Source organism: Aquimarina sp. ERC-38 (assembly GCF_026222555.1).
Classification (GTDB): domain Bacteria; phylum Bacteroidota; class Bacteroidia; order Flavobacteriales; family Flavobacteriaceae; genus Aquimarina.
On record NZ_CP098511.1, the window covers coordinates 2,647,372 to 2,705,042 of the forward strand.

43 protein-coding genes (2 of these 43 only partly in view) are annotated in these 57,671 nt (G+C 35.4%); 17 read left to right on the top strand and 26 right to left on the bottom strand.

Annotated elements, in window-relative coordinates; translation table 11 throughout:
• The 10 genes from NBT05_RS10955 to NBT05_RS11000 all read right to left on the bottom strand — a co-directional run.
• A protein-coding gene (locus NBT05_RS10955; protein WP_265769900.1) for a BLUF domain-containing protein crosses the window boundary here: on the bottom strand, positions 1–1,383 show its 5' portion. It extends 66 nt beyond the left edge of the window; the window shows 1,383 of its 1,449 coding nt (coding positions 1–1,383); the start codon lies at positions 1,381–1,383; the stop codon falls past the left edge of the window.
• Between the two features lie 255 nt (positions 1,384–1,638).
• Complete coding sequence (locus NBT05_RS10960; protein WP_265769901.1) at positions 1,639–1,782, bottom strand: hypothetical protein; 144 nt, start codon at positions 1,780–1,782, stop codon at positions 1,639–1,641.
• Between the two features lie 24 nt (positions 1,783–1,806).
• Positions 1,807–2,316, bottom strand: coding sequence for a peroxiredoxin-like family protein (locus NBT05_RS10965; RefSeq protein ID WP_265769902.1), 510 nt, complete (start codon positions 2,314–2,316; stop codon positions 1,807–1,809).
• Positions 2,317–2,513: 197 nt separating this feature from the next.
• Entirely contained in the window at positions 2,514–2,942 is a 429-nt protein-coding gene (locus NBT05_RS10970; protein WP_265769903.1) for a hypothetical protein, read from the bottom strand.
• 460 nt (positions 2,943–3,402) lie between these two features.
• On the bottom strand, positions 3,403–4,350 hold the full coding sequence (locus NBT05_RS10975; protein WP_265769904.1) for a pyridoxal-phosphate dependent enzyme: 948 nt from the start codon (positions 4,348–4,350) through the stop codon (positions 3,403–3,405).
• Between the two features lie 23 nt (positions 4,351–4,373).
• Positions 4,374–5,015 carry a spermidine synthase gene (locus tag NBT05_RS10980; RefSeq protein WP_265769905.1) on the bottom strand — a complete coding sequence of 214 codons (642 nt, stop codon included), beginning with the start codon at positions 5,013–5,015 and terminating at the stop codon, positions 4,374–4,376.
• 58 nt (positions 5,016–5,073) lie between these two features.
• A complete protein-coding gene (dnaN, locus tag NBT05_RS10985) occupies positions 5,074–6,192 on the bottom strand; it encodes a DNA polymerase III subunit beta (protein WP_265769906.1) in 1,119 nt (372 codons plus the stop codon).
• A 157-nt stretch (positions 6,193–6,349) separates the two neighbouring features.
• Positions 6,350–8,761 (bottom strand): gliding motility-associated ABC transporter substrate-binding protein GldG, encoded by a 2,412-nt coding sequence (gene gldG / locus NBT05_RS10990; protein ID WP_265769907.1) that lies wholly within the window; start codon positions 8,759–8,761, stop codon positions 6,350–6,352.
• 22 nt (positions 8,762–8,783) lie between these two features.
• On the bottom strand, positions 8,784–9,071 hold the full coding sequence (locus tag NBT05_RS10995; protein WP_265769908.1) for a putative quinol monooxygenase: 288 nt from the start codon (positions 9,069–9,071) through the stop codon (positions 8,784–8,786).
• 86 nt (positions 9,072–9,157) lie between these two features.
• Positions 9,158–9,988, bottom strand: coding sequence for an SAM hydrolase/SAM-dependent halogenase family protein (locus NBT05_RS11000; RefSeq protein ID WP_265769909.1), 831 nt, complete (start codon positions 9,986–9,988; stop codon positions 9,158–9,160).
• 423 nt (positions 9,989–10,411) lie between these two features.
• Between NBT05_RS11000 and NBT05_RS11005 the strand changes: the two genes are divergently transcribed.
• Together NBT05_RS11005 and NBT05_RS11010 are read left to right on the top strand one after the other, a co-directional pair.
• A complete protein-coding gene (locus NBT05_RS11005; protein WP_265769910.1) occupies positions 10,412–11,368 on the top strand; it encodes a PhoH family protein in 957 nt (318 codons plus the stop codon).
• Between the two features lie 78 nt (positions 11,369–11,446).
• Positions 11,447–12,400 (top strand): phosphoribosylaminoimidazolesuccinocarboxamide synthase, encoded by a 954-nt coding sequence (locus NBT05_RS11010; RefSeq protein WP_265769911.1) that lies wholly within the window; start codon positions 11,447–11,449, stop codon positions 12,398–12,400.
• A gap of 154 nt (positions 12,401–12,554) precedes the next feature.
• On the opposite strand, the gene NBT05_RS11015 is transcribed toward NBT05_RS11010, so the two are convergent.
• The 7 genes from NBT05_RS11015 to thrA all read right to left on the bottom strand — a co-directional run bounded on the left by NBT05_RS11015 (position 12,555) and on the right by thrA (position 20,477).
• Positions 12,555–12,977, bottom strand: coding sequence for a hypothetical protein (locus NBT05_RS11015; protein WP_265769912.1), 423 nt, complete (start codon positions 12,975–12,977; stop codon positions 12,555–12,557).
• 93 nt (positions 12,978–13,070) lie between these two features.
• Complete coding sequence (locus NBT05_RS11020; protein ID WP_265769913.1) at positions 13,071–14,486, bottom strand: beta-lactamase family protein; 1,416 nt, start codon at positions 14,484–14,486, stop codon at positions 13,071–13,073.
• A gap of 181 nt (positions 14,487–14,667) precedes the next feature.
• A complete protein-coding gene (locus NBT05_RS11025) occupies positions 14,668–15,096 on the bottom strand; it encodes a DUF4174 domain-containing protein (RefSeq protein ID WP_265769914.1) in 429 nt (142 codons plus the stop codon).
• Positions 15,097–15,398: 302 nt separating this feature from the next.
• Positions 15,399–16,691 (bottom strand): threonine synthase, encoded by a 1,293-nt coding sequence (gene thrC / locus NBT05_RS11030; RefSeq protein WP_265769915.1) that lies wholly within the window; start codon positions 16,689–16,691, stop codon positions 15,399–15,401.
• 4 nt (positions 16,692–16,695) lie between these two features.
• Positions 16,696–17,079 (bottom strand): RidA family protein, encoded by a 384-nt coding sequence (locus tag NBT05_RS11035; protein WP_265769916.1) that lies wholly within the window; start codon positions 17,077–17,079, stop codon positions 16,696–16,698.
• Complete coding sequence (locus tag NBT05_RS11040) at positions 17,079–18,005, bottom strand: homoserine kinase (RefSeq protein ID WP_265769917.1); 927 nt, start codon at positions 18,003–18,005, stop codon at positions 17,079–17,081. The genes NBT05_RS11035 and NBT05_RS11040 overlap by 1 nt, the downstream gene beginning before the upstream one ends.
• A 27-nt stretch (positions 18,006–18,032) precedes the next feature.
• Positions 18,033–20,477, bottom strand: a complete 2,445-nt coding sequence (thrA, locus tag NBT05_RS11045; protein ID WP_265769918.1) for a bifunctional aspartate kinase/homoserine dehydrogenase I — start codon at positions 20,475–20,477, stop codon at positions 18,033–18,035.
• A gap of 323 nt (positions 20,478–20,800) precedes the next feature.
• On the opposite strand from thrA, the gene NBT05_RS11050 reads away from it, so the two are divergent.
• Complete coding sequence (locus tag NBT05_RS11050) at positions 20,801–22,315, top strand: NAD(P)H-hydrate dehydratase (RefSeq protein ID WP_265769919.1); 1,515 nt, start codon at positions 20,801–20,803, stop codon at positions 22,313–22,315.
• Positions 22,316–22,426: 111 nt separating this feature from the next.
• Positions 22,427–23,308: a hypothetical protein gene (locus NBT05_RS11055; protein WP_265769920.1), complete on the top strand. Its 882-nt coding sequence runs from the start codon at positions 22,427–22,429 to the stop codon at positions 23,306–23,308.
• 106 nt (positions 23,309–23,414) lie between these two features.
• Here NBT05_RS11055 and NBT05_RS11060 read toward each other — a convergent pair whose 3' ends face one another.
• The 4 genes from NBT05_RS11060 to NBT05_RS11075 all read right to left on the bottom strand — a co-directional run bounded on the left by NBT05_RS11060 (position 23,415) and on the right by NBT05_RS11075 (position 27,267).
• Positions 23,415–23,795: a DUF4258 domain-containing protein gene (locus NBT05_RS11060; RefSeq protein WP_265769921.1), complete on the bottom strand. Its 381-nt coding sequence runs from the start codon at positions 23,793–23,795 to the stop codon at positions 23,415–23,417.
• 19 nt (positions 23,796–23,814) lie between these two features.
• Positions 23,815–25,014, bottom strand: a complete 1,200-nt coding sequence (locus NBT05_RS11065; protein ID WP_265769922.1) for an alanine dehydrogenase — start codon at positions 25,012–25,014, stop codon at positions 23,815–23,817.
• Between the two features lie 270 nt (positions 25,015–25,284).
• Positions 25,285–25,719, bottom strand: coding sequence for a tRNA (adenosine(37)-N6)-threonylcarbamoyltransferase complex ATPase subunit type 1 TsaE (gene tsaE / locus NBT05_RS11070; RefSeq protein ID WP_265769923.1), 435 nt, complete (start codon positions 25,717–25,719; stop codon positions 25,285–25,287).
• A complete protein-coding gene (locus tag NBT05_RS11075; protein ID WP_265769924.1) occupies positions 25,720–27,267 on the bottom strand; it encodes a PglZ domain-containing protein in 1,548 nt (515 codons plus the stop codon).
• A gap of 138 nt (positions 27,268–27,405) precedes the next feature.
• Between NBT05_RS11075 and NBT05_RS11080 the strand changes: the two genes are divergently transcribed.
• The 7 genes from NBT05_RS11080 to sucD all read left to right on the top strand — a co-directional run bounded on the left by NBT05_RS11080 (position 27,406) and on the right by sucD (position 35,671).
• Positions 27,406–28,635 (top strand): HD domain-containing protein, encoded by a 1,230-nt coding sequence (locus NBT05_RS11080; protein ID WP_265769925.1) that lies wholly within the window; start codon positions 27,406–27,408, stop codon positions 28,633–28,635.
• 25 nt (positions 28,636–28,660) lie between these two features.
• Entirely contained in the window at positions 28,661–29,689 is a 1,029-nt protein-coding gene (lpxD, locus tag NBT05_RS11085; protein ID WP_265769926.1) for a UDP-3-O-(3-hydroxymyristoyl)glucosamine N-acyltransferase, read from the top strand.
• Positions 29,682–31,085 carry a bifunctional UDP-3-O-[3-hydroxymyristoyl] N-acetylglucosamine deacetylase/3-hydroxyacyl-ACP dehydratase gene (locus NBT05_RS11090; RefSeq protein ID WP_265769927.1) on the top strand — a complete coding sequence of 468 codons (1,404 nt, stop codon included), beginning with the start codon at positions 29,682–29,684 and terminating at the stop codon, positions 31,083–31,085. The genes lpxD and NBT05_RS11090 overlap by 8 nt, the downstream gene beginning before the upstream one ends.
• Positions 31,086–31,243: 158 nt before the next feature.
• Complete coding sequence (gene lpxA / locus NBT05_RS11095) at positions 31,244–32,026, top strand: acyl-ACP--UDP-N-acetylglucosamine O-acyltransferase (protein ID WP_265769928.1); 783 nt, start codon at positions 31,244–31,246, stop codon at positions 32,024–32,026.
• A 415-nt stretch (positions 32,027–32,441) separates the two neighbouring features.
• Entirely contained in the window at positions 32,442–33,008 is a 567-nt protein-coding gene (efp, locus tag NBT05_RS11100) for an elongation factor P (RefSeq protein ID WP_265769929.1), read from the top strand.
• 379 nt (positions 33,009–33,387) lie between these two features.
• Positions 33,388–34,326, top strand: coding sequence for a UDP-3-O-(3-hydroxymyristoyl)glucosamine N-acyltransferase (locus tag NBT05_RS11105; RefSeq protein WP_265769930.1), 939 nt, complete (start codon positions 33,388–33,390; stop codon positions 34,324–34,326).
• Positions 34,327–34,798: 472 nt separating this feature from the next.
• The gene (gene sucD, locus NBT05_RS11110; RefSeq protein WP_265769931.1) at positions 34,799–35,671 is read left to right on the top strand and encodes a succinate--CoA ligase subunit alpha; all 873 of its coding nucleotides are present in this window, start codon (positions 34,799–34,801) and stop codon (positions 35,669–35,671) included.
• A 259-nt stretch (positions 35,672–35,930) separates the two neighbouring features.
• On the opposite strand, the gene NBT05_RS11115 is transcribed toward sucD, so the two are convergent.
• Positions 35,931–36,608 (bottom strand): ZIP family metal transporter, encoded by a 678-nt coding sequence (locus tag NBT05_RS11115; RefSeq protein WP_322874176.1) that lies wholly within the window; start codon positions 36,606–36,608, stop codon positions 35,931–35,933.
• Positions 36,608–37,339 (bottom strand): SAM-dependent methyltransferase, encoded by a 732-nt coding sequence (locus tag NBT05_RS11120; RefSeq protein ID WP_265769932.1) that lies wholly within the window; start codon positions 37,337–37,339, stop codon positions 36,608–36,610. The genes NBT05_RS11115 and NBT05_RS11120 overlap by 1 nt, the downstream gene beginning before the upstream one ends.
• Before the next feature lie 70 nt (positions 37,340–37,409).
• On the opposite strand from NBT05_RS11120, the gene NBT05_RS11125 reads away from it, so the two are divergent.
• Positions 37,410–38,579 carry a THUMP domain-containing class I SAM-dependent RNA methyltransferase gene (locus NBT05_RS11125; protein WP_265769933.1) on the top strand — a complete coding sequence of 390 codons (1,170 nt, stop codon included), beginning with the start codon at positions 37,410–37,412 and terminating at the stop codon, positions 38,577–38,579.
• A gap of 465 nt (positions 38,580–39,044) precedes the next feature.
• Positions 39,045–40,328: a S8 family peptidase gene (locus NBT05_RS11130; RefSeq protein WP_265769934.1), complete on the top strand. Its 1,284-nt coding sequence runs from the start codon at positions 39,045–39,047 to the stop codon at positions 40,326–40,328.
• Between the two features lie 497 nt (positions 40,329–40,825).
• On the opposite strand, the gene NBT05_RS11135 is transcribed toward NBT05_RS11130, so the two are convergent.
• Genes NBT05_RS11135 through rlmD form a run of 3 tightly spaced genes read right to left on the bottom strand, consistent with a single transcriptional unit; the run spans position 40,826 to position 43,458 of the window.
• Positions 40,826–41,560, bottom strand: coding sequence for a DUF6048 family protein (locus NBT05_RS11135; RefSeq protein ID WP_265769935.1), 735 nt, complete (start codon positions 41,558–41,560; stop codon positions 40,826–40,828).
• Positions 41,526–42,047: a DUF6452 family protein gene (locus NBT05_RS11140; protein WP_265769936.1), complete on the bottom strand. Its 522-nt coding sequence runs from the start codon at positions 42,045–42,047 to the stop codon at positions 41,526–41,528. Before NBT05_RS11140 ends, NBT05_RS11135 begins: the two co-directional genes overlap by 35 nt.
• Positions 42,040–43,458 carry a 23S rRNA (uracil(1939)-C(5))-methyltransferase RlmD gene (rlmD, locus tag NBT05_RS11145; RefSeq protein WP_265769937.1) on the bottom strand — a complete coding sequence of 473 codons (1,419 nt, stop codon included), beginning with the start codon at positions 43,456–43,458 and terminating at the stop codon, positions 42,040–42,042. The genes NBT05_RS11140 and rlmD overlap by 8 nt, the downstream gene beginning before the upstream one ends.
• Positions 43,459–43,546: 88 nt before the next feature.
• Between rlmD and NBT05_RS11150 the strand changes: the two genes are divergently transcribed.
• From NBT05_RS11150 to NBT05_RS11165, 4 genes are all read left to right on the top strand, one after another.
• A complete protein-coding gene (locus tag NBT05_RS11150; protein WP_265769938.1) occupies positions 43,547–44,077 on the top strand; it encodes a DinB family protein in 531 nt (176 codons plus the stop codon).
• A 459-nt stretch (positions 44,078–44,536) separates the two neighbouring features.
• On the top strand, positions 44,537–50,419 hold the full coding sequence (locus NBT05_RS11155) for an Ig-like domain-containing protein (RefSeq protein ID WP_265769939.1): 5,883 nt from the start codon (positions 44,537–44,539) through the stop codon (positions 50,417–50,419).
• A gap of 608 nt (positions 50,420–51,027) precedes the next feature.
• Positions 51,028–57,507 carry an Ig-like domain-containing protein gene (locus NBT05_RS11160; protein WP_265769940.1) on the top strand — a complete coding sequence of 2,160 codons (6,480 nt, stop codon included), beginning with the start codon at positions 51,028–51,030 and terminating at the stop codon, positions 57,505–57,507.
• Positions 57,508–57,664: 157 nt separating this feature from the next.
• Positions 57,665–57,671 carry the 5' portion of an IS5 family transposase gene (locus tag NBT05_RS11165; protein WP_265769941.1) on the top strand. Its footprint extends 1,472 nt past the window's final position, so 7 of the gene's 1,479 nt are visible here — the first part of the coding sequence; it begins with the start codon at positions 57,665–57,667; its stop codon lies off the right edge, out of view.

Below are 57,671 nucleotides of genomic sequence, written 5' to 3' on the forward strand. Positions count from 1 at the left end.
ATCTTTATTGGCTAATAGTAAATCAATATTTAGACTCGTTGGTTTTCCTTGTATGGAAAGGTTAACATTACCCTGATCAGATACTACGGCCAGTTCCCAATCTCCAAAAATTCGTTCTGTACTTATTTGTTGTCCGATTAATTGAACATCCTTATGTCGGCTATCCTTTTTAATATTTTCATACAGTTGTAACACCCGGTCTTTAGGTCCTTCCATGATTTGAAAAAAAACATTGTCATGAAAAACCAGGCATCCGGTAATATTATTTTCTTTATTATAAGTAGTTGCAGTTTCTACAATAGCAATCAAATCCTCTGGTTTAAAATGAACTACCGGGGTAGAAGTGTAGCTTAGTTCGTATAAATAGTTTTTGGATTGTAATGATTTCTTAAATTTGATAGGTAAGATTGAAAATTTTTCATAAAATCGTTTAGAGAAATAACTTCGGTTGTTAATGCCTATATAATAACAAATTTCCGAAATACTCAGGTTGGTGGTCTGTATAAGCTCTTTAGCCCGTTCTAATCTTATATTTGCAATAAATACATTTAAAGTTTCCCCGTAGAGGTATTTTGAACAAGCTTGTAACTTTTTATCACTCAAGCCTGTGATTTCAGATAAAATAGGGACTGTAATTACCTTATCCATATTTTTAATTACATAATCACCTACTTCTAAAAATGCACTAAGTTCCTTTTTAGACAAGTGACTGGGGAATTTAACCTGATTTTTACTCCGGTCAAATCCGGTAAGTTGCGAAGCTAAGGTATTCATAATAGCTCCTTCGGTAAGTAATTTGCCTACTGCGTCCGTACGTTGATTATCGACAAGGATTTCGGCATACTCAGCAGTCCTGGGGTCAATATCTCCGAAATACCGATAAGGTTTATGATCATTGATAAATTTCAATGCTTTTTGTAAAGCAGCTTCCAGATTGGTTCGCTTGCGTTTTAGGTTATTTTCTACTAATAGTTCGCTTTGTAAAAAAATCACGCTAAACCTTAATTTTACATTAGCCGGAAGTACAATTTCGTTAGTTGTTTCCGGTGCACTGGTTAGGATAATATTTTGCATTTTATTTATCTTCATAAAAGAAGATTCGCCTTCAAACTTATGGTAATAATAGCCTTCGACGCAGTATAAAAAATATACGGGGTTTGAACTTTCTTCCAGTTTTGAAAACTTGGTTTCTTTAGCAAACCGGACGTTGTAGGTTCGAACTGTTAGCCCGGAATAAATACTATAGGTGTTGATATAACCCAACCCGTTTTTGTTATCCAGAGATAAAGTGGCCACCCCTGATCCTTCGTTAAAATCAGCGTCTAAAAATACTGCAAGCTTGCGTAACTGTTCAATGGGACTATCCTCATTTAAATATAACATAATTAATCCTACCTTATCCGTTACGATAAAGGTACATTTTTCATAAAGTTCTTCATAAAAAAACTATGTTATTAACTAGTATTTATGTGTTTTTCAGACTGATTTTATCGAATAAGAAGAGCTTAATCGAATTTTTAACAGTTATAAAGAAAGATTAAAAAAACTCATTATAGAAAACAACTAAGGTCATTTTCTATAATGAGTACAAATAAAAATAGTGAAAATTTAACTTAGGACTTAAAATTAAGTTTTGGGTTAACTTTTGTTCTCATCTTCTACCTCTTTAAGGTCTTGGATATCTTCTTTATTAATTTGTCTGGCGTTATACTTATCCTCTTTCCCGTGATAATTAGCACGGGTTTTTTGGGTCATTTCGTCTCTATTTGGAATACTTGACATAATTATATAGTTTATTAGTTATTATTACACCTCTCCTCTGGCGGGGTAGTCTTTCTTTTGAACAAAATCGATGGCATTTAAAATATCCTGAAAGTCAGGTCTTGCAAACGGCATAGTTTGTATAGCAGAAAAATAAAGGGTCTTATCCGGTTTTATTAAAAATACCGCCGGTTCTGAAAATAATTCCGGCTCCTTCTCACTTATCCCTTTTGACAGGTATAAACCGTATTCTTTTGCTTTATCCTGACTTAGATTAAAACCAATAGGCAATGAAGTCACTTCCCACTCTTCTCCGGCTTTTTTTGCTTTTTCTTCGCTATCCATACTTATTGCAATTAAGTTTACCCCACGTTCAACAAAATCTTCCATTTTATCTGTTAATTCCTCCAGGTAACTTTTGCAAACCGGACAATGCAAGCCTCTGTAAAAAACTATTAAGGTATACTTTTCAGGATCTTGTTCGGCTATTTTCCAATGGGTATCGTTAATTAGATCTAAATGTAAATCGGGTACTTTGGTTCTGGGTTTTATCATTCCTTTTCATTTTAAAAATTACTTTTTGCCTTACTTAGTTCAACTTTTACTGTTTGTTAAATATGCTAAGCAAAATGTAATTTTGAATTTAGTTAGGTGTTAAAATTATAAACTAAATAGGGAATACATGACCCGGTTCCATTAAAGAACTACTTCAAAAAATAGAGAAGGTACCATCACAAGAAAGGAGAATTTTACTAAAATGAAGAGAGGATTTGAGTAGATTCATCTTCGGTAGATAAAAAAGTATCCTTATTTAAACGAAGCAGGTCATTTTTAAAATTTAAACTGCGAAATTTTTGTAAACAAAAGGAGTCTTTTTTAGATAACTGATAATAGGCAAATGAGGGCTCTCTTTCTTTTAAAGAAGAAACCGAATATACTTTAATTGGAAGGGGTTTTATTAACTTCTTCTTTAAGGGATTTTTTAAAGCACTTTCTGTATTTGTCTTGTTTTTATTAGAAACGGTTGCTGTTTTTAAGGGGATGTCCTTACTATTTTGAGTAATTAAATTTTTGGTTGCTTTGAATTGTAAAGTTTCCATATCAATTATAAGCCAAACAGCATAACTAAATACACTTAGCGAAGTAAAACATAGTAAAGAAAAAAGATAATATTTTTTCAAAATTCTGGGGGCTTTGAAGTTATTATTAGTATAAAGATCTCAATTTCAAGGATATGATAGCATAACTTTAACTGATTTTAACCCTAAACGTGTATGATTGTGCTTTTTTACTGTTAAAATCAGTCTTTAATCTAAATTTTTTTAACAATTACTGTTAAAACGTCTCTTGATTATGGGATTATTTCTTTTTATAATTGAAATAATTTAGATTTATTTAAGGTTCTAGTTTAAAATTACATAGATAATTCTAATTCATATAAATTAATCCCATCTCCAATCCTTCCTGAAGGAAGGTAGTTAAATGTCCTTTCCATTGGAAAGTTTTTAAAATAGGATAGATAGCTGTGAATAAAATAGTTGGATCAATTTGGATATACCAACTCTATTATAAACTAGAGCCTTACTTAATTATAACTTTGTTTGATTCAACTTAAACATAATATATCAAAAGTGATATAGGTTAGTTAAAAGGGAGATTAGTTAAATCCACATTTCCACCACTTAAAATCACTCCTACTTTCTTATTCTTAAACACTTCTTTATGCTTTACTATTGCTGCAAAAGGTACGGCGCAGGAAGGTTCAATAATAATTTTCATACGTTGCCAAATCAATTGCATCGCTTTGATAATTTCTTCTTCCTCCACCCTGAAAATATCAGTGACATATTTTTGAATCAAAGGAAAGTTAATAGTACCCAGGGTAGTTTTCAACCCGTCTGCAATGGTCTCCATACTGCTGTTTATTTCGATTTTTCCACTTAGTAGCGAACGGTAAGCATCATCTACCGCAAAAGGTTCGCCCCCGTAGGTCATACAATTATTTCCAAAATAAAAGGCTGCTAAAGCGGTCCCTGCTATAAGGCCTCCACCACCAACCGGGGTAATCACCACGTCCAGGTCAGAGTATTCTTCTAACAACTCTAAGGTAGCCGTAGCATTTCCTAGAATTACATTCAGGTCATTAGAAGGATGTATAAATGTAGCTTGTTTCTCTTTAGCAATTTGTGAAGCCGTATGTTCACGGGCAGTTTGAGTAGGCAAACATTCAGTAATGTTTCCGCCATACGATCGTACGGCTTCTTTTTTTACCTGCGGAGCATTTTCAGGCATTACAATGTACGCAGGTATTTTAAAAGTTTTAGCAGCTAATGATAAAGCCTGAGCAAAATTTCCTGAAGAATGGGTTACCACTCCATACTTCTTTTCTTCTTCGGTTAAATGAAAGACTGCATTGATAGCCCCTCGCATTTTAAAGGCTCCCATACGCTGAAAATTTTCGCATTTAAAATAAAGCGATGTTCCTGCGATTTTGTTTAAAGCTGATGAAGTAAGCACCGGGGTGTGATGTATGAATTTAGAAATATTGGCGCGAGTATTTGTCAGTAATTGTTTGTAGTCTTTTACCATTTTCGTAGGTTTTCTATACTTTTCTATTTCTTTCGGGCGATTAATAGTAAATTGGTGCCCTGTACTTCATCGTATCTTTCAAAGGTAAATAAATCAGTGGTTTCTCTAATTAATTTTAAAACCGGGGTGTCGTCTTCAACTAAGATACCGGCATTAAATAAAATACTGCCTTTCAGGCTTAAACGATTATGTAATTTTTCCCAAAAAGCCGGACTATAACAAGTATCAGGTACTTTTCTGTCTATAAAAAGGTCTATAATGATTAGTTGGTACTTTTCTTGAGTATCATCTATATAAAAAAAAGCATCCTGTTGAATAATAGAGATATTAGGCAAGGTTTTGACTTCAAATTCTTCTTTCGCGATTTGGATAACTACCGGATCCAGTTCAATAGCGGTGATCTTACCTTTATGTTTAAACCGCTTCCGAAGGGAATGCAGGACACTTCCACCACCCATACCTAACACCAGTACTTCGGCTTGAAGGTCAAAGTAAATATGAGATAACCCATATTCTAATAAACGTTGCAGCGAACCATAGGAATAGTTGGCGTTTTTACTATCTAATACTTTTTTACCGTTGATCCAGGTAATATCAAGCGTTCCGTTAATTTTGGATAAAACGCGCTTTGTTGTAGGCCAGATATAACTTGTTACTTTTTTCATTATCGGACTACTAGATTATAATAATTGGAACAAGCAATTAGCTTAGTGAGATAGTAGGCTAATTATTTAGCATCACCGGCATCACCAGCATGGTCACCGTTTCCCCTTCATCTAATCCGTCTACCGGGGTTAAAATACCCGCACGATTGGGTAAAGACATTTCTAATTGTACGTCATCTGCGTTCAAATTCGTAAGCATTTCGCTTAAAAACCGGGAGTTAAAACCAATTTGCATGTCATCCCCCTGGTAATCACAGGTTAAGCGCTCCTCAGCTTTATTAGAGTAATCAATATCTTCTGCTGAAATATTTAGTTCTGCCCCAGCAATCTTTAGGCGTATCTGATGCGTAGTTTTATTTGAAAAAATGGAAACCCTTCTTGCTGAATTTAGGAACTGGTTTCTGGCAATAGTTAATTTATTTGGGTTTTCTTTTGGGATGACCGCTTCATAATTCGGATATTTTCCGTCGATAAGACGACAAACTAATTCGGTTCCGTCAAAAGAAAATTTGGCATTGGAATCATTGTATTCTATCGTTACCTCGGTATCACTTCCGGCTAATATTCCCTTTAATAAATTTAAAGGTTTTTTAGGCATAATAAATTCTGCTTCCTGAGATGCCTTTACATCTTCACGTACATATTTTACCAACTTATGCGCATCCGTAGCTACAAAGGTTAAACTCTCCGTAGAAAATTGGAAAAACACCCCACTCATCACCGGACGAAGATCATCATTACCGGTAGCAAAAATAGTTTTGCTAATTGCCGTAGCTAGGATATCCCCTAATATAGTAGTAGTACTTGGATCTTCCAGTTCAACCGTTTTAGGAAATTCTTCTCCGTCTGCGTAGGCCAATGCATATTTACCATGGTTCGAACTGATCTCTACCGTATTATTATTACCAATCACAAAAGTTAAAGGTTGCTCGGGAAAGGTTTTTAAGGTTTCCAATAGCAATTTGGCCGGTACTGCAATCGTACCCGTATCTTCGGATTCTACCGTAAGGATAGCCGACATAGTCGTTTCCAAATCCGAAGCAGAAACCTGTAATTGATCTTTATCAAGTTCAAACAAAAAGTTATCCAGAATGGGTAGCGTATTATTGTTATTAATAACCCCGCCTAAAACCTGTAATTGCTTCTGTAAATAAGAACTGGATACTATAAATTTCATGAGTGAGTAATTCTATACGTTGAAGCACAAATATAAAAGTTCTGGTTACGGATTCTACAAAAATAAAAACCTTAGTTATTAACAATCCTAGCCAAGTTATTTACTTTTAAATTACCTAAAATTTGGTAATTTTTAAATAACATAAATGCTCATATTACTAATTGGGTTTTCCGAATCTTTTCTTTCGTATACTTTTAACCAACCAACTAAAAAGTGTTAATAATAAAAGCGGAATTACAATATTAATAAGTTGCCATTTTTCTTTTTCTGAAGCTACTTTTTGCAAGTCTAAGAAAGCAATTTCGACCTCTTTTCCTCGTATTTGAATAAGTCCGGTATCTTCTAATAAGTAATTGACCGTATTTAAGAGGAATTCTTTATTTCCGTATTGTAAATTTATATAAGGATCATACCCCAGGCTTACCGGTTGTCCTTTTCTGATACTATTTTTAATAACATCTCCATCCGCAATAACCACCATCTTGGTAGATTTACTTTCAGGCAGAGCTTGAGGTACTGAAAATGGCTTAATTTTATTATAATATGCCGAAGGGAAGGTGCCTTCTAGTAAAACCGCTAGAGCTTGTGGTCCCATGGTGTATGATTCAGGTTGAGGCGGTACACTTAATAGCTTTTCTAGTTCTAAAGCAAGAGGAACCCCTTGTAATTTTGTGTTCTTTGAACTGGTAAGTAAGACCGTTTTTTTAATTGCATTGGGAAGCGTATCAATCTGATTAGAGAAGTCGAATTTTACGGCTTCTATATTTTTTGTAATCGGATGCGTACCAGGTTGATTAGTTAATGAAGCATAAAACCAGCGGTACGGATTGAATTTGGTATTATTTCCTTCTCCCGAAGCCAGCATCAACGGAGCCGAACTTAAATCATTTACTAAAACCGGATTGATCCGAACGCCGTACGCAAACAACAAATCGGTCAGATTTAAATTTTGATTAAAAGCTACTGTTTGTCTCGCAGCTTTTTGTGAAAAAAGGCTGTCCAATTCAACACCTACTTTATCTATTAACCACAAGGATTTACCGCCTTGCATGATGTATTGATCCAGTACATACTTTTCTTCTTCACTAAAAGCCTGGGTAGGTTTAGCATTAATAATTAAATCAAATTTAGTAAGGTCATCCAAGGTTTTTTGAGGATTACTTGCTACCGAATCTAAGGTGAATTTCCCTATAAAATAGTATTTCTGTAGGTTCTTTACAAAATCAGCGATATATCGATCGGCTAATTGTCCGTTCCCCTTTAAAACCGCTATTTTGTATTTCTTCGGTTCGATCAGTTTCTGAAGGGCTTCCGCAAAAACATATTCTAACTGTTGGATAGAATTTGTGACACGTTGTTCTGTAGATTCGCCCAACTTGTTTTTGAGTAACGGAACTTTTACGGTTTTGTTTTTAAAGTTCAGGATCGCCCAGGGCACTACGGTTTCGATTTCGGTTTTACCGCTTTCCTGTACACTTACTTCGGCGGGGGTTAAGCCTAATTTTTGTAATTCCTGTAAAGTTTCTTTTCTATACTCTTCTTCTTCCAGAGGATTGGTAAAAATAAAATCCAGTTTGGGTTGAAGATCCCTGAATTCCGTTAATAACTGTCGGGTTTCTGATTGTAACTTCCTAAATTCCGAAGGCAAATCTCCGTCCAGTAACACATCAATGGTAATAGGTACTTCGGCTTTTGCTAATAATTGTTGGGTAGCAGGGGATAAGGTAAAACGTTTATCCGTAGTAAGGTCAAAACGACTGTACCAAAAGCTGGACCCAATAAGAAGTACTAGAAATGCAGTTAGTAAACCTACTATCTTTTTTTTCCGGATTGTATGTTTTAAAGAATCTTTCGACAGAAAAAAAGAAGCAATCCCCAAAAAGAATAAGATAAATAAAATGAAATAGATCACATCCCTGCTATCCAGAACCCCCGATCCAATACGTTCGTAATGATAGCGTATACCTAATTGATTAAGGTACAGGTTGCTGGTTCTCAGCCAGGAAGTATCCGCTAATTGGTCAAGGCCATAGTAAAAGATAAAACAGCCTAACACCCCGGTCAAAAACCCGGTAATCTGATTGGTACTTAGAGTAGAGGTACAAATACCAATTACGGTGTAAGCACCAGCTAGCAAAAACAGTCCTATATACGACCCTAAGGTGCTGCCAATATCCAAATTGCCGGGAATGGCTCCCAACTGATAAACCGTCACTGCATAAATAATACTAGGTAATAAAGCCAGAAATACCAATAGTAAACATCCTAAAAATTTTCCCAGGATAATGGAAAAAACCGAAATAGGTTTGGTTCGCAACAATTCAAGGGTACCTTGCTTTTTTTCTTCGGCGATACTGCTCATGGTGATAGCAGGTACTAAGAACAGCAATACCCAGGGTGCCAGGTTAAAATAGGGGGATAGTTCTGCAAACCCACTATCCAAAATATTATAGGATCCCTTAAAAACAAAAAGAAATAACCCACAGATTGTCAAATAAACACCAATAGTGATATACCCAATCGTAGAATTGAAAAAGGAATTAAATTCTTTCTTAACCAGTGCAAACATAGATTAGGCTTCGTGTAATTATTTAATTAGAAATGGTAAGGCTCCAGGCTTCAGCAGGTGCTATAAACTTCATCTTGGTTTGTGACCAAACGGATTTAAAAAATTCAGAATTACGATAGGCCTCCAGGTGTTCTGGTGTTTGCCAATGGCTGTAGGTGAAAAATCGATTTTCTTCTTGAGTATCCTGTAACAATTCTACGTGTAGACAACCTTCTGATTTTTCAATTCCGGATTTCTTTTTATGGAAAAAGTCTTTAAAAGAATCAATTTGATCGGGATCAAAAGACATTTTTACAATTCGTACGATCATAATTTAGCTAAACTTCAATTTTAATTCTACTACTTGTGAACGGTTATTTTTAAATGACAATTTCTTATAACATACACCTTCATTTCTTATTCAAATTGAATACTCATCCGATCCCTGAACGCCAATCCAAAAAGACTGGAAGCTCCTCCCACGGTTTTTGGGTTGCTTTTATAAATGGCCAGTTCAATATACCCCGAAGAGTTAAATATGGCTAATTTTTTTCCGTCTTCTTCGCGTTTTCCTTTTTCCAGTTCAAAGTTAATAGCATCACTGTACCGCTCGTATATCTGAGTAAAACGAGCATTACGTGCGGTTATTACAAAATTTCTCCCTTTGCCTACTTCATTAAACAATTTTTTGGTAATATTTGTCACCAGGTTACCGTAGTTGTCTACATAAATAATACTACCCACAATTTGTTTATCGCCTACGTTGACAATAGGGGTAATGCCCTTAAAGGTTTTTACCTGTTCTTTAATTTTGCCAATCACTTCCAGGGTACCACCTCTCGCCAGATGACAAGCTACGTTTACAAATACATCCAGTACCGGAAAATTGGTAGAAGTTTTATCATGGATATTGATTTCCACTATTTTTTGCGGGTTGATTTCATTGATAATTAAGGAGATCAAGCCATTATCGGCACAAACAAAATAATGGTCATCCAGTTGTACGGCAATATGTTGATTTTCAGGGTTTTTTTCACTATCAATACCAATAATATGAATGCTTCCCTTGGGAAAGCTTTTGTAAGCGTTTCGGATGATATAAGAAGCTTCTATAATATGAAAAGGTGAAATTTCGTGTGAAATATCCACAATAGTCACCTCCGGAAGCTCCGAATAAATGGATCCTTTTACAACAGCCACAGCATGGTCTTTTGTTCCAAAATCTGTAGTCAAAGTGATAAAAGGCATATATTGTTTTAAATGAATAAGTGTTTGATTTTAAAAAAAGAATCCTGTAATTTGATCCGTAATTTTTAGAAATCAACCACCAAATTTATGTAAATTTGTTCAATAAAATAAAGTAAATCATCAGTGAATAATTTATTGATGTTTATTAAAAAACGGAAATTTCTGTGAAGTTGTTTAAACATTTCTGATTGAAGTGAAAAATAGGTATTTTTTGCTTAATTGAAGTCATTTTTAAGTTGTATAGCCATAGCTATAGAACTTAAAAATGATAAAAAGTAAGTGAAAAAGAACATTTTGCAACCAATTGAGAAAAGTATAAATAACTTCTATACTAAAATATAATAATTATTTGTGATCTTACCGTAGTAATGGAGAAAAACCTTACAAAACTTAAAACATTTTGAACTAAACCGCATATAGCTTTTGAACGAACTTATTATTGAACTCACCGAAATCAACCCAAGAGAATTTTTTGGGCTTCAAAACAGCAACATCCAGTTATTAAAAAAATACTTTCCGAAACTTAAAATCGTAGCCCGGGGAAGTCGTATTACGGTTTATGGCGAAGAAGAAATGCTTGAGGAGTTTGATATGCGTTTTAATATGTTGTTAGAGCATTTCGGAAAATACAACAAGCTGGATGAAAATGTTATTGAGCGGGTACTCACTAGTGATAGTAAAGCAGATTATGAAACTTCTGCCTCTAGCGGAGAAACCTTATTGCATGGAGTAGGGGGTAAGTTGATCAAAGCACAAACGGCTAATCAACGTAAACTGGTGGAAGCCAGTTTTAAAAACGATATGGTTTTTGCAATTGGTCCCGCTGGTACCGGTAAAACTTATACCGGGGTAGCACTGGCGGTCAAGGCATTAAAAGAAAAACAGGTTCGACGTATTATCTTAACTCGTCCGGCAGTAGAGGCTGGCGAAAACCTGGGATTTTTACCGGGGGATTTAAAGGAAAAATTGGATCCGTATATGCAACCTTTATACGATGCTTTACGAGATATGATTCCGAATGAGAAACTGGATAGTTTTATTGAAAAGGGGGTTATCCAAATTGCGCCTATGGCATTTATGCGGGGAAGAACCTTAGATAATGCCTTTGTCATTCTGGATGAAGCGCAGAACACCACTCATGCGCAGATGAAGATGTTCCTGACTCGGATGGGTAAAAATGCAAAGTTTATTATCACTGGCGACCCGGGACAAATTGACCTGCCCAGGCGAGTAATTTCCGGTTTAAAGGAAGCTTTATTAGTTTTAAAAAACGTATCCGGAATTGGTATTATTCACCTGGATGATAAAGATGTGATACGTCATAAACTAGTTAAAAAAGTGATTGCCGCTTACAAAGAAATCGAAAATCAAAATCCATAATTCTTATATTTTAGTACTATCCGAAAAAACCTGGAGCAACGTTAAAAAGCCAGAGTACTATAACCATTTATTAAACTAATGAAAACAATTACCAAAACCGCTTATCAATTTACCGGACAAACAAAAGTATATCAGGGAAAAGTCAGGGATGTGTATACGATTGGTAAGAAAGATCTTTTGGTAATGGTGGCAACAGATAGGTTATCTGCATTTGATGTGGTGATGCCAAAAGGAATACCTTATAAAGGCCAGATATTAAACCAGATTGCGGAGCAAATGATGCGGGATACTGAGGATATTGTTCCTAACTGGTTATTAGCAACCCCAGACCCTAATGTGGCTATCGGGCATGCCTGCGAACCTTTTAAAGTAGAAATGGTAATTCGAGGGTACTTATCCGGACATGCGGCCCGAGTTTACAAATCCGGGAAAAGGGAGTTGTGCGGAGTAGCCATGCCGGAAGGAATGATGGAAAATGATAAATTTAATGAACCTATCATCACACCTTCCACCAAAGCTGAAAACGGCGAACATGATGAAGATATCAGCCGGGAGGAGATATTAAAACAGAAAATAGTTTCTGAAGCGGACTATACGATGCTGGAAACCTATACGCAGCAGTTGTTTAAAAGAGGCTCACAGATTGCTGCCGAACGAGACTTAATCCTGGTAGATACCAAGTACGAATTTGGAAAAACCAAAGACGGAAAGATTGTATTAATTGACGAAATTCATACTCCGGATTCTTCCCGTTATTTTTATGCGGATGGCTATCGCCAAAGGCAGGAAAAAGGTTTGGCACAAAAACAATTATCCAAAGAATTTGTCCGCCAATGGTTGATTCAAAATAATTTCCAGGGGAAAGCCGGTCAAAAAGTTCCTGAAATGAATGAGGAATATATTGTCTCCGTTTCCGAACGGTATATTGAATTATACGAAAATATAACAGGACATGCTTTTGAAAAAGCACCTATTACGGATATTGAAAATCGTATACAAGAAAATGTAGAGACCTGGTTGCAGGAGCATTGAGGTTTTGGTTGATTGGAAGCTAAAGAGAATAAAGTTTTTAATTGATAACTTATCTATGGTGGATCGATCTGAATGAAAATCGCATGAAGTTCACATAGATGAACTAAATCAGCTAAGTCTTTCTTTTCAACAAAACGTATTTTAGGTTCGCTTATCATATTTCTAAGCTAATCGTATCTTTCAAGTACTCGTCGTACTGTGGTTCAGGCATTTTCTTAATTACATGATTTGTCCATGAAATTCTTTCATGGTTAATTACTTCTAATTCCCAAATACAAGGGGCAAGTCCGTCACCGGATATTTTATTAAATTTATCCGGCTTGGAAGGATGGGTAATAAAAATATTAGTATTCAGCATATACTTATCCACCCACCAATTAATGAGTGAAAATATTCCTTCTGTTCCGGAATGTAAAATTAGAAAAGCGATTTTATCATTGGATGCCTTAAAACTATTTTCTAGTTGTAACCATTGCGGAAGTTGGGTAATTACATTATTATAAAACTCCGGATGGTCAAATTCTCCTTTTTTTGCAATGGTATATACTTTTATTTGCCAATCGTCGACCTTAATCAATTCCCTAAATTTTATGTTTCTTGTTTTATATATTTCCATTTGAATTTCGAAGTTTGATTAATGAATTTGTACTTATTTTAAATATCCCTTTAATTAGTTTTCTAAAGTTTTCATTAGTTCAGAATTTAATTTATCAATATTCTCTGCATTTGGATGAGATGGAGATACATTAGAAAGAAGGATTATTCCGGTTTTTAAGCTTGTATTAATTACCATAGAAGAAAAATACCCTCCGGTTCCCCCGTTATGCCAATACCAAAGATGATCAGATTTAGATTTTAAAATATGCCATCCTAAGCCTATACCCGTAGTATTACTTATTTCAAATGTTTTTGTTCTGGTAAGAGCAAGTTCTTCATTTGTCGGATCAAATTGAGAAACAACAAAACGTGATAAATCTTCAACCGATGAAAAGATCGCACCAGCTCCTGCTAACACCGAAAACTCCCAATTCGGAATTACTTTTCCTTTTTTATATAGACTTTTTACCAAATCACCTTTTACTTTACTAATATCAGCGGTTGAATTTTGCATGTTATATTTTGAAAATATCTTCTTTTGCAGTAGGTTTTCATAAGAATCATTTCCAATTTTACTCAAAGTATAACCAAGCAAACCAGCCCCTAAGTTAGAATATTGATGTTTCCCTTTATTTGATAACGTCAGGTATGTTGTCAAATAGGTGGTTAATTCTTTTTCACGGTAATCTCTATACGGGTTTTCAGGATTAACTTTTGTCAAATCAAGATTGTCGGGTAACCTAGGAAGACCTGAGGTATGATTAGCTAAATCAACAAATGAAATGACTGTATTATTATTAAAAGTTGTTTCTAAGTAAGAATTTATAGGCTCATTTAGTTTTAATTTTTTAGCTATCACAAAATTGGCTAATAGGGTGGATGTAAATACTTTGGATATAGAACCTATTTCAAAAATACTTTGATGATTATCAATGTTAGAAATAGTATCCTTTTTCTTATGCATCCCGTAATAATCTACTTTTCCATCACGAATTATTGCCACTGAAACTTGCGTATGATTTGGAAACATCTTTGTTTTTTCAAATATGAGGTCAGCTTGTTCTTTGGTCAATACAGAATTTTCATAGGTTAGATTGTTAATTACATTCTCCGTATTAATTGGTTCACCAAAAGGTTCAACCAATAACCCATTTATTTTTGACGTATGATCTATAGAAATATTAAGAACCATTACAGCATTCTCAAAGGTAGTTTTATAGGATGCAAGCGTTCCATTTTTATATTTTAAAAATTCTTGGTTTGTAATTTTTCCAGCTTGCGCTTTAAGACCCTTTAAAAATTCTGTTGTTTCATTAATTGGAGATGCATTTTTCATCACATCAGCAAACATGGAGAATATGTTTTCGTAATTATTAGCGTTATAATATTTAATAAATTCTTCAGTAACCTTCTTATTTTTTGACTTTTCTGTTTGCGAGAATGAAAAATTAACTACTAGAGCCAATACAAAAACAAGTATATATTTCATTATTATTTTAGTTTAAAGGGTAAATCATTTAAATACCCGTAATAAAGTATTTCAGCGAAACAAGATATAAAATTACTTAAAGGGGTAAATTGTATAATAGAGATAAATTTAAACTTATTCTCTCTCAAAATGAGAAAGAAAAACAGAGGTTGACCGTTATAATAATCTATAAGTTGATCTGCTAATTCTCCATTTCCCGTCTACGCATAGGCATGCTATCGATGAGTTCGTAAACTACTTCAGGAGGTTGCGGTTGATCGAAGTTCTTTTTGACCCCTCCGTCTAATCCGATAAGAACCATACTGAAATCTTCAGAAGATCGGTGGTATTCCTGGTAAATAGTAGCTTGTCCCAGTTCTAAATGATTTTTACCACCTTCTTTTCTGTAGTAGTTGGGAGTTACGTGGTAAATGATAATTTTTCGTTCGGATAATTCTTTCTTTTGATCTTTAAAATAAGCAATTTGTGTTACTAAGTTTTTATTTTCAAAGGAGTCTGCCATCATTAAAATAACTCTTTTATTCCATTGATGCTTTTTTAGATTTTGAGCGGTAAGCACCATGATAAAGGAAGATATAAACCAAAATAATAGGAAGACGGACTTTTGCATAGATCAAATAAAACAGTAATATACGTTAAATTTCAAAAGATACGCAATTACATTGTTTTACTTATAGATTAACAGTAGTTTTTTACTAATTATTTGGGAAAAATCTTTTTAAAATAGAGTAAACTTCGTAAAACCTCATTTGTCCATTTTTTACACTATCTCAGGTTATTTTTATGTACTTAAAAGACAATTACTTTCAGAAGGTTAGGAGCCTTTAAATGTTTAGATAACATCCACATTTTAAATACTAAAAAATATAGAAATCTAAAATTTGTATAAGATGCTTACAATCGTTTACCGTATTAACCAGCCAATAAATCAGCTTTTAAATCTTCATAATTAGTAATAGAAACAAACTTTTTATCCTTATCTAAAACGCCTTTAATTTGGTCAGGAATAGGTAAAGTTACTTGCAAGGCTTCTTCAACCGTAGGCCTAAACTTAATTGGATGCGCGGTTTCTAAAAAGATGCCAAGCTGATTACTTTTCAACCCAAATTCTTTGAGCCCTAGATAGCCTACAGCACCATGCGGATCAGCGATATAAACATAATTTTTATATATTTCTATTATTGCTTTTCGCGTAGCTACATCGTCATAACTAAAAGCACTAAACTTCTCTTTTAATGATTTAAAATTGTTCTCAAAAAGCTGCTGAATTCTAATAAAATTACTTGGGTCACCTACGTCCATAGCGTTACTAATAGTAGCCACAGAAGGTTTAGGTTCGTACTTTTTGGAATTCATATAGCGGACAACGGTATCATTACTATTAACTGATGCTATAAAATGGTCAATAGGTAAGCCTAATTTATAGGCAACAATCCCCGCACAAATATTCCCGAAATTTCCACTGGGAACGGAGAATACTAATTCTTTTTCTTGTGCCTTAACCTGCTGATAAGCAAAAACAAAATAAAGTAATTGAGGTAACCACCTGGCAACATTAATTGAATTTGCAGAGGTTAGCTTTTTAGTAGCAGTAATATCCGTATCCAAAAAGGCTTTTTTGACCATAGCCTGACAATCGTCAAAAGTTCCCTGAACTTTTAAAGCTTTGATATTTTGCCCTAAGGTTGTTAATTGACGTTCCTGGATTTCACTCACTTTTCCATCCGGATATAGAATGACCACGTTTACCCCTGGAACTCCTAAAAAACCTTTAGCCACGGCACCACCCGTATCTCCGGAAGTGGCAACCAGTACGGTCACTTCTTTATTATTATGTTGGTTAAAATAACCTAAACAACGTGCCATAAAACGGGCACCAACGTCTTTAAATGCCATGGTAGGCCCATGAAACAGTTCTAAAGTACTTATGGTATCACTTATAGGAACTACTGGAAAGTCAAAACTTAAAACATCTTCAAGAATCTCTTTTAATTGTGCTGGCGGAATTTTGTTACCAACAAACTGCCGGATACATTCATAAGCAATTTCTAATTTACTTTTACCTTCAATAGTTGCAAAAAAGTTTTTATCTAAAGGAGTAATTTTCTCCGGAAAATATAAACCCCGGTCAGGAGCCAGGCCTTTTACCACTGCTTCACTAAAAGAAACGGTAGGGGCTTTATGTTTTAGACTGTAATAGTTCATTAATTTAGTTAGTTTCGTGAGGTAAAATAGCAGTAAATTCTATTTCTACTAGTAATTCTTTATCGATCAAAGCTGCTACTTCAACCATGGTAGTTACTGGTTTTATATCTTTAAAAAATTCTCCGTGAGCTTTACCAATCGCTTCCCATTCGGAAATATCTGTGCAGTACATCCGGGTTCGTACCACATGGTCAAGACTGGCGCCCAAAGGTTGTAAAGCATCCTTTGCTTTTAAAATAATTGCTTTGGTTTGCTCATAAGCATTGATTCCTGTTGCCGTAGTTCCGGCTACTTCAATAATATTGCCTGCTTTTACTGCTCTGGAGTAGCCTACCTGGTCTTCCCAGGGTGCTCCTGAGCCTTTTCTGGTGTAAAAAGAAGAACTCATTAGGCTAAAATTTTAATTCCGTGATCATTGATTTTGGAGATATGAATATCAAAGTCCAGTCCGGTACGGTTATACACAATTTGAATCGCCTGTGCTACCCGATTGGCAGTCTCCATCCCTTTACTCATCATAAAAATGGAAGGTCCGGAACCGGAGATTCCGCATCCTAGAGCCCCTTCAGCCATAGCGGCTTCTTTGACATTCTGAAATTCAGGGATCAAAATAGAACGTAAAGGTTCGATAATGACATCTTCAAGGCTACGGCTAATCAATCCGTAATCTTCGGTATATAATCCGGATACCAATCCGCCTACGTTCCCCCATTGACGGATGGCTTGTTGTAATGTGACATTTTGCTTAAGAACAGACCGCGAGTCCGAAGTCTTTACTTCTATTTGCGGGTGAATCACGGTCATAACTAAGTCATCGGGTGTATTTAACTTAATAACATCTAGTGGAGTATAACTTCTTACCAGCGTGAACCCTCCGAGTAGGGCAGGAGCAACATTATCTGCATGAGCGTTTCCACTTGCCAGACGCTCGCCTTCCATAGCAAAAGCCACTAATTCCTGCGGAGTAAATGGGCTATTTAATAAATAATTGACACCCCAAACGGCTCCGGCACTACTGGCAGCACTACTACCAATACCGCTTCCAGCCTTTATTTTTTTATAAATTTCAATGTCTACGCCAATTTTTTTATTTGAGTAGGTGTTTAATAATGCTTGTACCGCAACCCCGGCTACATTTTGATCTGTGGTCATAGGGAGATCAGCCCCTTCTAACTTTGTAATCCGAACACCAGGTTCTTCCGAAATTTTTAACACCATTTCATCACCTACCGTATCTAAACAACATCCCAAGACGTCAAATCCACAAGATAGGTTGGCTACGGTTGCCGGTGCAAAAATTTTAATCTGGTTCATAATCCAATTACATAGTTAGTCTTGCTATTATTTTTTTCCAACCCGGATAATATCTGCAAAAATACCCGAAGCAGTTACCGCAGCACCTGCACCTGCACCTTTTACCAGTAAAGGTTGTTTTGGATAACGGTCTGTAAAGAATAAGACAATATTGTCACTACCTTCCAGGTTATAAAACGGATGGTCTGTCGGTATCTGTTGGATTCCTACCTTTGCTTTTCCGTTTTCAAACTGTGCTACGTACTTTAACCTACAATTATTTTTATTAGCAGCATCTAGTAAACCTTTAAAATGCGGTTCACTCTCTTTAACCATTTCTAGAAATGAAGCTACGTCCGGAGTATCTAAGCTGCCTTCGGGTAGGAAAGAATCATTACTAATATCTTCCAGTTCCATATGATACCCACTCTCACGAGCCAAAATTAAGATTTTTCTGGCTACGTCAATCCCACTCAGGTCAATTCTGGGATCTGGTTCGGTAAAGCCTTCTTCCTGAGCTTGTTTTACAATATCGTAAAAAGAAATCCCTTCCTTAAAATTATTAAAGATAAAGTTTAAACTACCCGAGAGTACCGCCTGTATTTTATGGACGTTATCCCCGGATACCATCAGGTTATTAAGGGTGTCAATAATAGGTAAACCTGCTCCGACATTAGTTTCGTACAGAAAGGAAGCATTGTATTTCCTAGAGAGGTTTTGCAGGTTTTCATAATTCTCATAAGCATCTGCACAGGCGATTTTGTTACAGGTGACCACTGCCATACTCTCTGCCAGGTAATTTTTATAAACCATGGCAATGTCAGGATTTGCAGTATTATCTACAAAAATAGAATTACGAATATTCATCTCTTTGGCTCGGTTAAAAAACAGGTCTGCATTTGCTTTTTCTCCAGTAGCTAAAGTTTTCTGCCAGGTATCCAGGGCAATACCTTTATCGTCAAAAATCATAGTCCTGGAATTTGACATACCCACCACCCGTATTTTTAAGCGTAGTTTTTCCTTTAAATAAGACTTTTGCTGCTGTATTTGTTCAATTAGTTTGCTACCTACGTTTCCAACCCCGGTGATAAAAAGATTAAGTTGTTTTGACTTTACTTCAAAAAATTCTTCATGAAGTACATTCAGTGCTTTTTTAATATCCTTTTTTCCGATAACCACACTAATATTTCGTTCCGAAGCTCCTTGCGCGATAGCACGAATATTAACGTTGTTTTTACCCAGGGTGCTAAACATTTTTCCGCTGATTCCCTGGTGGTGGTACATATGATCTCCGACCAGGGCTACAATAGCAACATCATCTTCAATAATTACCGGTTCCAGGATACTTTTATTAATCTCAAATTCAAATACGTTATCAAGGATAGACTTTGCCTTTTGGCAATCCATAGTAGCAACTGCCAGGCAAATCGAATGTTCTGAAGAGGCTTGAGTAATTAAAATTACATTAATATCAGCAAGGAATAAAGCTTCAAATATCCTCTTAGAAAAACCTGGAATTCCCACCATGCCGCTTCCTTCAATGGAGAGCAGGCAAACATCTTCAATATGACTTATTCCGGTAACCGGTATGGATGCAGTATTTTTTTCTTTAGTGATCAGCGTTCCTTTTTCATCCGGTTGAAACGTATTTTTTATATAAATCGGAATATTTTTTTCTAATACCGGATGGATAGTGGGTGGATAAATTACCTTAGCCCCAAAATGTGACAATTCCATCGCTTCCTGATAAGAAAGGTGGGGGATAGGCTTTGCTTGCTTAACCAAACGGGGGTTTGCAGTATACATCCCACTTACATCCGTCCAAATTTGTAATTCTTTAGCATTAACTACAGCAGCAAGGATCGCAGCAGTAAAATCAGATCCGCCCCGACCTAAGGTGGTAGGTTCTCCATCTTGTGTGGTTGCTACAAAACCGGGAAATAGAAAAACTTCCTTCTTTTCTTCCTGTAATAAGGTAGTAATTGATTCCTGAACTTTAGGATAATCAATACTGATTTTAGAAGAAGGAACCGTAAAGATATGTTTACGGCTATCTTGTAAAGAAACATCTGTTTTCTGTACCACCGCGGCTTCTGCAATAATGTATGAAGATAGTAATTCTCCGTACCCGGAAAGTACGGCTTCTGTTTTAGCAGAAAATTCTTTAAGCAAAAAAATACCTTCACATAAGGATTCCAGACGATTTAAGTCCGCCTTGATTTTGCTGATAATTCTGCTTTGCGTAGCAACCGGAATGAGTTCTTTAACGGTTTCCATATGTTTCGACTCGATGGTAGCAAGGGTTTTTTTATATGACTCATCATTTTGAGAAGCCTGCTGACCTGCGGTTAGCAGAAGATCGGTAATTCCGCCTAGGGCAGATACCACAACAAGAACTGATTCTTGTTGTGCAGCATGCTTTATAATTTGAATTACCTTATTGATATTAGTTGCATTCGCAACAGAAGAACCTCCGAATTTGAGAACGTTCATAAATTTTATTTTGTGATTACTAATATATCGAAATTACCATGATTCGAATTTATACCGTTTGCAAAAGAATAATAATTAAAAATAACCCCTAAGGGTACCGGTAGTATTAGTTAAAAAATTTAAAAACAGAGATACCGTATGAGAAGAATAAAATTGATATAAATGGATTTTTTTACCCTGTTTAGTTGACATTTTTAAAATGTATGGTTAAAGGTCAAATGTATTGATTTTTATTTTTGAATAAGACTAAATGAAAACTTATCTTTCCTTTTTTATTGATTACTCAACATAATAGTCATTCCGTTAAATAATTCTTAAAATACATGAAGATCTTTTCCACCGATCAAATTAAAAAGTTAGACTTAATTACCATAGAAAAACAGAAAATCAAGAGTACTGATTTGATGGAACGTGCTGCCACCCGTTTATTTGATGCCATTCACGATAAACTACAAAATGCCAGTATCCCTATACACATATTTTGCGGTCTGGGAAATAACGGAGGAGACGGTTTGGTTTTAGCCAGGTTGCTTCAAAATCATGGATATAGCATACATACGTACATTGTCAACTTTAGTGATAACAGGTCTGCGGATTTTTTAGTGAACTATGGTCGATTAAAAGAAATTTCGGAACAATGGCCTATACAAATTAAGTCAAAAGATGATTTTCCTAAAATTCCGGCTAAAGATTTAGTCATAGACGCTATTTTTGGTATTGGTCTAAATCGTCCGCCGGTACCCTGGGTTTCTGAATTAATAACTTATATTAATAGTTTAAAATGTTTTACTATTAGTATTGATGTGCCTTCCGGGTTATACGTAGATGTTGCTACTCCTACGGATGCTAAGGTAATAGGAGCCTCTGTGGTACTTACTTTTCAAACCCCAAAGCTTGTTTTTTACCTTCCGGAAACCGGAAAATATATCCAGGAATTAGAAGTACTGGACATTGAACTGGATAAGGAAGAAATTCAAAAAACCAAAGGAATCGCACATCTTTTAGGTAAAAACGAAGTTTTAGCTTTATATCAACCCCGTTTTAAGTTTGACCATAAAGGCAATTACGGTCACTGTCTACTTATAGGAGGCAGTTACGGGATGATTGGAAGTATCAGTTTAACCACTGAAGCAGCACTTAGGGTGGGAAGTGGGCTGGTAACTGCTTACATACCTGGTTGCGGATACAATATATTACAAACCAAAGTACCGGAAGCCATGGTTATTACGGATACGGATAAAGAAAAGATTACATCCCTGGATCAAGCAGAGGGGTATAAGGTAGTTGGAATCGGCATGGGTATGGGAACACATCCAACTACTAAAAGAGCATTTTCACAATTTTTGAAGACCTATCAAGGGAAGCTGGTCGTTGATGCAGACGCTATTAATTTGTTGGCAGAACATAAAGAACTATGTGCGGAATTACCTAAGGAAACGGTATTAACCCCACATCCGGGTGAGTTAAGAAGATTAATTGGTGAATGGAAAGATGATTTTGAAAAGATAGCTCTGGTAAAAGCTTTTTCAAAAAAATATAATTGTATTGTAGTTATTAAGGGAGCGCATACCCTGACCATTTTTAAAGAAGAAGTGTATATAAATACCACCGGTAATCCGGGAATGGCTACTGCTGGTAGTGGTGATGTGCTTACCGGAATAATCACAGGTTTGATTGCTCAAAACTATGATCCGCTAATTGCTGCCGTATTTGGGGTTTATTTACATGGATTGGCAGGTGATCTTGGGGTAGAAAAATGGGGGTATCAGGCATTACTGGCTCGTAATCTTGTCTTAAATATCGGACCTGCGTACCTGTCTCTCTTTCAAAAAACGTAAGGTAAATCAATAATTTATGTTAGATATAGGATTAAATATGTAATTAATCCGTTAAAATGTAGTTATGATAACAAAGTTTTGGTAATTTTAAACTTTAAAATATAATAAGCAATGAAAATAACAAACAAATTGATAGCAACCACCATGGCTGCTTTAGGACTGCTGGGAGCTACTTCATGCTCCGGTGATGATGACGGAGCGCCTACCGCACAACTTACTATGAAGGTGGTAGGATTACAAGAACTTACTAATGGTGCAAGATATGAAGGATGGATTATTGTAAATGGAGAGCCAGTGTCTACAGGTTCTTTTACCAGTACTTCACCTGATCAAACCTTTACTGTTAATGCTGCCCAATTGGAAGAAGCTACGGAATTTGTACTTTCTATTGAATCTGATAATGATCCGGCACCTTCTGATAGCAAGTTGTTATCTGGTCGTTTTAACGACGCTAAAACTGCTAGAGTTGGAATAACCGAAGTTGTTGGGAATCTAGATGCTGTTTCCGGGCAATTCGTATTAGCTTCTCCTACGGATAATAGTGTTAACCCTATGAATAACGATGAAAACGGAATCTGGTTTATGAATCCGAATAATGGTAGTCCAACTGCCGGATTGAATTTGCCAGAATTACAACAAGGTTGGCAATACGAAGGCTGGGTAGAATTTGAAGGAAACTTGGTAAGTACCGGAAAATTTAATTCGGTTTCCGGTAGTGATTTGGCTTCTCCTTTTAGTGGAAATGATCCTGCACCTCCATTCCCTGGTGAAGATTTCTTAAACAGTGCTCCGGCGGGGCTTACGTTTCCGGATGATGGTGATGTAAGGGGAAAAAGGGTTTTTATTTCTATAGAGCCTAATCCGGATTATGATCAGGCAGGTGCTTTTTTTGTTAGACCTTTAACAGGTATGGCAGAACAACAATTAGCACCTAATACTACAGATTTAGATCAAACAGCGTCTGATCCTTTTGGTACGGTAACTCGTCCTTAATAATAAATAAAGCATAATTTTTATAAAACTACCTGAAGGTGTTGCTTTCAGGTAGTTTTTTAGTTCTGGAAAACAGTAATTAACTTATGTTTTACTGACTAGGTTATTAGTTTCTCTCTTCAACCATCACATCCATTACCGTTGCGGTAGAATCACAATTTTTTATACGAATGGCAATTACGTCCTTCTTAGGGGTTCCTTCTATATAATACACTTTGCATCCCGTTGTACGGGTGTCACTTTTACTAAAGTCAACCTCCCCTTCTTTTAATAGATAAGTAATTATACTGGTATCTATAGCAGTAGTAGACATCATACTTAAGACTTCCGGTTTTATTATTCTCTCTTTTAAGCGAAGGTCTTTTAACACCCTGGCATTCGGGCCGTAGTCAAAAGTTGTGTTCTTGGCAGCCCAAATGTAGTAGACAATTCCGCTACCTACTAAAAAACCAATTAGGTAGTAGAGTATTCGATACGATTGTTTCAAAATAGGATAGAATTAAGGCTTATAAAATCAATAAATTGATATCTCGGTACATTAAGTCAAACCATTCGGCAATAGAGCGATTGGTTAAGATTCCGTGGTAATAATACAACCCGTTTTTTAATCCTTTATCAAAACGTACTGCATTTTCAATACCACCTTCATCTGCAATTTGAAGTAAGTACGGTGTAAAAATGTTACTAATTGAGATAGAAGAAGTTTTAGCGTATCTCGAAGGAATATTAGGTACACAATAGTGAACTACTCCATGCTTAACAAAAGTTGGCTGATCGTGCGAAGTAATCTCACTGGTTTCAAAACAGCCCCCCATATCAATACTGACGTCAATAATAACCGCACCGGTTTTCATGTGTTCGACCATGGTTTCAGATACCAGGATTGGAGAACGGTCTTTTCCTCTTACCGCACCTATCACCACGTCACATCGTCGTAGGGCTTTCTTTAAGTTTTTAGGTTGAATAGTTGAAGTATATAAAGGACGTCCGGCACTCGTCTGGATACACCGCAACTTGGTAATGGAATTATCAAAAACTTTAACGTTGGCGCCTAAACCAATAGCCGATCTTACGGCAAATTCACCTACGGTTCCCGCCCCAATAATAACTACTTCTACCGGAGGTACTCCGCTAATATTACCCATCATTAACCCGTTTCCTTTCTGCGCACTACTCATCAGTTCGGCGGCAATCAGAACTGCGGCGGTTCCTGCGATTTCACTTAACGCCCTTACGGCAGGATACGTTCCATCGCTATCCCGGATAAACTCAAACCCCATGGCGGTAATCCGCTTTTTAGCCAATTCGTGAAAAAAAGCCTTAGATTGTGTTTTTAACTGTAAAGCTGAAATCAAAACGGCTTGTGGGTTTACCATTTTCATTTCATCCAGAGAGGGAGGCTCGACCTTTAATAAAATCGGGCACCCGAATACTTTTGCTGTGTCGTTGGTAATTTCAGCGCCAGCCTCGCTATATTCCCGATCGGTAAAACTGGCGTTAATCCCGGCATTTGTTTCTATCATCACCCGGTGCCCGTGTGCCGTGAGTGCAGCAACCGCATCCGGAGTTAAACAAACCCGCTTTTCCTGATAGCTGGTTTCTTTAGGAATACCAATAAATAATTTTCCTTTTTTCGGAAGGATTTCTAAGGTCTCTTCCTGGGGTAATAATTCAGCTTTTGTAAATGGGGAAGTCGGCTTTGTCATTCAGTTGTAATTCTATTTCAAATTACGAATAAAAAAGCGGACTACACAAATAAAACCAGTGACTCCTCATATATTTTCATTAGTTTCCAGTAAAGATTCAAGATCGCTATCGCTTCTAGAAACAAGAAACAAGACTAATCATTATAGTATTAAAAATCAATATCTACGTTAAAGAATGAATTACCTTTTAAGAAGTAAAAAAGCAACCTCTATACACTTTAAAGTTTGGTATCACCTTATTTTACCATTCTTTACAAACTTTTATTTATTTTAACCGGACACTAATGATGTATTTTCAATACTTAGTTTACGTACATCCGTTTCTGCTTGATCAATTTTTACCGTAGTAAATTGCTCGGGTAACAGAGGCTTCACTTTGTCCGGCCATTCTATAAAAACCCAGGCATCCTGATATAAATACTCCTCAAAACCCATATCCAGCGCTTCGTTTATATCTTTTATTCGGTATAAATCAAAATGAAATATTTTACTATCGGCACCCTGATATTCATTTACCAAGGCAAAAGTAGGACTGGAAACGGTATCTTGAGTTCTCAAGGATGTACATAATTGCTTTATCAACGTGGTTTTACCCATTCCCATAGCAGCATCAAATAATATAATCTTTGAAGCACTATTCTGAATTATAAAATCAGCTGCGGTCTCTAATTCCGTCAAAGAATATGTAAGCGTATGTACTTTCAATCATCGGGGGTTTAAAACGATAAACGGAATTACCATTTCTTCCAGGGAAACACCACCGTGCTGGTAGGTGTTCCGGTAATAACTAACGTAATGATTGTAATTATTAGGATAAGCAAAGAAATAGTCACCTTTTGCAAAAATAAACGAACTACTCATATTGATAGAAGGTAGGTAGATTGATTTCGGGTCTTGCGCAGATAATACTTCTTTCTTTTCAAAGGTTAAGCTTTTTCCGGTTTTATACCGTAGGTTTAAACTGGTGTTTTTATCTCCTATAACTTTAGAAGGATTTTTGACATTGATTGTTCCGTGGTCTGTAGTAAGTAACAATTTAAAACCTAATTGCTGGGCTTGCTGAATCATTTCTAGTAAAGGCGAATTTTTAAACCAACTTAAGGTTAAGGATCGGTATGATTTATCATTAGACGCTAATTCTTTAATTACCTCCATTTCAGTTTTACTATGAGATAACATATCTACAAAATTATACACTACAACGGTAAGGTCATTATCTTTTAAACCTTTAAAATTTGCCGCCAGCGTTTTACCAGAACGTTCATTGGTAATTTTATAATATTCATGTTTGATATTCAGTCCCAACCTTTTTAACTGCGCTGTTAAAAATTCATTCTCGTTCATGTTCTTACCTCCTTCATCGGTATCATCCAACCATAAATCCGGATGTTTTTTCTTCATTTCAGAAGGCATTAGTCCTGAAAAGATAGCGTTTCGGGCATATTGTGTGGCTGTAGGTAAGATACTGCAATATGCAATTTCTTCTTCTTTTTTATAATAGTTGTTTACCACACTTTCAAAAGCCTTCCACTGGTCGTATCTTAAATTATCGATCACTATAAACAATACCGGTTGGTCTTTTTTAAGTTCAGGTACCACTTTTTCTTTAAAAAGGGTGTGAGACATGATAGGACTGTTATTGCTACTGAACCAGTCCCGGTAATTATTGTCCACAAATTTGCAGAACTGCGAATTTGCTTCTACTTTTTGAGATTCCAGGATTTCAAACATTCCGGTATCTTCAATACCTTCTAATTGTAGTTCCCAATACGTTAATTTTTGGTACAAATCCACCCAACCTTCAAAGGTGTTGACCATTGCCATATCCATGGCTATTTTTCTAAATTCCTGCTGATAGCTTGAGGTGGTTTTTTCAGAAACTAATCTGGAATTTTCCAGGTTTTTCTTTAGGCTCAGTAAAATTTGATTAGGATTAACCGGTTTTATTAGATAGTCGGCAATCTTACTACCGATCGCCTCTTCCATAATATATTCTTCTTCACTCTTAGTGATCATCACCACGGGCAATCCGTCATCTTTTTCTTTGATTTCAGCTAGAGTTTCTATTCCGGATAAACCCGGCATATTTTCGTCCAGAAAAACAATATCAAAACTTTCTTCATCCAGCACGTCCAGGGCTTCTGTTCCGCTCTGGCACTTAGTCACTGCATAATTTTTCTTTTCCAGAAAGAGGATATGCGGTTTTAAAAGATCAATCTCATCATCCACCCATAAAATTTTTATATCATTCATTGTCTATTGAATTTTAGCTATTCTTTATTCTGTATTATCGTTTTGGGACTAATTTCTAATGCAAATCATAAAAAAGAAAAAATCTCTATATAAATTGAGGTTTCTACTTATATATTTGTCTCATAAAAGTAAGGAAACTTGAAGAGAAGAAACAAACTTAAAATCTTAAACGACCCTATTTATGGTTTTATTACCATCCCTAATGAGTTGATTTTTGATTTAATTGAACATCCTTATTTTCAACGCCTGCGGAGAATTTCGCAGATGGGCCTGTCTTATTTGGTATATCCGGGAGCGCATCATACTCGTTTTCACCATGCCCTGGGCGGAATGTATTTAATGCAAAATACGGTGCGAATACTTCGTTTTAAAGGTGTTTCTATTACAGAAGAAGAAGAAAATGCCCTATACATTGCTATTTTGTTACATGACATTGGACACGGTCCATTCTCACATGCAATGGAGCATAGTATTGTTGAAAAAGTAGCGCATGAGGAGATTTCTTTGCTATTTATGCAAGAAATGAACCTTGAATTTAACGGTAGTTTAACGCTGGCCATTGAAATATTCAAAGGAACCTACACACGTACTTTTTTACATCAGTTGATATCCGGGCAGCTGGATATGGATCGAATGGATTATTTAAAAAGAGATAGCTTTTATACCGGTGTAGCCGAAGGGAATGTCAATAGCGAACGCCTGATTACCATGCTAAACGTTAAGGATGAAAAGTTAGTAGTTGAAGAAAAAGGGATTTACTCCGTAGAAAAGTTTTTATTATCCCGGCGTTTAATGTACTGGCAGGTATATTTGCATAAAACCAGCCTGGTAGCTGAAAACCTGCTTATCCGGGTGTTAAAGCGTGCTAAGGAATTGGTGGAATCCGGAACTAATTTACGCTGTAGTGACTCTTTACTGTTCTTTTTAAAAAACAAGATTGAATTAAAGGGCTTTACTGAACAGGTCTTATATAAATTTTCACTACTTGATGATTATGACATAGTTTCAGCGATGAAAAACTGGATGCACGAAGAAGATTTTGTTTTGAGTAAGCTGTGTGCTATGCTGATCAACCGGGATTTATTGAAGGTAAAGATAAAAGACAAAGCTTTTTCTATTGCAAAATTAGAAAAGCATAACCTAAAATTTAGAAATAAATATCATATTTCTACCTATGAAGCCTCATATTTCGTGTTTGGCGGTTCTGTAGTAAATCAGGCATATTATCAGGATCGTGAAAACATTCATATCCTTAGAAAAACCGGAAAGATTATAGATATTGTACAAGCTACGGATCAATTTAACTTACGTGCCTTATCAAAACCAGTGATAAAACATTTTATATGCTACCCGAAGAACGAAGATTAGTTCATTTTTTATATTTTTGCTACACATGATTTTTACAGCCACACAAATTGCAGGAATTCTTAACGGAGAAGTGGATGGAGATGAGAATGTTGAAGTTTCCAAACTAGCAAAAATTGAGGAAGGTACTAAAGGAGCACTTACCTTTCTGTCCAATCCGAAATACACCTCTTACATCTATTCTACTGCAGCCTCTATCACGATTGTTAATAAATCTTTTATACCTGAAAGTGAAATAACTACAACCTTAATAAGGGTTGAGGATGCATATAAAGCATTTTCACAACTTTTAGAATACTACAATAGTGTTAAGATGAATAAAACAGGTATAGAACAACCCTCTTTTATTTCATCCTCAGCATCTTATCCTGAAGATATATATCTTGGTGCATTTTCTTATGTAGGTGATAATGTGGTATTAGGAAAAAATGCAAAAATATTTCCGAATGTGTATATTGGTGACAATGTAACTATTGGTGACAACGTAGTTATTTATGCGGGAGCCAAAATATATTCTGAAACGGTTATTGGTAATGATTGCGTGATTCATAGCGGGGTTATCATTGGAGCGGATGGTTTTGGTTTTAGCCCGGATGAAACAGGTGCTTATGCTAAAGTGCCGCAAACGGGCAACGTTATTATTGGTCATAATGTGGATGTAGGTGCAGGTACTACGATAGACCGGGCAACCTTAGGATCTACGGTGATTAAAGATGGAGTAAAACTGGATAATCAAATTCAGATTGCACATAATGTGGAAATCGGAGAGCATACGGCAATTGCCGCTCAAACCGGAATAGCAGGATCTACTAAAATCGGTAAATTCTGCCTGATTGGCGGTCAGGTTGGTATTGCCGGACATTTGGTTATTGGTGATAAGGTAAGAATACAGGCTCAATCAGGAATAGGACGAAATATAAAATCAGGCGAAGCCATACAGGGATCACCGGCATTGGGCTATTCGGATTATAATAAATCCTATGTTCACTTTAAAAATTTATCGAAAATCGTTGATAAAATTCATAAACTAGAGAAAAAAATAGAAAGTAATGAGTAACCCCACCATTGCAAAACAGAGAACCATCAAGCAGGATGTCCAACTTACAGGTGTTGGTTTACACACAGGTAAAGAGGTTACGCTTACATTTAAGCCGGCTCCCGTGAATCATGGGTATTCTTTTTGCAGAGTTGACCTGGAAGGGAATCCTATCATTGAAGCAGATGCTAATTATGTAGTGAATACCCAGAGAGGAACTAACCTGGAAAAAAATGGGGTAAGTATCCAGACCTCAGAGCATGTACTGGCAGCTTGTGTAGGTCTAGAAATTGATAATCTGTTGATAGAACTGGATGCCTCAGAACCTCCGATTATGGATGGTTCCAGCAAATATTTTCTGGAAGCTCTAGAAAAAGCAGGAATCCTAGAACAAGATGCCGAACGAGAAGAATACGTGGTGAAAGATGTGATCAGCTATACGGATGAAGAATCTGGTAGTGAAATCCTGGTCATGCCTTCTGATGAATATCAGGTGACTACTATGGTTGATTTCGGTACGAAAGTATTAGGTACGCAAAATGCTTCTTTAAAAAAGCTTTCGGATTTTAAAAAGGAGATTAGTGATTCCAGAACCTTTAGTTTTTTACATGAACTGGAAATGCTTTTAGAACATGGCCTGATTAAAGGTGGCGATTTAAATAATGCTATTGTTTATGTAGATAAGGAACTTAATCCGGAAACTATGGATAAGTTACGGGTGGCCTTTAAAAAAGATAATATTTCGGTAAAGCCCAACGGAATCCTGGATAATTTGACCTTACATTATCCTAATGAGGCTGCAAGACATAAATTGTTAGATGTGATTGGGGATTTAGCATTAATTGGTACTCGTATTCGCGGAAAAGTAATTGCTAATAAACCCGGACATTACATTAATACACAGTTTGCCAAAAAACTTTCTAAGATCATTAAAATTGAGCGGCGTAATAAAGTTCCTCAATATGATTTAAGTAAAGAGCCATTAATGGATATTAATAAAATTATGGCAACCTTACCACATCGGTATCCATTTTTATTGATCGACCGTATTATTGAAATGTCGGATAAGCATGTGGTAGGTATGAAAAACGTGACCATGAACGAACCCTTTTTTACGGGGCATTTTCCGGGAGCTCCGGTAATGCCGGGAGTATTGCAGGTAGAAGCCATGGCGCAAACAGGTGGGATTTTAGCTTTAAGTACGGTGCCAGACCCAGAGAATTATCTTACCTATTTTATGAAAATTGATAAAGTCAAATTTAAACAACAAGTGCTACCAGGTGATACGTTGATTTTTAAACTGGAATTATTGACTCCGATTCGCAGAGGAATTTGCCATATGCAGGCGTTTGCTTATGCTAATAATAAACTAGTCACAGAAGCTGAATTAATGGCTCAAATTGTTAAATCAAAGTAATTAGAAATGTGGGTTTCAAATTTATTGGATTCCTGTAAAACGCTAAGTATTCTAATGAAAAATAGAAGCTGAAGTTTAGTTTACTGTATTTGCATTAAAAAAACTGTTTTGATAAAAAATTGCTATTTTTAGAAGCTATTTATTTATAACTAAAAAATATGAACCAACCCTTAGCTTACGTACATCCCGGAGCCAAAATTGCAAAAAACGTTGTGATTGAACCTTTTACAACCATACATAATAATGTAGTAATAGGAGAAGGCACCTGGATCGGATCTAATGTGACCATCATGGAAGGGGCGAGGATAGGAAAAAATTGTAGTATTTTCCCAGGTGCGGTGATATCTGCGGTACCTCAAGATAAAAAATTTAACGATGAAGATACTACTACGGAGATAGGGAATAATACTACCATAAGGGAATGTGTAACGATCAACCGTGGTACTACCAACCGAATGAAAACTCAAATTGGTAAGAATTGCTGGATTATGGCATATTGCCACATTGCGCATGACTGTATTGTAGGTGATCATTGTATTTTTTCAAATAATAGTACCCTTGCCGGTCATATTAATGTAGGAGACTATGTGGTTTTAGCAGGTATGGCAGCAGTGCAACAGTTTTGTAGTATTGGAAATCATGCCTTTGTTACCGGCGGTTCGCTAGTTCGTAAAGATGTACCTCCGTATTGTAAAGCTGCCCGCGAACCCTTATCTTACGTGGGAATCAATTCTATTGGTTTAAGAAGGAGAGGATTTAGTACCGAGAAGATCAGAGAGATTCAAAATATTTATCGCATCTTATACCAGAAAAATTACAATAATTCTCAGGCGGTAACTATTATAGAAGCAGAGATGGAAGCCACCCCGGAACGGGATGAAGTGTTAGAATTTATAAAAAATTCCCAAAGAGGAATTATGAAAGGATATTTTTCGAATTAATAACGGTGTTTTTTAGTTATGAGTTCAGAGTTATGAGTTCAGAGTTATGAGTTCAGAGTTGTGAGTTCAGAGTTATGAGTTGTTTGTAAAGGAGTAAAGGTATTTTAATAAAAATGAAGACATATGTGGTTAAAGAAAAATTAAATAAACAATTCGTATCTACTAGTTTTCAACTCAGCAAACTAATTACATATTATGACAAGTAACTTTTGCCTAGTAACCTAATAGCAAATAACCAGTAATTTAATAACCTAATAAAAATAACTAGTGCCTATTAACTTTTGGCTAATGCCTAAAAAAAGTAACCCAATAACAAACAACTATTGCCTTTTGGCTAGTGCCTAATAACTAAAAACCTAATAACTCAATAACCTAATAACAAATAACTTAGAAAATCAAATAACTAAAAATAAAAATGGCAAGTACCAGCGATATCAGAAACGGATTATGTATTAAATATAATCATGATATATTTAAAATAATAGAATTTCTTCATGTAAAGCCAGGGAAGGGTCCGGCGTTTGTAAGAACTAAATTAAAAAGTGTAACCACTGGAAAAGTAATTGACAATACATTTTCTGCAGGACACAAGATCGAAGATGTAAGGGTAGAAACTCATAAATTTCAATATCTATATGCAGAAGGAGACACCTATCATTTTATGAATGTAGAAGATTATAACCAGATTACCCTGGAAAAATCCACTTTGGATGCACCCGGACTTTTAAAAGAAGGAGAAGTAGTTACGGTTATTATAAATTCTGAGGATCAAATGCCGCTATCAGTCGAAATGCCTGCCAGTGTAATTTTGGAAGTAACGGCTACCGAACCTGGAGTAAAAGGAAATACGGCAACCAATGCGACCAAACCGGCAACGGTAGAAACAGGAGCAGAAGTAATGGTTCCTCTTTTTATCAATGAAGGTGATAAAATTAAAATTGAAACCGAAAAAGGTTTATATAAAGAACGAATTAAAGAGTGATTTTTAATTGTTAGTCGATAGTTGTCAGTTGAGAGTTCATGTATTTTCGTTGTTAATTAATTTAATTTTGTCTCAATATTAAGTTACTAATTTGTTTCAGCTATTCTAGTGGCATTTAATGTATTTGAAGATAATAATTTTATTAAAAGAATTCTTTAAGTTTTTACTTTGGGTGTAGTGCACAGATTCATGACTTTTAGACTCAAGAATCAAGGATATAGACAAAAAAGTCTTGTTACTTGATTCTTATAGGGAAGCGGTCTTGTTTCTGATATCTTAATGACTCTGCTAAGTGGTAGTTCATTAAATAATAAGCTTTTTTATAAATCTTAAACCTACATACAGACTACTATTGACAATCAACCATTAACAAAAGACTATGAAATTCCCGCAGGCACATACCTTACAGCAAATCGCTACGATTATATCTTCGGAATATGTAGGTGTTCCTGATTTTCCGGTATACGGAATGAACGAAATTCATGTAGTCACTGAAGGTGATATCGTATTTGTAGATCATCCTAAATATTATGCTAAAGCTTTAGAAAGTGCTGCTACTATTGTTTTAATAAATAAAAAAGTTGATTGTCCGGATGGAAAGGCATTGCTTATTTCGGACGACCCTTTTAGGGATTTTAATACGTTAAGTGAGTATTTCAGACCTTTTCAAAAGGTAGAACAAACGCAACCTGTATCAACAAAGGTAGGTCATAGCACAATTGTGCAACCGGGAGTGTTTATTGGAAATAATGTAAGCATTGGGGAGCATTGTTTAATTCATGCCAATGTAAGTATCTATGATCATACAGTGATTGGTGATCATGTTACTATTCATGCAGGAACGGTAATTGGATCTGATGCATTTTATTATAAGAAGCGCGATACAGGCTACGATCAGTTAAAATCCGGGGGTAGGGTAGTATTAAAAGATAAAGTTCATATTGGCGCTGGTTGTACCATTGACCGTGGGGTCACCGGAGATACAACTATTGGAGAAGGTACTAAAATTGATAATCAGGTGCATATTGGTCATGATACTAATATTGGTAAAAAATGTTTAATTGCCTCTCAGGTGGGTATTGCCGGATGTGTGGTAATTGAAGATGATGTCACTCTATGGGGGCAGGTAGGAGTAACCAGTGGTATTACGATTGGTTCTAAAGCTATCATTTCTGCACAATCGGGTATTAGTAAATCACTGGATGGAGGGAAAAGTTATTTTGGTACCCCGGCGGATGATTTTAGAAAAAAATATAAAGAAATTGCTTCTATTCGGAAAATCCCTGAGATCCTTGACCATATGAAAAAGAAGAAATAGGTATTTCTATTATCTGGATTTTTAGTTAGTAAAAAATGAACCGTTTTAAATGGATGTAGGTCTATATAAAATCCGGTATTAAAAGGGTTTTGATAGCTTTTAATCTTGTCCGTATATTTCTGTAAACCCGTTTGTACTTTTGTAAACCGCAATATCTTTGATTCCTTAAATAGTATTATTGCGTCCTATTAGAATAAATAAAAGTTTATAAAGCCTAGTAAAATAAGGTGATTCCAAACTTTAAAGTATTTGGAGGTTACTTTTTTACTTTTTTAAAAGTAATTTAATTTTTGAACTTTAATAATTATATAATGTTGATTTTCAATATTATATGACCAGTCTTGAATCTTGATTCTAGAAGCGATAACGATCTTGTACCTTTACCGGGCACTTATGAAAAAATATACTTTTTTCATTTTACCAATAGTTGTCAAAACCGTACATTTGAGCAGCAAAAATTAAAATTTAAAAAATGAGTGTTTTAGTAGATAAAAATTCGAATATAATTGTCCAGGGATTTACCGGAAGTGAAGGTACCTTTCATGCCAGTCAAATGATTGAATATGGTACGAATGTAGTAGGAGGGGTAACTCCGGGTAAAGGTGGACAAACTCATTTAGATAAACCGGTTTTTAATACGGTTGAAGATGCGGTAAAAGAAGTAGGTGCGGATACTACCATTATTTTTGTACCGCCTGCTTTTGCTGCGGATGCTATTATGGAAGCGGCAGATGCTGGTATTAAAGTAATAATTACTATTACTGAAGGTATTCCCGTCGCTGATATGATTAAGGCAGCAGCTTATATTAAAAATAAAGATTGTCGTTTAATAGGTCCTAACTGCCCCGGGGTAATTACTCCAGGAGAAGCTAAAGTGGGTATCATGCCCGGTTTTGTATTTAAAAAAGGAAACGTAGGAATTGTTTCTAAATCAGGTACGCTGACGTATGAAGCTGCTGACCAAGTGGTAAAGCAAGATTTGGGAATTACCACGGCTATTGGAATTGGTGGAGACCCAATCATTGGAACAACTACTAAAGAAGCTGTGGAATTATTAATTAACGATCCGGAAACCAGTTGTGTTGTCATGATTGGTGAAATCGGAGGTCAGTTAGAAGCGGATGCTGCCAAATGGTATAAAGAAAGCGGAAGTAAAAAACCGGTTGTTGGTTTTATTGCAGGTGAAACTGCTCCGGCAGGTCGTACCATGGGACATGCGGGGGCTATCGTAGGAGGTAGTGAAGATACGGCTGCTGCAAAAAAAGCAATTATGAGAGACTGCGGAATCCATGTAGTGGACTCTCCTGCCGAAATAGGTAAAAAGGTTGCTGAGGTTCTAGGATAAGTAAAGTTCTTCTAACATTATTTAGTTCAAACAATCATTTTCATGATTAACCCCTAAATAATCTTCAAAATAACTAAAATACATTTTTGTCTTCTACCATGAGGGATGATAAAATTATGATTACATTAATGTATTTTAGTTATACTTATTGATTTTCAACATTACCATAATTAGTCTTGATTCTTGTTTCTAGAAGCGATAGCGACCTGCCCGTCTGCAGGCGGGTCTTTAATCTTTACCAGACATTGATGTCTTTTAGTTATAAAAAATAGGCAATGGTTGTTGCCAGAAGAATAACTAATAGTTTGGTTATATTAAATGTATGCCCTTCATTATTTTCAAATAAAATAGTAGTAGAAACATGAAGGAAAATACCAATGACCAAAGCAGTTATCTCATGATAGAAGTCTTGCAAAAAACTAATATGAATTGCCATCCAGGTACCTACAGGAGTCATTAAGGAAAAAAGTAGTAAGTACACTATAGTTTTAGGAGTACTAATCTTCGACCGTATGAGAAAGGTGCTTAAAATCATAGCAACCGGAATTTTATGAATGACTACACCATGAAATAAATCTTCGTTATAATGTAATGGAAAACCCTCTAAAATAGCATGAATACATAAACTAATATAGATCGTTATAGGAAGGTTGGTCACATTTTTATTTACGTGGATATGACCGTGTTCTACCCCTTTAGATAAATACTCTAAAACTTTTTGTAGTAAGATTCCCGTCATTATCCAAACTCCGAAGTGCTTCGTAGTGCCTTCATGTGAAAATAATTCGGGTAATAAGTTAAATACGGTTATTGCAAGCAGAAATGCTCCACTAAAGGCCAGCAAAAATTTTAAATTACTTTGTTTTTTAGGTTTTAAAATAAGAATAACTAGAAATCCAACTAAAACCGCAATAATAGATACTATATAAATCATCATTATTTAAAAACTAAAATAAGTCTTGGAGAATGTTCTTTATGAAAAGCTTGTAATTCATAATTCCCAAAAGTATCAATCAGTTCGATATTACAATTTTTAAAATATGTTTTGAACTTTTCTAGGGTTATAATTTTCACTTTTTCCGTATAAAAGTAAGATTGATCCCCGTCGGTAAATTTAATTTCTTTAATAATGTAGTCATCCTGTATATATCTTTTTATGTGAAATTTAATATGATCTACTACTTTTATTTCTTTCCTTACCAAATTTTTAATAACGTATTCCGTATTCATAAAATCAATCACACCCCTTCCGCCATCCGCTATGTTTTTTTTAATAGAAGCTATGGTTTGTTCGTTATCCGCTTCATTTTCAAAGTATCCGAAACTGGTAAATAGATTAAAAACAGCCTTAAAACGATTGGGATAAGGAAAGCGCATGTCATGAACTTTAAATTGAACATTATCGCTGGCAAATTTTTGGGCATAATCAATATTTCTTTCAGATAGGTCAATACCTGTTACATTATAGCCTAAAGTACCTAAATATAAACTATGCCTTCCTCTACCGCAGGCAAGGTCCAGGACCTGATCGTCCTTAACAAGTTTTAAATAACTTGTTAAGTTGTTCATGAAATTTTGAGCTTCTTTATAGTTTCGTTCTTTATAAAGTATATGGTAATAAGGGGTGTCAAACCAGGTTTGAAACCAATCTTGTGGATTCTTTAGCATAGGGCTCAAAATTAAAGTATTTTTGCTATTTCCATAAGAGAAATTAAGTAATTCCGGCTTTATATATAAAATGACACAATCAAACGAACAATTTGAAATGGTGGCTAAGACTTTCTTTGGTTTTGAAGAAATTTTAGCTAATGAATTGAGAGCTTTAGGCGCAATAAAAATTTCACAAGGTAATAGAATGGTGAAGTTTTTTGGAGATACCGGATTTATTTATAAAGCTAATCTTTGCTTACGAACTGCTTTACGTATTTTAAAACCCTTACGTAGCGGTTTTGTTAAGAACGAAAAACAATTGTACAACCTGGTAAGTTCCATCGATTGGCAGGATTATCTGGACAGCTCAGATAGTTTTAGGGTACAGTCTACCGTTCATTCCGAAACCTTTACTCATTCCGGTTTTGTGAATTTAAAAACAAAAGATGCCATAGCTGACCAATTTAGGGATCATACCGGAGTTCGCCCCGATGTCGAATTGGATGATCCTGATTTAATTATTGATGTGTACATAAAACATAATACCTGCGTAATCTCTTTGGATAGTTCGGGAAATTCTTTACACCAACGAGGATATCGGGTCAAGACAAACCTAGCACCTATCAATGAAGTTTTGGCCGCAGGATTATTATTACAAGCGGGCTGGAAGGGTCAAACTCATTTTCTAGATCCTATGTGTGGTAGTGGAACTATATTGATTGAGGCAGTAATGATTGCTTGTAATATTCCGGTTAATATTAATAGAAAAGAGTTTGCTTTTGAAAAATGGCTGGATTGGGATATGGATTTATATGATAAAATTGAAAAGAGTTGTCTGCAAAAGGTCAGAGATTTTAACCATCAGGTAAAAGGTTATGATATAGATAGTGATACATTAGAAAAGGCACAAACCAATATTAAAAATGCAAACCTTTCCGAGTTTATTACTTTAGAAGAAAAAGATTTTTTTACCAGTCACAAAAAGGAGGAAGCTGCTGTTTTTATAGTATTTAACCCTCCTTATGGAGAGCGTTTAAAGATAGATGAAGAAACTTTTTATAAACAAATAGGAGATACCTTAAAGAATAAATATTTAAATAGTAACTGCTGGTTCATTACTTCTAACCTGGAAGCTATTAAATACGTAGGATTAAGACCGTCACGAAAAATTAAAATGTTTAATGCTAAACTGGAATCTCGTTTATTGAATTATAAAATTTATGCTGGTTCTAAGAAGAAAAAGTATAATCAACATTAAAACCATCAATTCTTATCGTGTTCTTACCTATTAAAGTATAAACAGTTTTACATATAAGTTGTAATATTCTACATTTTTAATAACTAACAACAGTTCTTTATGAGTTTTAACAAAGTTAAAAAACAGCTATTTTATAGCTGTTTTAACATAAATTCAATAGTGATTAGTCGGAATTTATGATTTTTGAAGGTTAAATTTAAGTTAAAATTTAAAACTCTTTACATTTAGATGAGGGAAATAAAAGATATTACTCTTGGATTATAAAATAATTGAATTTCTGTAGACTGCTTATTTTATATTTACTAACAAATGTTCAAGTAAATTTAAATACGATTTATTGTGTGAATTTAAATTATCTTCTATCAAGTCTTGAAATCTTGTTAGAACACTTATCTTAATTTTTGAGCTTTACATTTCAAATGTTAATGTTTACATTTGAAATATCATAATACAAACTCATTTAAGATGAAAAATTTAAAACGTATTACAGCATGTTCGCTGTTAGCAGGATTAGTATTTACATCATGCCAAGACGAAAAAGTTGAAAATGATGTAGTTGAATCCCTTGTTTCACCAGTAGAAATAGAAGGTGAAATTATTGAAGGAAGTTATATTATCATGTTAGATAATAAAATTAAACCTACCTCTGAACTTCTCTCAAACAAATCATTTACTTCTCGTGATGCCAAGTCAAAAGCTTCTCGGGATATTGCAGTAGAAACTGTTAAACAAATTAAGTCTACACTCTCTATTTCGGATTTTGATCAAACTAAAGTGTCTAACTACTATACTTCTCAGTTTACAGGAGTTTCTGTAGAAGATATTTCTCAAGAAGAATTAGTAGCACTTTCAAAGAATCCGGCAGTAGCATCTATCCATTATGATCAAATCGTTCCAAATCCGATGGATGATGTAATTGTAGAGGAAGCAGAGACTAAAAGCGGATTCAGTACAAAAATGGCGCAACGCGTACCTTGTGGGATTAACCGAGCCGGTGGTTTTGTAAATAGTGCGGGTGCTAAATCATGGATTTGGATTATCGATACAGGTATTGATTTAGATCATCCTGATCTTAATGTAATTACTGATAGGAGATACGCGCGATCTTTTGTAGGTAGTTCTCCGGATGATTGTAATGGTCACGGAACACATGTTGCCGGTTCTGCAGCTGCGAAGAATAATGGTTTTGGAGTAGTAGGTGTATCTGCAGGAGCTCCGGTTGTACCAGTAAGAGTATTCGGTTGTAGAGGGGGAGCAAGTTCTTCGGCTATCTTAGCAGCAATCAACCATGTAGGTGCAAACGATTTACCCGGGGATGTGGTAAATATGAGTTTAGGAGGATTTATCGGATCAAGATGTGCTGCTACTTCTCCGTATAGATCGGCTTTAATCAGAATGGGTAATAATAATACCCGTATTGCTCTTGCTGCAGGTAACTCTTCAAGAAATGCTTCAAATGATTCTCCTGCTTGTATCAACGGAAACAATATCTTTACGGTAGCTTCTATGACTTGTAACTTCGACTTTTCAGGTTTTTCTAACTTCGGAAGACCTACGGTAGATGTAATTGCAACCGGAAGCAGTGTGCTTAGTACTTGGCCTGGAGGAAGATACAACACAATAAGTGGTACTTCTATGGCTTCTCCTCATGTAGCTGGTATTTTACATGCCAGAAAAGGAGCACCATTAAGTGGAGGTAACTTAAGAAATAGAGGTCAAAATTATCCTGTTGCTGTTGTAAGAAGATAGGTAATTAAAGTATTATTTGCCTTAAATTTTAAAAGAGTCATTGGTTTTCAATGGCTCTTTTTTTAGATATATTACTGAAATTAATAGATCTATGAAAAGTATGGATTTCAAAATTTCAAAGTAAAATAAATAAAAGTTTAAAAGACATTGTAAATAAAGTAATCCCAAGCTTTGAACTGTTTAGAGGTTGCTATTTTATTTTTTCAAAAGTAATTTATTCTTTAATGTAATATTTATTACAATATTGATTTTTAATACTATAATAATTAGTCTTAATTCTTGTTTCTAGAAGCGATAGTGACCTGCCCGTCCGCAGGCGCGTCTTGAATTTTTACCAGACACTAATGATTTACAATATTGATTTTAAGTATTATAATAATTAGTCCCGATTCTTGTTTCTAGAAGTGATAGCGATCTTTAATCTAAAAATATGATAAATAAGTATATAAGGACTTCAGTGAAATACCAGTGTAATTTAAGAAAGGAAAAATATCAAACTACCTTCTCTTTTTTTGTACCGGAATCAAATAACTAATAGTATATCCATAACCTACATTATATTTACTAAAATCGTTAGTTCTACCGAACCCCGGTATAAATAAATTATCAAATTCCCTGGGTCGTTCCTCATTAAATAATCTACGTAAAGTGACGCTTGCCCCCAGATATAGATTTTTAAGAGTTTCAACTTTAAGACCAACCATAAAACCTAGCCAATTAGCACTTAAATCATCAGCTTCTATTACCGATGTAATCTCTTGATTAGGAAATATGGAGGTACCGGTAAAAATACGATAACTGTTTAATCGTTGTGAAAAAGTGGTAGCACCAAATCGTAGTCCTGCAAAAATTAGATTTTGCATACCGTACCAGTTGTTATAGGTATTATAATCCACTCCAACCCTAAAATAAGTTCCGGAACCTTCTACATTAATGTTTTCTTCATCCCTTAATAAAGATTCATTGCCTACTTCTCCGGCAATATAAAACTTACGGTATATCCTATAGTCTGCTACTACCTCAAATCCTTCATAATCTTCGCTATACTGAGTTCGCACGATACGGCTTAAGTCAATTCCCAAACGCAAACCATACTTTTCTCCCGGAGGAAGCGTATCTATAGGTGTTATCTTTTCTTTTTCCTCCTCTATAATGTCCTCTTCCTGTGCGTTTCCGGAAATTACAGCAAATAGTAAGCTAGAAAAGAATAAAAACGTGCGTATCTTGTTCATTTATAATATCTGTATTTTCTATGGTAATTTCTCTTATCCAGGTATTGTCATCCTCAAAACTATCTGAGCTGGGAGGGGTAAAAGTAAGACCGTTAAAAGTAGCTCTAAATCCGCAGGCACTACTTAAATACTCCTGTTCTACGGTGTATTGGAAACTTAAGGTATCCCGGTTGGGAATCGTTGCATCATCTGTAGTATCAGCATCAATAATAAATTCGTAATTAGTAATATCCGCATCCGTTCGTAAAGGTATTACGATAGAATCCACATTTGTTGAAAAAACGATACTATCTTCAAATCCAATAGGTAAAAGAAGTAGCTCATTAGGGCTTTTAGGTTCGGTTCCGGTATTCATATCCACAAAACGTATGATTAGATTCGGGGTAGTTAACGTATCTTCCGCACAAATATCGTCACGTTCACAACTACTGTGAATAATGGCAATTCCGTAAAAGAGTACACTTAACAATACTAACTTTTTAACCATCTGTTCTTAGTTTTAATAAAACAACATTTTCACAATGAAAAGTCTGAGGGAACATATCTACCGGTTGTACATTCGTTACCATATATATACTATCTAATAACGCTAGATCCCTAGCTTGCGTTGCACTATTACAACTCACGTATACGATTTTAGGGGCTTTGATTTTTAGTAGTTGAGCAATTACATCTTTATGCATTCCGTCTCGGGGAGGGTCGGTAATGATGACATCCGGTGTACCATTCTCTTCAATAAAGGCATCCGTAAATATCTTTTTCATATCACCGGCAAAAAACTTTACGTTCTCAATATTATTAATTTTAGCATTGGCATATGCATCTTCGATCGCTTCAGGTACGGATTCAATACCTACAACTTGTTTAGCTTTTTTAGCAACAAACTGAGCAATGGTGCCTGTACCGGTATATAAGTCGTATACAATTTCATTTCCGGTTAAATCCGCAAAATTCCTGGTAACCTCATATAACACTTGAGCTTGTTCGGAATTGGTTTGATAAAATGATTTAGGACCAATTTTAAACTGTAAATCTTCCATTTTTTCTATAATATGATCTTCGCCATGATAGCAAATTACGTCCTGGTCATAAATAGTATCGTTCCCTTTCTTGTTAATAACATATAATAGTGATGTAATTTCCGGAAAACTTTGCTTAATATAATCTAATAGTAAATTTCTTTTAGTAATATCATCTTCATAAAACTGAATTAATACCATAATTTGACCAGTAGAAGAAGTTCTGATCATTAAAGTTCGTAAAGCTCCTTGCTGATTCTTTATATCAAAAAATGATATATTATTGGCTAAGGCAAACTCTTTTACTTTGTTTCTAATTTGATTACTCGGGTCTCTCTGCAAATAGCATACATCTATATCCAGAATTTTATCCCACATTCCCGGCATATGAAAACCGAGCGCATTTTTATCCTGAATTCTCTTTTCACTATTAATTTCTTCTAGCGAAAGCCACCTGTTATCACTAAAAGAGAATTCCATTTTATTTCTATAAAAATAAATCTGATCAGATGGCAGGATGGGCATAAGTTCAGGTAGATCTATCTGAGCAATACGAAGTAAGTTATTTTGAATTTCATTTTGTTTGTAAAAAAGTTGGTTCCGGTACTCCATATGTTGCCATTTACATCCGCCGCAAGTTCCGAAGTGAGGACACTTTGGAGTGGTTCGCTTATCAGATAATTTATGAAAATCTGTAGCAGTACCTTCGTAGTATGCTTTTCTCTTTCTGGTTGTTTGAATAGTAACAATATCTCCGGGTACGGCATTATTTACCAAAATAATTTTACCATCAGGAGCTTTACCAATACTTTTTCCTTTTGCTCCGGCATCAATAATTAAAATTTCAGAAAAAACCTGATTTCTTCTTTTTCTTCCCATCACGCAAAAGTATAATATAAAACTGTAATTTCTATTTTGTAAGTATGTATAGTTATTATCTTTATCAACTAAAATAAAAGGAACTACTATGAACTTTAGTGATGAAGTAAAAATTCAACTTGATTTAGAAGAATGCCCTTCTTTTTATCAGAATTATATTGATAAATGTTCTGAAATAGATATCATCAAGGGTTTAATACAAGGTAAAGTAAATTTTCAGAATCTTATGGAATCCATACCTGTTTCAAAATGGACATATGCTTATGCACAGGATAAATGGACCATTGCAGAAGTGGTACAACATATAATCGATACCGAACGAATTTTTTGCTACCGTTCCTTACGTTTTGCCAGAGAAGACCAAACCCCCATCCCCGGTTTTGAACAAGATGATTACGTAACCTATTCTTATGCGAATGAAATGACTAAAGAAGACTTAATAGAAAGTTTTACTGCCGTAAGACAAAGTAGTATTGTATTATTTAAATCTTTTACTGACAAGTCCTTATTAAATACCGGAATTGCAAATCACCATCCTATTAGTGTTCGTGCTATGGGCTATATAATATCAGGACATTTGAAACATCATGCGCAAATTATAGAAAATCGTTATATATAGGCGTACGTAAAGAATAACGTTGGTAAAAACGTAAATATCCGTAAGTTGTTAACATAAAATTTTTAACATTTTGGATTGACAAACCGTAATTTTATTATATCTTAGCCATACATAAATACTGTTTTATAGAGATTAAAATACAATTGAGTGGGGGATTAAATTTTAAAAGGAAGGTTTTTATTAAGTTATTATTATGAAATAATCGAAGGTTTAGTTGTTTTCATTAAGAAATTAACTGTTTACCTATTATGTTTTCTCCTTTCAAATAAATCTTTTATTCTAAATTTTATTTTATAAATTAAATAGTATTTTTGCGGTAGAAATCCAAAAGTTGGTGCCCCCCTTTTTGAAAAATAAGTTTGAAATTCAATGTACTAGTAACATATTGATTTGAAAATTTAATGATTTAAAATTGAATGATAAAGTTTCCGGATAACGGTGACAACCAAAAAAATTACTATGCTAAAAGCATTACTAATTCGAACCTGTTATAAAAGCTTTCTATTTATAACATTACTTGTAGCGAACGTATTTTTTTCGTCTGCTTTTGCTCAAAATCAACCTTTCTTTAAAAACGTTACCCCTGTAAATAACGCGGTAAATGTCTCTATAAATGATTTTCAAATTAATGTGGAAATTGTAACTCCTCCTAATTATGAATTAGATTTTAGGACATTGGCAGGAAATGTTAATTTATATGAAATTAACGATCAGGGAGAATTTCTAATTCCTTCTAACTCCAATGATACCGGTGGGGGAGACGCTATCACTTTAACACCTATCAATAGGTTAAAGGAGTTTACTAAGTATATATTTAGAATAACCAGCGGATTACAGGCAAATAGAATTGGTAATATAAATGATCGTTTATCATTTTTACCTTTTGAATCTACTTTTGAAACCGGCGAAGCTTCTTTTAAAAGTTCTACGGACCGGGATCTGTCTAACGTTTCTTTTACTAAAGTATCTGGTACAGCACTTGGTGATGGAACACTAAATCAAAGATTTTCCAGCTTAGCTATTGGTCCTGATGGTAGATTGTATGCCAGTACTATTGGAGATTTTCAATCGGATGGGCAAATTTACCGGTGGGATATGTTAGCTGATGGTACATTGTCTAACTTAAAAATTTTTTCACCGGATTTAAAAGGTTCGATACATCCGGTTACCGGAGTTCCCAGTTCTGATAACAGATTAATTATAGGACTTACCTTTGACCCTAACTCTAATCGAAATAATCCGGTTGTGTATGTTACCCATAGTGAAGCTTCTATTACTAATGGTCCCGAATGGGACGGGGTGCTTACCAGGTTAAGCGGACCTAATTTTTCTCAGGTACAAGATATTGTTATTCATTTGCCTCGTTCAGCCAAAGATCATTTAACAAATAGTATAACTTTTGATAAAGAAGGAAATTTATATATCAGTCAGGGTAGTAATACTGCGGGGGGAGCTCCTGATCCCAATTGGGCAAACAGGCCTGAAAGATTACTTGCCGCTGCGGTATTAAAGTTAGATTTAACTAAGTTAACTTCCTTACCGCTGGATGCATATACTACAGATAACATTCAAGTTATCAATAGTGCTCCTACCGATGCTATCACCATGAGTGACGGAACCTATAATCCTTATGCTATTAATTCGCCTTTGACAGTTTTTGCCTCAGGTATTAGAAATGCTTATGATTTAGTTTGGCATTCTAACGGATGGCTATATATTCCCACTAATGGTACTGCAGGAAATAATTTTAATTCTCCTAATACTCCTTCAACCAGTGATTATCCCCTCGCTAAAAGATTAGATCTTTTGACTACCATACCATCGACTCCTTCAGTTCTGGGCGGTGAGACCCAAAAAGACTGGTTATTTACTTCAAGAGGAGGTTCTTACCATGGTCATCCTAATCCCTATCGGGGCGAGTTTGTTTTGAATAATGGAGGTAAGCCCTATAGCAATGTATTCGGACAGATCAAAAATGGCTATATTGATGTAAGAAAATATCCCGCTAGCGTAGGTCCGGATCCTAATTATCGTTTGCCTGCATATGACTTTGACAAAAATAAGTCTCCTAATGGAGTTATAGAATATAAGAGTAATGCTTTTCAGGGAGTCTTAAAAAAGTTATTAATGGTTACCCGTTTTAGTGGGCAGGATGATATTATTACTTTAAATCCAACTGCAAACGGTAATATTCAAGAAGTCTATACAGATATTCCGGGGTTACGTGCATTCGATGATCCGTTAGATATTATAGAAGATCCCTTAACAGGTAATTTATATGTTTCTGAATATGATAGGGATGGCGACGGACAAGCAGGACTGACATTATTAAGGGCAGATATACCTGCCGCCACGGGAGGAAGATTGCGTTTAGATACCAAAGAATTAATTTTTGAAGTTGTCATTAACAATCAGGCTCCTAATACAGAGACAAAAGCAATTCAAGTTACTAATTATGGTACACGGGCTGTTTTTATTAATGAGATTGTTATTGAAGGAACTTTTTCAAATCAATTCCAGATTATTGGCGATATACCTTTTATTATTACTCCGGAACAGACGATTTCTATCGACGTTATTTACCGACCGCAACTTAACCAACAGGATATTGGTTATCAGGACGCAAAATTAGTGATCCGTAGTACAAGTCAACCCTCTAACGAATTGGAAATCGGGTTATTCGGTTTAAAGAAGTTAGGACTAGAAGGTTCTCGTGAACCGACCCTACAGGATGTTGTTGATGTGTTAGGATATAATATAGATGTAGGCTGGACCACTTTAGCAAATAATGTAGATCCGGAACTACAGGGTGAAGAAGTACCGGTACAACGCTGGAGAAAACAAGAAGGAAAAAGTAGGGTAAAAATTACTGCACTAGCCAGGTATTCACCTGCTGAAGAGTTACCATTCGGATGGTATACTGTAACGGATGAAGTCAGAAGATTTGAAGTAGGTGCCATTGCATCCGGCTTAAGAAATGCTCAAAGGCTTTTTCCTCCCTTAGAAAGAGGAACAGATTTATTTAACCCTAATAATCAAATCTTTGGAATTTTTCATGAATCTAAATCTTTTAAAAGGTTTAATTATTCGCAAGATGTATACAATACAGGTGGAGTAGCGCATCGTACCCGGGTATATCCGGTAAAAAACAGGAATGGTGTTCCAGTGCCTAATAGCTTTTTAGTGTTTTTTGAAGATGCTAACAACGGAGACTACCAGGATTATATGTTTTTATTAGAAAATGTCATTCCTGTTAATGAAGAGATAGAGTATACCTATCAGTTTAATTTCAGAAAACAGGGGGAAGGTACACCTTCGCCTATAGGGTATACAGATGATATAGGATTGCCTTACGGTACCCGGACATCAAACGGTAATACATTTACTTTCGGATGGGTAGAACCAGGTACGCTTACCCCAGTTAGTGCAGAGGTAAATGCTAGAGACCGGGATTTAGGTCCGCTTGACGATCAATTATTATCCACTCATTCTGTAGTCGGACATCGTAATAGTCGTATATATCCTCTCAGAGACTGGTTAGTCAAAGTGCCTAATGGGGCTTATGAAGTTGAAATTAGTGTTGGAGATCCTAATTTTTCCGACAGTAAACATGTCTTTGATGTTAATGACTTAACTATTGTAAACTGGGATCAGGAAAAGGATAACCCGGAAGGACTAGCTAATTTCGTGAACAGAGGTAATATCTTAGTTACGGATGGAATCGTAAGGTTACGCTTAAATGAAGAAGGCGATAATGCTAAAATTAATTATATACGTTTAGCTCCTGTAGACGAAACACTGGTTGCTCCGATTATTAATGTATCTTATAAAGGTGAAGCTTTAGCTGAAAATATCTTTTTAAATAGTGCTGAAATCACTATCTCTGCAACAGCAAGAAGTGCTAACGGATCTATTACCAATTTGGAATATCAAATAGATGGCGGTGCCAGTACGGATTATACAGCACCATTTACTTTAGATAAGCCAGGTACTTATAATTTGGAAGTAACCACTATTGATACCTATGGTAATACAACAAAAGAAACTTTTACTATTTCTATTATTGGTACTTCCGAAGGAGTTTTAGCCATAGAAAACCTAACTAAAATACCAGGAACTAATCGAAGTTTTCCTGGAGATGATTTCTTTACCTTCCATAACGTAGGTGTTAAATCCAGCTTTGTTCAGTTGCATGATTCTAATATAATGAGACTTAGCAATACAGGTAGTACACCACTTCAAATTGGTGATATTGCTTTTGAAAATAAAGATGATTTTGTTTTTGATTTTGTAGAAAAACCAGGAGAAGCCGATATTCAGTTACCTGTAACCATTGCTCCTAATAAATTTCGAGATGTGGAAATAACTTTTATACGAACGCGGGGTGATAAAAGTGTAGCACCTTCCGATTGTTTTATAAAATCAAATGCTCTAAACGGTATTCAAACTGTTACTTTTAATAGTGCATTTATGAGAAGCCTAGAGGGAGATAACGAATTGACAGCACAGCAGGTTTTTGAATCTTTCGGTTTTCAAAGTAACATGTTAAGCCTGGTTAATGATCTAGGTACCATTGAGCCGCCTAATCCCAACCCTACAAGGCCTAGTTCTAGCTTTCCTACAGAAGCTAATGTGAATGCCGGTAATGAAGGAGACTTAATTTTATCTTCTAATTTTGTTCAGGCAGATCCGAGTCAACCGGTAATTGGCTTTCAGTTATCAGCTTTACATGGTCGCGATCGTAATGGAGCTCGTTTTTTAAAGCCAAATAGCAGAGAAATCGTAGGATCTATGGATTTTACTCACGGAACGCCCTGGTATCAAAGTTTATTACCAAAAAATAATGCGGGAAACCTGATAAATTCAGATATAGCAACTAGTATAGAAGGACCTTTTAGGATTGCAATAGCCAATAGATATGCTACTACCGGAGGGAATACTTTAGATAATGACCGTCCTGATCTATTGGGAGTGCGAACCTATAAGGTGTATGACAGAAGTGGAAATATTGTTCCTAATGAATATATTGTTGTTCAAGATTTTATAGGAAATGGTTGTGGTGCTGCTTCGGCCAACTGTGACTGGAACGATAATGTATTCTATTTTATAAACATAAGACCTGAAATCTTACCATCGGCTACGCAAATTGATGATAAAACTGTTCGGTCCAAAGAAGCTTTTTCATACGACATCACTTCTTCTTTCAATATAGGTTTTCCAGGTAATAAATTAAGTTACACCATAGAGGGTGTAGATCAAGATGTCAATGCATGGTTGGCAATAGATGCAGAACTGGGAATCATTACCGGAGTAGCACCGGATACTATTGACGCAGATGTAGCTTTATTAGTTAAGGCAACGGACTTAAATGGAAATGAAGTTTCTGCAACTTTTACTTTGAATGTAATTTTAAATCCTGTTGCGGTAGAAGATTTTTATCGGACTAATCGAAATATCACCTTGATCATAACAGATTTATTAAATAACGATACGGATCCAAACGGACAGAATTTAAAGATTATCTCTGTAACAAACCCACAGTTTGGGATGGTAGAATTAAATACGACAAATAATAGCGTAAGTTACATTCCAAGAACGGATTATGTAGGTGATGATGCATTCACCTATACTATTCAAAACGAAAATGGTGATACTGCTACTGCTACGGTAGCGATAGCTGTAGAAAATCCTAACTTACAATTAATAACTTATAATATCGTCAATGCAGATAGCAACGAATTTATAACGGAATTAGTAAACGATACGGTCTTAAAGAATAAAGACTATAAAAACATTAAGATAACTATAAAGGCAGTTACCAAACCTGAAATAATTGGAAGTGTAAAATTTAAATTGACCGGTCCGATAGAAGAAGTTCGAACTGAAAATACCGTACCTTATCTTTTATTTGGCGACCGGGGAACAAATCTAGTTCAAGGTAAAACGTTAGTAGAAGGAAATTATATCCTGGAAGGAACTCCCTATAGTTTTAGGTCAGGAAATGGGGTTAAAGGAAGAACAAATACCATGGCTTTCTCAGTTAAAGCAGAAGATTCAATAGATGAAAATCCGGATGTAATTAATCCTGAAATAAAAGAAGTATTATTTCCTAATCCTTTGTATAACTACGAAGAAATTACTTTTCTGACTTCCAAGACGAATATCACAGAAATGTATTTATTTAGCATTAATGGTCTTGAAATTAGATCTTTTAAACCTAAAGATTTACTGGTTACTAATGGTTATGTAATTCCGGCAATGTATCTGGGATCCGGGGTATATATGCTACAAATAATCAGAAGCGACGGAAGCGAAGAACAGTTTAAAATAATTATTAAATAGTAATTTTAAACACTTATCAACCATCTTAGGAAATACGAATGATAAAGTTGATTTCTTCATCATATAATGAAAATAGCATAAGTCCTTTTTTAAATTTTATTCAAGGTAATAAGACTTTAAATTCAACCTGGGAGTACATAATTTTACACTAGCCATAATTTATTTGATCTTTAGTTAGATCGTATAAAAGGTCATCTTTATAAAATAGTATCTTTTATATTTAATTAAGATAATTTTAAGTATTTAAACTTTGGTAAACCTAGTAATTTCAATTTATTTATCTCTGATTTTACGACTTTACCGTAATGGGTAGGTGGTTTAATTTATATAATTGTAAGTTTTCGACTTTTTTATTGATTATATCGTATGTTTTTTATTAAAATTAAAAATTTTTGGTAAATCTCATTATCTAAGAGTGGAGTATTGTTTTTAATATTATTTTTACAAAATATTACCCCTAAGGTTTAAAACCTTAACATATATACGTTTTTACTTCAGCGGTAAACTTCACAATTCGTCGGGTGCTATTTCTTTATTCAAGAGATAATTAATTTATAGATTTACTAATAGTTAATTTTAAAATTTAACTGGACAACTTTATTAACAACATGAAACATTATTTTACTCTTCAAAAAAAAGTTAGCTTTTTTTTAGTAGTATTAGCATTATTGGGAACCTGTTTTACAGGAAATGCTTTTTACTTTCAAGTATCAGGAACAGAACCGGATATTGATCCTTTTCTTGAACCGGTAAAGATTAATTTTGCAACACTTTCTGACAATACTCGGGAGGATTATTTGCTGGATGCGGGATTAGCTTTCGGTTTAAAAGAAAATGGCTTAACTTACGGTTGGTTGTCCGGTCAAGACTCTATTCCTAAAGATTTTACACGAAATACAAGAAACCGTAATTTAGAAAACGTTGATTTCCTTAGAAATACCTTAATCCATATGCAGTATGGAGATGTTGGAGGAAGCAATGGACTTCGGGAAGAAGGGTTTTGGGAAATTGAAATAGCAAATGGAGTTTACCAGGTGATGGTAAATGTAGGGGATCCGTTTTTTGATAATCCGGGTACCGAGCCTTCTCATACTTTAAACGCAGAAGGAATTAGCTTGGTAAGTAATCAGACACCTATTGGTCCTCAAGCTTCTAATAGTCGATTGTTCTCCGGAGGGTCTTTGGTAGAAGTTTTAGATGGAAAACTTACCATTGATGCTAAGGGAGGTTTCAATACTAAATTAAATACCCTGGAAATTGTTAGAATCAGTCCGTTCTTTAAAAATGTTACTCCAGCTGATATTACGAATGATGTAGCAATTAATGATTTTCAAATCAATATAGAGATCGTAACTCCCAGTGGTTATGAACTTGATCATACGACATTAGCAGGTAATATCAATCTTTATGAAGTTACTGAAGAAGGAGAATTCTTAATTCCTTCCAATGCAAATGACACCGGAGGTGGTGATGCCATAACGCTGACACCTATTAATAGACTCAAAGAATTTACTACTTATGTTTTCAGGTTAACAAACGGTTTGGAAGTAAACAAAACGGGAGATTTATCAGTTAGAATACCTTTTTTACCATTTGAATCCAGATTTACCACAGGTGAAGCTAGTTTTAGAAGTGCTACAAACCGGGATCTTTCCGGAGTATCTTTTACAAAAGTTTTTGGAAACGAGTTAGGAGAAGGTACGGAGAACCAAAGATTTTCAAGTCTTACTATTGGTCCGGATGGTAAATTATATGGAAGTACAATTGGCATTATAAATTCTGTTGGCAATTTTATTTCTGGTGGTAAAATTCATCGCTGGGATATGGCGGCAGATGGTACTTTGTCCAATTTAGAAATTTTATCACCTGAACTATCCGGAGCGGTAAACCCTGAAACCGGAATCGTACACAATAATAACAGATTAATTATCGGTCTTGCTTTTGATCCGGCCTCTACGGCTGATAATCTTATTGCGTATATAACCCATAGTGCAGCTTCCATTTCAAATGGTCCTACCTGGGATGGAATTCTTACTCGCCTTAGCGGACCTGATTTATCTCAAGTAGATAATGTAATTATTAATTTACCCAGGTCGGCTAAAGATCATTTAACCAATAGTATTGCATTTGACGAAACTGGAAATTTATACATTAGTCAGGGAAGTAACTCTGCAGGAGGTGATCCTGATGAAAACTGGGTAAACCGACCGGAAAGATTACTAGCTGCTGCAGTTTTAAAATTGGATTTTACAAAATTGGGTGCGTTACCCTTAGATGCCTATACTACTGATAACATAGCTGTAATCAATGAAGCTCCTTCGGATGTAGCAGTAATGAGTGATGGTACCTATAATCCATATGCAACTAATTCTCCTTTGACCATATTTGCATCAGGTATTCGAAATGCTTATGATTTGGTTTGGCATACAAACGGATGGTTATACGTGCCTACTAACGGTACCGCAGGAAATGGGGTAACTTCTCCTAATTCGCCATCTACTGCAGATTACCCTTTAGCAAAAAGAATTGACCAACTGGATTCCTTATCTTTTGTGCCCGCTCTTAGGGGAGGGGAAACCCAAAAAGACTGGCTATTTAATACGAGAGGTGGTTCTTATCACGGACATCCTAACCCGTATCGTGGTGAGTTTATACTAAATAACGGAGGAAAACCTTATAGCGGAGTTCCCGGACAGTTAGAAGATAATTACGTGGATGTAGCTAAATATCCGGACACTTTAGGACCGGATCCTAATTATAGAAAAGCTGCTTATGATTTTGGTATTGGGAAGTCTCCAAATGGTGTAATAGAGTATAAAAGTAACGCCTTTGAAGGATTATTGACACATCTGATTTTGGTTACCAGATTTAGCGGTCAGGATGATTTATTAATTCTTAATCCTACGGCCAATGGCGAAATTCAGGAAGTTTATACTGATATTAAAGGATTACGGGCTTTTGATGATCCTTTAGATCTAATTGAAGATCCGAAAACAGGTAATATTTACGTTTCTGAGTATGATAGGGGTGGTGATGGTACAGCTCGTTTGACTTTATTAAGGGCCGATGTACCCGCCACAGAAGGACCTAGACTACGAATTGCCAAAGATGAATTAATCTTTGAAGCTGTAATCAATAATAATGCACCAAATATTGATACGCAGGTATTGGAAATTACTAATTTCGGAACAACTCCGGTACTATTTTCTGATATTACCATTGAAGGTAACTTTAGTGATCAATTTGTATTAGGTAGAGAAATACCTGCTGAAATTGCTGCTGGTGAAACGGCAAATCTTGAAGTTATTTATATTCCTACATTAGACGCTACAGACTTAGGATTTCAAGATGCTACCTTAGTTTTAAATAGTAACAATACAGAAGCCTCCCGAATAGAAATAGGTCTTTATGGTTTAAAGAAAAGAGGTTTTGCTTCAGTTCGTGAACCGGCTTTACAAGATATAGTTCGAGTGTTAGGTTATAATGTAAATGTAGGTTGGGATACCTTAGAAAGTTCAACGAGTGCTGACCTGGTAGGTGAAGAGGTTGCTATTCAAAGATGGCAGAAACTTCCTGAAGCCAGTCGGGTGCGAATTACCCCACTTGCCCGCTATTCTCCTCAGGAACTACTACCTTTTGGATGGTACACTTTTGTAAATAATGTAGAACTTAATGAAGTTGGTATTATTGACGAAGGAGTCGCTAATGCCCAAACCTTATTTCCGGAATTAAGTAGTGGTAGCACTTTGTTTAATCCCCGGGAAAATATTTTTGGAATATATACGGAATCTAATTTCTTTAACCGGTTTAATTATACTCAGGATATTCTAAATACCGGAGGGGTTAGTCATCGTACTCGGGTATATAAAGCAAAAGATAGGCTAGGGGCCATTATCCCTAATAGTTATCTGGTTTTCTTTGAAGATGCTACTAACGGTGATTATCAGGATTACGTATTTCTATTAGAAAATGTCATTCCAATTCCCGAAGGATTTGACTATACATATCAATTTAACTTTAGAAAAGGAAACGTAGGCGGAGCATCGCCTGCTAATTATATTGATGATATCGGTCTGCCTTTTGGAGCCCGACAAACGGCGGAAGGTTTACTTTCGTACGGATGGGTACAACCCGGTACAAGTACTCCGGCAGCTGCCAGAGTTAATACTAGAGACCGAGACACTGGTGAAAATGATAATCCATTAACCTCAACTATGAATATCATAGGTCATCGTGATGGTAACAGATATCCATTAAGAGATTGGATTGTTACCTTACCCAATGGTTTTTACGAATTGGATTATAGTCTTGGAGATCCTGAATTTACCGATAGTAACCATGCCTTAGATGTGAATGGCGAACCAATAATCAGCTGGAATCAAATTGCTCAAGGTGCGGATACAACTCCTGGTTTCTTTGGAAGAGAAAGAATCGAAGTAACCGATAGTATCGTACGAATTTCTCTGAATGAAGCAGGGTTTAATGTAAAATTGAATTACCTACGTTTCGCCCCAATCGATTCCAGGTTAATTGCACCTAGCATTACTGTTCTTTATGACAATCAGGAAACTGATGAAACGAATTTTACCAATCAGGTGCTTATTTCACTACAGGCAATTACACAAAATAGCGAGGGTAGCATCACCAGTATTGAATATATTTTGGATGATAATGATAATGAAATTTATCAGGATGCTTTTATCGTAAATGAAATAGGAATTCATACGTTGGAAGTAACTGCCTCCGACTCCTTTGGGAATACTGCTGTATCTACCGTAACTTTTTCGGTAAATCAAATTGATAATGGAATACTGGAAATAGAGAATTTAACAAAAATTCCAGGTACAAATACCGCTTTTCCAGCAGATGATTTTTATACGTTCCATACCATGGCAGATCTTGGACCTAATGGTGCAAAAGTTAGTGATCAAAATACCATGCGACTACATAATACCGGGGAAGAAACGATGTTTATTACCGCACTTAATTTTGAGGATACATCCGTATATGAAGTTGCCTTTTTAAACCGGGCAGATACTATTGACTTACCAATAGCCATAGATTCCGGTTCTTTTCTAGATGTACAATTAACCTATATTCAAAATACCGGAACCAGAGATATTTATAAACAACAATTGCAAATTGTTTCTACGGCAATTACAAATGCCATACAGGAAGTGACATTAAGCGGAGCTTATATGTTACGGCCGGAAGGAGGTAATGAGATTACAGCTCAAGAAGTATTGGAAGCATTTGGTTTTCAAACTACCATGTTAAGTATTGTCAATGATCAAGGAACAATAGTACCACCAAATAACAGACCTTTTAGACCAAGTTCTAATTTCCCAACAGCAGAGAATATAAATTTGGGTTATGAAGGTGATTTAATACTTTCTCCAACATTTGTTCAGGCGGATCGTAGCAAAGTAGTAAGAGGTTTTCAATTAGCTGCATTTCATGGGGTATCCCGTAATGGGGCCAAATTTGTGAGGCGTAATTCTGCTAATATAGTAGCAGGAATTAATTTTACACATGGATTACCCTATTATCAAACCTTGTTGCCCAAGGATAATAGTGGAACCGTCATTAATACGGATTCTGCGGGAACTATCCAACGCCCATTTAGAATAGCAGTTGCTAATAGTTATTCAACAAGTGGAGGGAATAATCTTATGAATCGACGACCTGATTTATTAGGTGCAAGAGTATTTAAAGTAATTAATAAAGACGGGGAAGTGGTTCCTAATGAATATATCGTAATTCAGGATTTTATCGGAAATGGTTGTGGAGCAGGTTCTGCTAATTGTGATTGGAATGATAATATATTTTATTTTCAAAATATACGGCCGGAAGTATTGCCGTCAAGTACAACAATTGAGGATGTAACGCTTCGTCCGGGTGGTACTTTTACCTATGATATTTCTTCTTCGTTTAATATTGGTTACCCTGGTAATAAATTAAATTATTCTTTTGGCGGTAATCCGGAAAATATACCGGATTGGTTAGTTATAGATGCCGGAACCGGTGTAGTCAGTGGTACACCCCCTTTAACAACTAATTCTGATTTTGAGGTTGTTATTGTAGCAAGAGACCTTAATAATATTGAAGTAAGTTCAAGGTTTACCATAGGATTTGAAAACACCTTAGTTGCCACATCAGATCAATATATAATTGATTTTGAAACAGAACTGATGTTATCCGATCTGTTGGCAAATGATTTTGATCCAATGGGTGAAGAATTGAACATCATAGCAATCACCAATCCCGAAAATGGAATAGCAACATTAGATTCTTTAACAAATACGGTAACCTACACACCCACTATAGGTTTTGTAGGAATAGATACTTTTGAATATACCATTCAAAACCAGTCAGGCCTGGTCGATATTGGATTAGTAGAAATTACTGTTGAAGAACCGGTAGTAAGAATAGAAACAGTTACCTTACTTAATGTAGCTAATAATGAGGTTATTGCTGTGCTAAATTCAGATACGGTAATAGAAGAGAGTGAAATTTCCGGTCTTGAATTGGGGATAGTAGCTACTACGCTGCCTCCTGTAGTAGGAAGTGTTGATTTTAACTTAACCGGTCCAATTAATCTGGTGAAACTTGAAAACTTTGCACCGTATTCTATCTTTGGAGATTCCGGTTTTGGTAATTTTAACGGAGACTTTTTTAATTCAGGTATTTACCAATTAGAAGTTTCCCCTTATAGTGAAAGATTGCGTGCAGGGATAGCAGGAAAAACCCGAAGTTATCAGATTACTATCTTAGAAAATGAAAATTTCAGCGAATTTGGTGAAGAAGCTTTTTCAAAAAGTGCTGAAATAGATAAAAATATAATTTCACTTTCCCCTAATCCCTTATTTAATTTTCAAGATATAACCATTCAATCTTCACAATATGAAATTGAAAGGATAGATGTTATTAATGATAAAGGTGCCTTAGTTCAATCTTATAAAGGTAAAGAAGTCAAAGTCTCCGGGGGTTACAGTATTTCAGCCACTACTTTATATCCCGGTATTTATATCATAGCTACTACGGATAGTACAGGAGTAACAGAACGCAATAAACTAATTGTACGGTAAAGATTAGTTAGTTTAAAAGCGTTTTGCACTCAGGATAGAGGTTAGGGTATTGTTGGTTTTAGTAAGATAGAATTACCTAGGGTCTGCTGAGAAACTGTTTATCTATTGTTTTATAAGGCATTATAGTTATATTTAGGCAATCAAGTGCAAGGTTATTATGACAA

Excerpts from the sequence above, each read along its gene's own strand:
- NBT05_RS11010 (WP_265769911.1), top strand. The coding sequence starts at position 11,447 with ATGAAAACAATTACCAAAACCGCTTATCAATTTACCGGACAAACAAAA.
- NBT05_RS11115 (WP_322874176.1), bottom strand. The coding sequence starts at position 36,608 with ATGATGATTTATATAGTATCTATTATTGCGGTTTTAGTTGGATTTCTA.
- NBT05_RS10980 (WP_265769905.1), bottom strand. The coding sequence starts at position 5,015 with ATGAAAAAAGTAACAAGTTATATCTGGCCTACAACAAAGCGCGTTTTA.
- NBT05_RS11000 (WP_265769909.1), bottom strand. The coding sequence starts at position 9,988 with ATGCCTTTTATCACTTTGACTACAGATTTTGGAACAAAAGACCATGCT.
- NBT05_RS10960 (WP_265769901.1), bottom strand. The coding sequence starts at position 1,782 with ATGTCAAGTATTCCAAATAGAGACGAAATGACCCAAAAAACCCGTGCT.
- NBT05_RS11125 (WP_265769933.1), top strand. The coding sequence starts at position 37,410 with ATGACACAATCAAACGAACAATTTGAAATGGTGGCTAAGACTTTCTTT.
- NBT05_RS10975 (WP_265769904.1), bottom strand. The coding sequence starts at position 4,350 with ATGGTAAAAGACTACAAACAATTACTGACAAATACTCGCGCCAATATT.
- NBT05_RS11155 (WP_265769939.1), top strand. The coding sequence starts at position 44,537 with ATGCTAAAAGCATTACTAATTCGAACCTGTTATAAAAGCTTTCTATTT.
- NBT05_RS11105 (WP_265769930.1), top strand. The coding sequence starts at position 33,388 with ATGAAATTCCCGCAGGCACATACCTTACAGCAAATCGCTACGATTATA.
- gldG (WP_265769907.1), bottom strand. The coding sequence starts at position 8,761 with ATGTTTGCACTGGTTAAGAAAGAATTTAATTCCTTTTTCAATTCTACG.
- efp (WP_265769929.1), top strand. The coding sequence starts at position 32,442 with ATGGCAAGTACCAGCGATATCAGAAACGGATTATGTATTAAATATAAT.
- NBT05_RS11140 (WP_265769936.1), bottom strand. The coding sequence starts at position 42,047 with ATGGTTAAAAAGTTAGTATTGTTAAGTGTACTCTTTTACGGAATTGCC.
- NBT05_RS11035 (WP_265769916.1), bottom strand. The coding sequence starts at position 17,079 with ATGAGTTCTTCTTTTTACACCAGAAAAGGCTCAGGAGCACCCTGGGAA.
- thrC (WP_265769915.1), bottom strand. The coding sequence starts at position 16,691 with ATGAACTATTACAGTCTAAAACATAAAGCCCCTACCGTTTCTTTTAGT.
- lpxD (WP_265769926.1), top strand. The coding sequence starts at position 28,661 with ATGATTTTTACAGCCACACAAATTGCAGGAATTCTTAACGGAGAAGTG.
- NBT05_RS11075 (WP_265769924.1), bottom strand. The coding sequence starts at position 27,267 with ATGAATGATATAAAAATTTTATGGGTGGATGATGAGATTGATCTTTTA.
- NBT05_RS11055 (WP_265769920.1), top strand. The coding sequence starts at position 22,427 with ATGAAAATAACAAACAAATTGATAGCAACCACCATGGCTGCTTTAGGA.
- NBT05_RS11130 (WP_265769934.1), top strand. The coding sequence starts at position 39,045 with ATGAAAAATTTAAAACGTATTACAGCATGTTCGCTGTTAGCAGGATTA.
- NBT05_RS11050 (WP_265769919.1), top strand. The coding sequence starts at position 20,801 with ATGAAGATCTTTTCCACCGATCAAATTAAAAAGTTAGACTTAATTACC.
- NBT05_RS11150 (WP_265769938.1), top strand. The coding sequence starts at position 43,547 with ATGAACTTTAGTGATGAAGTAAAAATTCAACTTGATTTAGAAGAATGC.
- NBT05_RS11040 (WP_265769917.1), bottom strand. The coding sequence starts at position 18,005 with ATGAACCAGATTAAAATTTTTGCACCGGCAACCGTAGCCAACCTATCT.
- NBT05_RS11120 (WP_265769932.1), bottom strand. The coding sequence starts at position 37,339 with ATGCTAAAGAATCCACAAGATTGGTTTCAAACCTGGTTTGACACCCCT.
- rlmD (WP_265769937.1), bottom strand. The coding sequence starts at position 43,458 with ATGGGAAGAAAAAGAAGAAATCAGGTTTTTTCTGAAATTTTAATTATT.
- NBT05_RS11025 (WP_265769914.1), bottom strand. The coding sequence starts at position 15,096 with ATGCAAAAGTCCGTCTTCCTATTATTTTGGTTTATATCTTCCTTTATC.
- NBT05_RS11160 (WP_265769940.1), top strand. The coding sequence starts at position 51,028 with ATGAAACATTATTTTACTCTTCAAAAAAAAGTTAGCTTTTTTTTAGTA.
- lpxA (WP_265769928.1), top strand. The coding sequence starts at position 31,244 with ATGAACCAACCCTTAGCTTACGTACATCCCGGAGCCAAAATTGCAAAA.
- dnaN (WP_265769906.1), bottom strand. The coding sequence starts at position 6,192 with ATGAAATTTATAGTATCCAGTTCTTATTTACAGAAGCAATTACAGGTT.
- NBT05_RS11090 (WP_265769927.1), top strand. The coding sequence starts at position 29,682 with ATGAGTAACCCCACCATTGCAAAACAGAGAACCATCAAGCAGGATGTC.
- thrA (WP_265769918.1), bottom strand. The coding sequence starts at position 20,477 with ATGAACGTTCTCAAATTCGGAGGTTCTTCTGTTGCGAATGCAACTAAT.
- NBT05_RS10995 (WP_265769908.1), bottom strand. The coding sequence starts at position 9,071 with ATGATCGTACGAATTGTAAAAATGTCTTTTGATCCCGATCAAATTGAT.
- NBT05_RS11020 (WP_265769913.1), bottom strand. The coding sequence starts at position 14,486 with ATGAAATATATACTTGTTTTTGTATTGGCTCTAGTAGTTAATTTTTCA.
- NBT05_RS11135 (WP_265769935.1), bottom strand. The coding sequence starts at position 41,560 with ATGAACAAGATACGCACGTTTTTATTCTTTTCTAGCTTACTATTTGCT.
- sucD (WP_265769931.1), top strand. The coding sequence starts at position 34,799 with ATGAGTGTTTTAGTAGATAAAAATTCGAATATAATTGTCCAGGGATTT.
- NBT05_RS11065 (WP_265769922.1), bottom strand. The coding sequence starts at position 25,014 with ATGACAAAGCCGACTTCCCCATTTACAAAAGCTGAATTATTACCCCAG.
- NBT05_RS10965 (WP_265769902.1), bottom strand. The coding sequence starts at position 2,316 with ATGATAAAACCCAGAACCAAAGTACCCGATTTACATTTAGATCTAATT.